The following is a 56,127-nucleotide window of genomic DNA, read 5'->3' as shown; positions in this document are numbered from 1 at the left end:
ACATTCTCTTCTAGGCTGGACGCATGAGCAGGATCGCAGTCGTTCCCGGTTCCTTCGACCCGGTCACTCTCGGCCATCTCGATGTCATCCGCCGGGCAGCCACCGTCTTCGACGAGGTGCACGTGCTCGTCGTTCACAATCCGGGCAAGAATGCGATGCTCCCCATCTCCGAGCGGATGAACCTCATCGAAAAGTCGATTGCGGAAGACCCGTCGATGGGTGGCAACATCACGGTCGCGTCGTGGTCGGTAGGGCTCCTGGTCGACTACTGCACCGAGGTCGGTGCCAACGTGCTCGTGAAGGGTATCCGCTCGCAGATCGATGTGGCCTACGAGACCCCGATGGTGCTCATGAACCGCAGCCTCGCCGACGTCGAGACCGTGTTCATGCTGCCCGACCCCGCGCACGCTCACGTGTCGAGCACACTGGTGCGCCAGGTCTCCTCCATGGGCGGAGACGTGAGCGACTACGTTCCGCCGGCCGTCGCGAGGTTCCTCGCCGCCGCGCGTCCCGCGTAGAGGATGCCGAGCCCGCCGATCCCCGTTAGGATGTTCCGGTGACTTCACCCAGTGTCTACCGAGAGAACGTGCGCGACCTCATCAACCGCCCAGGCGAGATGCGCGAGCGCGAGCGTCAGCTCGTCGTACCCGAGCAGTTGGGGGAGGCGCTCGCCTCCGTCCCCGCCGGGCAGCAGATGGACCTCGCGGTGCGCCTGGAGTCGGTGCACGAGGGGATCCTCGTCTCTGCTGACGTGGCGACCACCATGCACGCCGAGTGCGGGCGCTGCCTCACCGAGTTCGACGCGCCGTTCAATGTCGAGTTTCAGGAGCTTTTCGCGTATACTCCTACGGAGGCCGATGAGTATGGGGTTCACGGTGATCACGTGGATCTTGAACCCCCGCTCAGAGACGCGGTAGTGCTCGCACTGCCGTTCCAGCCTGTGTGTCGCCCGGACTGCCCGGGGCTCGACCCCGAGTCCGGTGAGCTGCGTGATGCCGAGGCTGCGGCGGTGCCTGAAGCGGATGTGGATCCGCGGTGGGCGGCGCTGGCTCAGTTCAGGGCTGAAAATGGACCTGGCTCGGGCGATCCCGAGTCTGCAAGCAACTAGGAAAGAGAACACCATGGCTGTTCCCAAGCGGAAGATGTCGCGCTCGAACACTCGTACCCGTCGTTCGGCGTGGAAGGCTCAGGCCCCCAAGCTCGTGAAGACCGTCGAGAACGGCAAGACCGTCTACAGTCTTCCCCACCGCGCACGCGTGGTCGAGGATCAGGCGGGCACCCCTCTGTTCCTCGAGTACAAGGGCCGCAAGGTCGCCGACGCGTAAGGCGCGGAGGTGAACGGGAACGACACGTCGATCCCGCGTACCGAGCACGGAGAGCCGTCGGAGTCGCCCCAGGGCGGCACCGGCGGCTTTCTTGATGCGTTCGGCGTCGCGATCGACCCTGAGCTGCTGCAGCTCGCCCTGACCCACCGGTCCTGGGCGGCCGAGCACGACAGTGCTCCCCACAACGAGCGCCTCGAGTTTCTCGGCGACTCCATTCTGGGCCAAGCGGTCACGGTGTGGCTCTTCCGGGAGTATCCCGAGCTGCCCGAGGGGGAACTCGCGCGACGCCGTGCGGCGCTGGTCTCGACGGTCGCGCTCGCGGAGATCGCGCGGGGCATCGGTCTCGGCCGGTGGCTGCGTCTCGGCAAGGGCGAGAAGCGGACCGGCGGTCGCGACAAGGACTCGATCCTCGCGGACACCGTCGAGGCGCTCATCGGTGCGGTCTTCCTCTCGACGGACCCGGCGACGGCTGACCAGTTCGTCCTCGACCTGATCGCACCGCTGCTCGAGGACCCGACGCGCTTCACGATCGCGCTCGACCCGAAGACGGTGCTGCAGACGGAGGCCGCGAAGCGCGGACACCCGCATCCGACGTACGACGTCACCGGCGAGGGTCCGGATCACGACCGCCGCTACACGGCGGTCGTCGAGGTCGCAGGTGCGCGGGGCACGGGGACGGCGACGAGCAAGAAGGCGGCCGAACTGCTTGCAGCCCGCGATGCGGCGGAGCAGCTCACCCGCGCGCAGCGGTAGGCACCGGTGCCCGAGCTTCCCGAGGTCGAGGTCGTCCGCGCGGGGATCGCGCCGGCGGTCGACGGCGCACGCGTCGTCGCGGTCGATGTGCGTGACCCGCGTGCGCTGAAGCGGCACCTCGAGTCGAGTCACGGCGTCACCCTCACCGCCGATGAGGGGGCGCGCCGTCGAGTCGACTTCGAGCGCCGTCTGACCGGTGCGACGCTCGCCGCCCCGCGGCGGCGCGGAAAGTTCATGTGGGTGCCGTTCGCCGTCGGCGGCACGGGCGAAGCGTTGCTCGTGCACCTCGGGATGAGCGGCCAGCTGCTGCTCCGCGCCCACGAGGCGCCGGACGACCGGCACGTGCGAGCGCGACTCTGGATCGAGCACCCCGTGCACGGAGAACTGCGCGTCGACTTCGCGGATCAGCGGCTCTTCGGATCCCTCGCGATCGACGGCCTCGTCTCGGATGGCCCGGACCTGATTCCGGCCCAAGCCACCCACATCGCCAGGGACCCGCTCGACCCGCACTTCGACGACGCCCGGTTCGTGCGCGTGCTGGGGGAGCGCCGCACCCCGGTGAAGGCGGCACTGCTCGACCAGACGCTGCTGAGCGGCGTCGGCAACATCTACGCAGACGAGGCTCTGTGGCGCGCCCGCGTGCACCCGTTGACGCCCGGCGTCGCGCTCAGTACGGGGAAGCGGGCGCTCCTGCTCGCGTCGCTGCGCGACGTGTTCGCGCAGGCGCTGGCGGAGGGCGGCACCAGCTTCGACGCCCAATACGTGAACGTGAACGGCCAGGCGGGCTACTTCGCGCACTCGCTGCACGCCTACGGGCGGACAGGGGAGCCGTGCCACCGGTGCGGTACGCCCATGAAACGCATCGTGCTCGGCGGGCGGGCAACGCACTTCTGCCCGAGGTGCCAGCGGAGGCGCTCCGAAGCGCTCCGGTTACGCGGCGATCGCTGAGGCGACCGGGATCACTGTTCCTGCACCGTGCCACCCAGGAGGCAGAACTCGTTCCCCTCGGGGTCGGCAAGGACGGTCCACGTTACGCTGGGATCCTGTCCGACATCGACCCGATACGCGCCGAGCGCGAGGAGCCGCTGGAGTTCTTCCTCGGTACTCACCCCGTCTGCACGCACGTCGAGGTGTAAGCGGTTCTTCCCAGTTTTGTGCTCCGGGGTCGGGCCGACGTCGATACCCGGCCAACTCCCATCAGCGGGCCCGATGCACCACACGACACCGGCCTCGACCTCGTGCACGACCCAACCCAGCACCGCGCACCAGAACTCCGCTACTACTTGCGGGTTTTGTGCAGAAATGGCGATCTGAGCGAGTCGACTCGGCATGGTGACAGTATAGGCGGGTCGTTTCGGTCCGCATCTGATCACGGGAACGTGGGTCCGATCACGGGAATGTCGATGCAGACTTGACCCTCACGCGACGTGAGGCAGGAGGGTGGACTCATGAGCAAGGACGAGGGGCAGCTGCGCACGATCGGAGAGGTCGCCGACCTCCTCGGACTGTCCGTGCGCACGCTGCACCACTGGGAGGAACGCGGATTGGCGGTGCCATCGGAGCGCAGCCGGTCGAACTACCGGTTGTACTCCGACGGCGACGTCGCCCGGATCCAGCAAATCATCATCTACCGGGCCACCGGCATGAGCCTCGAAGCGATTGCCGGTGCGCTCGCCAACGATGAGGATCGCGTTTCACATCTGCGTCACCAGCGAGACCTGCTCATGCAGAAAGAAACCGAGCTCCACCGGATGGTGCGAGCCCTTGATGAGCTCCTGGAGGATGCCATGACCAACAACCAGCTGAGCGTCGCCGAGATAGCCCAGATTCTCGACGATGCCGCGTTCCCCGCCTACCAGGCTGAGGCTGAGCAGAAGTGGGAGGGGACGGACGACTGGGAGACCAGCGCCCGGACATCTGCCGCCATGAGCCGGAGCGACTGGGAGGCGCTGCGAGAGCAGACCACCGCCTGCGAGGCGCGACTCGTCGAGGCGATGCAGCAGGGGGTCGAGCCTGGATCGGCTGAAGCGAACGCGCTCGCCGAGCAACACCGCGAACTGCTCTCCGGGTTCTTCCCCGTCACTCACGCGAAGCACGTGCTCATCGCACGCGGATACGTCGAGGATCCACGGTTCACCTCGTACTACGAGGAGCGAGGCGCTGGGCTCGCGGCCTGGCTGAAGACCATAGTCGACGCCAATGCCTCACAGCACGGGGTCGATCCGGCCGGAGCCGAGTGGAACTGACCGGAGCGTCGGCCTGAGGCATCGAGTCCCCGCCCCCGGAAGGCGCGGGCGGGGACTCGACGGTGCGCTCAGGCCGCGACAGCTCGGACGATCTCCGTAATGCGTCGCTCAGCTGCCTCGTCGATCTCCTCGAAGTACCACGCACCGGGCATCAACGAGCCGTCCGCGCCGCCGGCGGGGCGCAACTCGGCCTTCTCCGTGAGGGCGAGATTCAGACGTTCGTCGCTGCGCAGCGTCACGAGGGCGGGGGTGCTCGCCGACAGGGCGTAGGCGGGCATTCCGTACCAGATCCTGGGCTTCAGACCAGGAGCCGCCGCGAGGATGATCTCGTGTACGTGCTGCATGACCGACCGTCGCGGTTCGTCGATCTTCGCGATCTTGTCGAGGACCTGAGTGAGGTTCTTCTCGTCTTTCGTGGGCATATCATGTCCTTTCGGTCAGCCGACGGTGCGCGTCGGCGCTCTGAAGTTCGGCGCGTACCTGCGCCGCACCCCATCCAGACATGTCCTGAAACGATCAGGCCTCTCCGCGATGATTCACGCGACCCTTGCGTGGAAGTGCACCCGGCGACGTGTGCCGCCGACACCAGGGTAAACGACGCTCGGCGGGATCGACAAGCTTCGGGTCAGGCGTTGCCCGTCGCGAGCCGCATGAGATCGCTGTTGAGGTCGATGCCCACTTCCGCGCCACCGGCGCTGCCGAAGCTGTGCGAGTAGTTGCTCCAAGCGGCGTCGCGGATCGTGCTCTTGAATCCTCCGGTCACGAGCGCAAGCAGCTCGGTCGTGGCGCGGTCGATGCGATCGCCGAGTCCGGCCGACCAGTCCTCAGGCGTCGCGAAGAGCGACGTCGGCACCGTGACGGTGCGCATGTAGGCGAACAGGCCCCTGAGCTGGTCGTCGACCACAAGGGCGTGGCGCGGAGTGCCGGCCGTTGCCGCGAGCATCACGGGGGTGCCGATGAGCACGTCGGTGTCGAGCACCTGGAAGAACGAGGTCAGCAGGCCGCTCGGCCCGGCCTTGTACACCGGGGTCGCCACGATCAGCGCGTCGGCGTCGCGGACGAGATCCAGCGCGTCCTGGAGCGCCGGGGAGACGAACTGAGTCACCATCGCGTCGGCGATGTCCCTGGCAAGGGTGCGCAGTTCAATCGTGGAGCTCGTCAGGTGCATGTTCTGTTCCGTCGCGCGGCTCACGACCTGGGCGCTCGCGCGCTGTGCGAGGAGCGCGGTGCTCGACGGGTCGCTCGTGCCGGCCGACACGACGGCCAGCTGCTTGTTCTGCGGTGTCATCATGTCACCGCTCCTTTCGTGCGTGCTGTCTGGGGTGGTTCGCGAGCTTTGCCGCCAACCGGTGAAGCTCATCGACCTCCGCGGGATCGAGGGCGGCGCTCAGCTCGCGCGCCACGCTGAGGGCGTGCGCGCGCCCGACCTCGCGCTGGAGGTGCCGCCCCGCGTCAGAGAGGGAGATGCTCAGGGCGCGGCGATCCTGATCGTTGGTGCAGCGCTCCAGGAGTCCGCGCTCAACGAGTCGATCCACCAGGCGGGAGAGCGCCGGCTGGCTGAGCAGCACGCTGTCGCGCAGGTCGCTGAGGCGCATCGGTTCGTCCTGTTTCGAGAGGGTGTAGAGCACGTCGTACTCGCGCATGCTCAGCTCCGTGAAGATCCCCTCGCTGCTGAAACTGGTCACCAGTCGCGCGTGCGCCGTCATGACCGCTTCCCACGCGTCGCTCGTGGCGCGGACATCCCATCTCGTCGTCTGCATGGTCGGCGCGGGGTCAGTGCTGGTGCGCCGAGGCGGGAGTATTCGCGGGGGCGTCGATGTACGGGGAGCCGCCCGTGACGTTGTCACCGCGGTTCGCGCCAGGACGCGGCTGCCGCGGAGCCTGGTCGCCGTACTTGGCCTTCACGAGCTCGCCGTGCGTGGGGGCGGTCTCGCGAACCTCCGGGTCCCGGAGTGCCGCGAGCTCGCGACGGAGCACCGGCACGACGTGCTCGCCCAGCAGGTCGAGCTGCTCGAGCACCGTCTTCAGCGGCAGACCCGCGTGATCGATCAGGAACATCTGGCGCTGGTAGTCGCCGAAGATGTCGCGGAACGACAGCGTCTTGTCGATGATCTGCTGGGGGCTGCCGACGCTCAACGGGGTCTGCTGCATGAAATCCTCCATGCGCGGACCGTGCCCGTAGACCGGGGCCTCGTTGAAGTAGGGGCGGAACTGGTCGATGGCGTCCTGCGAGTTGTGGGCGATGAACGTCTGCCCGCCCAGGCCCACGATCGCGTTCTTCGCCAGGCCGTGCCCGTAGTGCTCGAAGCGCTGACGGTAGAAGTTGATCAACCGCAGCGAGTGCTCGCTCGGCGCGAAGATGTGGTTCGAGAAGAAGCCGTCGCCGTAGTACGCGGCCTGCTCGGCGATCTCGGGGGTGCGGATGGATCCGTGCCAGACGAACGGCGGGACATCGTCGAGCGGCCGGGGCGTGCTCGTGAAGCCCTGGAGCGGCGTGCGGAACTTGCCGTCGAAGTCCACCGAGTCTTCGCGCCACAGGCGATGCAGCAGGTTGTAGTTCTCGAGCGCGAGCGGCAGGGCGCTGCGGATGTCCTTGCCGAACCAGGGGTAGACCGGTGCCGTGTTGCCGCGTCCGAGCATGAGGTCCATGCGTCCGCCGGACAGGTGCTGCAGCATCGCGTATTCTTCTGCGAGCCGCACCGGATCGTTGGTCGTGATGAGCGTCGTGCTGGTGCTCAGCTTCAGCCGCTCGGTCTGCGCGGCGATGTACGCGAGGAACGTCGTCGGGCTGGAGGAGAAGAAGGGCGGGTTGTGGTGCTCGCCGACGGCGAAGACGTCGAGGCCCACCTCCTCGGTGTGCTTGGCGATGGTCGCGAGCGCCTGGATGCGCTCTGCCTCGCTCGGGGTCTCGCCACTCTGGGGGTCGCGGGTGACGTCGCTGACGCTGAATACTCCGAATTCCATGATGTGATCCTCTCGCTTCCGCGTCGGTCGCTTTATATGCGTTTGCATCTAATATAGCAGGAGGGTGCCTGTTTCGCCAGGGCGGCGGGTCCTCGCGCCGGAAACGATTCATCCCCCCGCGAACGCGCGCGAGGGGATGAACGATGCCGTTGCCGACGGCGTCAGGCGTTCGGATCGACGATGATCTTGACGTGGTGCTCGTTGTTGTTGATCAGCTGGTCGAAGCCCTCGGACACGAGGCCGTCGAGGGTGATCCTGCCCGTGATGAACGGCGCGAGGTCGAGCTTGCCGCTCCGGACGAGCTCGATGGTCGCCGGGTGGTCTCCCGCGTAGCCGATGGTGCCGCGGAGGTCGATCTCTTTGAGTACGAGCTTCGGCATGTCGACCTCAGGCTTGTGGCCCCAGATCGACACGTTCACGATGACGCCTCCCGGCCGCACGGCGTCCAGCAGCATGTCGAGCACGACCGGTACCGACGAGCACTCGAAGCCGACATCAGCGCCCTTGCCGCCCGTGAGCTCCCTGACCTTCTCCGCGACGTCGCCCTCGCGGGGGTCGAGCACGGCATCGGCCACGCCGGTGTCGAGGGCCATCTGCTTGCGCGCCTCCGAGAGCTCCGAGATGTAGACCGTGAGGCCCTCCGCACGGAGCACGGCCGCCGTAAGAAGGCCGATCGGTCCCGCACCACCGATGATGGCCACCTGGCCGGCCTGAGCGCCCGAGCGGACGAACGCGTGGTGGCCGACCGACAGGGGCTCGATGAGTGCGGCCTGGTCGAGCGGAATGTCGCCGATCGGGTGCACCCAGCGGCGTTCCACGACGATCTTCTCGGAGAGTCCGCCGCCGCGGCCGCCGAGTCCGATGAAGTTCATGTCCTTCGAGAGCTGATAGTCCTGCCCCGGGCTCGTGTCCACGTCATCGGCGATGATGTAGGGCTCCACCACGACGTTCTGGCCGACCTCGAGGTCGGTCACGCCGTCGCCGAGGGCCGTGATCGTCCCGGAGAACTCGTGCCCGATCGTGACCGGCGCCTCTTCACCGGAGATGGGGTGCGGGTGCCCCTTCGGCGGGATGAAGATGGGCCCCTCGAGGTACTCGTGCAGATCGGTACCGCAGATTCCGCACCAGGCGACATCGATCGCGACCGTTCCCGGCTGGAGTTCCGGCTCAGGGATATCCTCGATCCGGATGTCCTTGCGGTCGTAGTAGCGTGCGGCTCTCATCGTGACTCCTTCGCATCAGAAATTGGGACTGTGCCCGGTGCTGAGTCGGAGGGGCGGGGCCGCTCGACGATCAGCACCTCTCTCTCGAGTATGGCACGGTCATCCGCGCTCGATGACCCGCTTGATCGCGGCCAGCGTCTCGGGTATCCCGCTCCGGGCGGCCGCCTCGCGTTCGGCGACCTGAGCCGGTGCGTCGTCGCCGTACTTCTCGATGAAGAATGCCTGCCCTTCCGGCGTGAAGTCCCATGTCTCGGTGAGCGTGGTACCGCCGTCCGATGCTTCCATCAGGTAGGTCCACAGCACGCGCCCCGGTCCGACGCTCCATCCGAAAGCCCGCCCAGGTTCCGCGACGACCACTTGACTGCGGGTCTGCCACTCGCGGTCAGGGGTGACGTTCCGCCCGGTGAACCAGGCTCCGACCCGCGGCCCGTCGCCGGCGTCCCACCAGCACTCGCGGCAGATCGGCGACCACTCGCCGGTTCGGGTGACGTCCGAGACGGTGGCGTACACCGTCTCGGGATCGGCTGCCACGTGGATGGATTCGGCGTGCGTCAGTGACTCGGTCATGGTCACGAGTGTAGGCGCGGCGTCGACCGGTATCGAGGGCGTGTCAGCTCTGCTGGCTCTCCGCGAACCAGGCGAGGAGCGCGGCGGAGACTTCTTCCGGTCGTTCGACGGGAGCGAGGTGCGATACGCCCGCGAGCTCGACGACGCGCGGGGTTCCGGGGATCCTTCGCTGCAGCTCGTACGCCTGCTCGAGCGGGATCCACGGATCCTCGACGCCCCACCCGATCCGCACCGGGCAGCGGACGGTCTCGAGGCGGTCGGCGAGCGGACGCGTGTCCTCGGGGTCAAGCGCCGCGATCTGCCGGTAGAACGCCGATTGCCCATCCGGGTCGAGCCAGTGCCCATCCGGGTCGAGCCGGTGCCCATCCGGGTCGAGCCAGGGACGAGCCAGTTCGGCGATCGTCGCCTCCGGCAAGCCGTGGGCGACTGCCCCGGAGATGTACTCACGCACGAGCGCAGCGTGCAGTGCAGGCGGGAGCTGGGCGAAGACCTCCGCGTGCGTGGCGACCAGACGGAAGAACGGGGATCCCCACGGATCGAGCGTCACAATGTCCCAGAGGAAGAGATCGGTGAAATCGACCCCTTCACGCAGGTGCGCCCCGAGGGCGACCGCGCCGCCCACGTCGTGGGCGACGACGTGCGGCCGATCCAGACCCCATGCGGCGATCAGCTCGGCGAGGCGGCGCCCCTGGGTGCGCAGATCGAGCGGGATCCCCGGCGTCTTGGCGGATGCGCCGTACCCCGGCATATCCCAGAGGAAGACCCGGTACCCTCGGCTCAGCGTCGCGGCGACGGTGCGCCAGACCTGCGACGACCACGGAGTACCGTGGCAGAGCACGACATCTCCAGCGGAGGATCCGGCCGGCTCGAGTACGCGCGTCGCGATCATCGCGCCGCCGACATCGACGAAGTCGGCCGTGGGCATGGACCGGGGTGCCGGGTCGGAGGGGTGCATGGGATCACGATACGCCCCCAGAGCGAGCTACGCCCGTGCCGTTCCGCGCTGATCGGTGAGCGACATACCTGGGTGTCGGGGGCGCGAGATAGGCTGCCCATATGATCCGAGCGCTCGCGGTGGAGAACTACCGTTCACTCCAGGATGTCGCCCTCGAGTTCGGTCAGCTCACCGTGATCACCGGAGCGAATGGCACCGGTAAATCGAACGTGTACCGCTCCCTGCGACTCCTCTCCGAGATCGTTCGCGACGGAGCGCTCAGCTCCCTCATGGCCGAGGGTGGCTTGCACAGCGTGCTCTACGCAGGCGAACGCAAACGCGCTCTGCCCGTCTCACTGCGTCTCGGGTTCGCCACCGACGATCTTTCCTACGCGATCGACCTCGGTCTCCCGCAGATCCCTGCCTTCACCGTTCCCGGTGGAGCTCCCGTGCGCGACCCCGAGGTGAAGAACGAAACGGTCTGGCACGGCACCGTCCTCCGGCCCTCGACCATGCTCGCCGAGCGACGCTCACTCGCGGTACGACATCGAGATGCCACCGGGGCGATGGCCCGAAGCGACTGGCGGGTGCGCGAAAGCGAGTCCATGCTCGCCACCCTCGCCTCACCGACCGAGACGCCCGAACTCTTCGCCCTCCGTGAGGCAGCGCGACGGTGGAGGTTCTACGATCACCTGCGCACCGATGCCGACGCACTGGCCCGCAGGCCGGCACCGATCGGCTTCACTCCGGTCCTCGACGCCGAAGGGTCAAACCTCACCGGCGCGATCGCGACCGTGCTCGGCGTCGGAGACGGCGACCTCCTGCAGCGGGTGATCGCAGAAGCCTTCGACGGTGCCCAGGTCGTCATCGACGGCGACGCCACCGGCACGGGCCGCGTCGCCCTCGACCAGCCCGGACTGGAACGACGGATGAGCGCCGCAGAACTCTCCGACGGCACGCTCCGCTTCCTCCTCCTCGCCACAGCGCTGCTGAGCCCCCGACCACCGGAACTCCTCGTCCTCAACGAGCCAGAGGGGAGTCTGCACCCCAGCCTCCTCCCAGGACTCGCGAACCTGATCATCCACGCCTCAGCCCACACCCAAGTCGTCGTCGTCACCCACGCCGCACCCCTCGTGGAGGCGCTCGCCGCAGCCGCGCACCCCATCGAACTCGAGAAGGTCGGGGGAGCGACCACGGTGGCCGGGCAGCTCAGATTCGAAGGACCTGCCTGGGTGTGGCCGAAGCGGTAGGACTCGGCATGCGCCTCGACTCAGAGCCGAGTATCGCGATCGATCTCGTGCGCCTCGATTCCCGGTGCGGTGAGCAACGCATCTGCGCACGACCGTGAGCAGGCGATGAGCGTCGAATCGAGATCGATGTCGGATACGAGGTACCAGTCTCGGTCCTTCGGCCACACGAGTGTGGGCGTCTGTGGATGATCCGCCGCCTCATCGCGTGCAATCCACGGGGCGGCGGCGATCCAGGCATCCGACGTGAATGCCGTGATCCCCGCCACGAAGCAGACATAATCGCGATCCGGGAGTTCGAGGCGCGGTCCCGTCGCGGCCCGCCGTGAGAGCACGCCACTGCCGAGCGGCAGCGCGCGGGCGCTCTCCCAACCCGGTGCCGGCCCGAACACCACGTCATCGTGGTCGCCCGCTTCATAGTCGCCCGCTTCGTGGTGCCGACCTCGGAGCCGTGCGATCCATTGTGGGAGTCGCAGTGCGCGGTATCCCAGCGACTGCAGGGCCGCGAGCGTGCCGAAGCGCGTGCGCCGCTCACGGAAGTCGTGCGCGCGCTGGAGCCACCATCGACGCACGCGTTCGAGCGGTGGCGGCGGCGAAGAGCTCCCGTCGTTGAATGCGGTGACGAACGCGACACCCTCCCCGCTGACCAGGCCGCCGAAACCCTCCCAAACGGCGGCGATGCCGGAGTCCGGAGTGCCGGTGTGCTGCTCGAGGACCCGAGCCACACGCGCCAAGGTCGCCGTATCGAGGGACCCGTCTCGGGGCAATTCGTAGCGGTATCCGTCCTCGGCCACGTCATCGAGATCGAACTCGTCATCGGATAGGCCGACGAGCTTCCGGCTCAGAGAATCCGGTGCGGGGTGTGCGCTTTTGGCTCCCGCGCGCTGTCGTTCTTCCCGTGGGCGAAGTGCATCGACCGCCTCCGCCCACGTCACGGGTTCTTCCGCGATCTCCGGCAGCCGTTCCCAGTCCTCGTCGGCCTCGGCTTCCGAATTCAGTCGCTCGTACTCGGCCCAAGTCGTACCCTCCGGCCACTGTCGGAAGAACGGGTGGAGAACGCGGACGATGGCGTCGTATCCGCGCGGAACCATCCACCCGAGTGCGGGGCCGTCAACGGGCGTCTCGTCTTCCGTTGCTGGCCCGACCGCCGCGTCGAGACGCTCCGCGACCCAGGATCCGCACTCGGGGCCAGGCACCCACGCGAATGCGCTGTCAGCCCGGTCCATTCCGCCATCGCGAGATTCCATGCCAGCACTGTACTGCGTGCAGCGGAGCTGAGGGGGGCGCAGGACTATCGAGCGGTACGAGACTCGGCCTCGACTGCGGCGATGGCGGCATCGACACCCGAACTCCACGGGTGACCGTGACCGGGGAGCACCCACTTCGCTGCGGCGCCCCGGAGGCGCTCGAGCGAGTCGAGAGCCTGCTCGGGATCATCTGTGAAGGGAGCGGGCTGTGGTCCCCGACGTCCCGTGAGGACGTGACGAGTGGTCAGGCCGTCGCCCACGAATACGGCGTCGACGGACGGAGAGAAGACGGCGATGCTCCCTGGGGAATGGCCGGGAAGGGCGATGATCTCGGGTGCGCCCGGGAGGTCGAGCGTCTCCCCGCCGCGAATCTCGGTGACCTCCGTGAGCCAGGTGGTCCGGAACCCGCCGCGGCGGATCGCATATGCCAGGTACCCGAGCAATGGTCCGATCCGCATTGACGGTCGAGATGTCTTCGGCTTGCTGTCGCCCTTCGCGCGTGCTGCGTCCCCCGAGTGGATGTAGACGGGAACTCCGTGCTCCCGCCGGAGGCGCTCGGCGAACCCCACGTGGTCGGAATCGCCGTGGGTCAGGATCAGGCCGCGGATGTCTTCGACGTCGCGGCCGAGTTCGGCGAGCTCGTCGAGCAGTTCCCTCCAGTGCCCCGGGAGGCCCGCGTCGATGACGGTGACCCCCTCCTCGGTGACGATGAGATAGACGGCGACGATGTCGTTACCGATGCGGTGGAGACCGGGAGCGAGCTGCATGATAGCTACTGTAGTTAGCCATGATAGCTAGTGTCAATAGCTATAATGCTCGGTATGCCCACACCCGAGAAGACATCCCTCGCCGAGATCGTGCGGGTCGCCCGCGACATTCTTGAAATGCGGGGCCTGACCGGTCTCACGATGCAAGCTGTGGCGGAGCAGGTCGGCGTGCGCTCCCCATCGCTGTACAAACGCGTTGAGGGCCGAGACGGACTCATCCGGCTGGTCGCCGAGGCGACCCTTACGGAACTCACGGAACGGTTGCGGGCTGCGACGAGTCTCGAGGATCTCGCCGGACGTTTCCGTGCCTTCGGCCACGAGTGTCCGGCAGCCTTCCAACTGGTCGCGACCCCGGGCCCCGGAGTGCCCTTGGCGCGACACGAGTTCGGTGCAGCCGCAAGTGAGCCGGTGCTCCGTTGGACCGGATCGATCGCAGGGGAGGCGCAGGCGCTCGAGGCGGCGCGCACATTCACCGCGTGGGGGGTGGGGTTCGTGAGTATGGAGCTCAATCACGGGTTCAACCTCGGCGGTGATGTGGATCAGGCGTGGGAGTTTGGTGTGTCGGCCATCCTCGCGGGTATCGGGTCGCACCACCCGCGTCTATGATGCAGAAAACCCTTGGAGGTCTCCATGTCCCATCCCACGCACCACTCCATCAGCTACATCGAGTTCGGTGTGACCGACCTCGCCGCCGCCCGGGCGTTCTACGAGTCGGCCTTCGGCTGGCAGTTCAACGACTACGGGCCGGAGTACGCCGGGATCAAGTCGCCGTCCGATGATCCCGGCGATTCCGATGGGGGAGAGATCGGCGGGCTGAGCACGTTCGCGGCTCCGAACGCGGACGGCCCACTGGTCCTCCTGTTCTCCACCGACCTGGATGCATCGGTCGACGCGGTCACCGCTGCAGGCGGCACCATCGTCGCGGGTCCCTACGACTTTCCGGGAGGCCGGCGATTCGAGTTCACCGATCCGAGCGGCAACCGTCTGGGTGTATTCGCGGACTCGTGAGCCCGCGGTGATCTCGTATCGGACTGGGGGACCGCACCGATGACCGGCAAGATCGATTTCAAGAAGTCACTCGACCTCTACCGGGCGAAGGTCGGTGAGTATCGGTTGGTCGAAGTGCCGCGTATGCAGTACCTCATGATCGATGGACACGGCGACCCGAACACCGACCCGTCCTACTCCGCCGCGCTCGAAGCGCTGTATCCGGTGGCCTAAGCCATCAAGTTCGCGAGCAAGCGCGAGCTCGGCCGCGACTACGTCGTGCCGCCGCTCGAAGGGCTCTGGTGGGCGGACGATATGGAGGCATTCACGGGCGCCCGTGACAAGTCGCGGTGGGACTGGACGACGATGATCATGGTTCCCGAGTGGATCGCCGCCGACGTCGTCGCTGAAGCCATCGCCGCAGTCGAGACGAAGAGTAACCCCGAACGACTCCCAGATGTGCGACTGGAACCCTACGCCGAAGGGCTCAGCGTTCAGACGCTGCACCTGGGGTCGTTCGATGCAGAGGGTCCCGTGCTCGAACGCATGCATCGCGAATTCATCCCTGGACTCGGCCTCGAACTCAGAGGAAAGCACCACGAGATCTATCTCAGCGACGCTCGGCGCGTGCCGCCCGAGAAGCTCCGTACCGTGCTGCGACAGCCGGTGCGTGCGAAGGGGTAGGGCGAGTGGCGAGGGGCGAGGGTGAGGGTCGAGGGCGAGCTGCACGGTGCCGAAGTCGTCCCCAGGCGTCACATTCCCAGTAGCGCCGGCGTGTTATCCACCTCATGCCCGCACGCCGCGCCGCGGCCGGTCAGGATCGACAGACTGGATACATGGACACACTCTCGGGCATCTCAGAGCAGGTAGCGCACATGCGCCAACTGCTCGACGGGGTGACCGACGGCGCTACCGAAGACCCGATCGCGTCGGCAGTCGGAGAGCTCTCCGACGACGCAGTCGTCGAACTCCTCCAGGCGGCAACAACCATCGGCCGATCGGTCGAGCACATCAGATCCGTCGCCGCAGGCGCCGTCGCTCTCCGCTCGCGTCAGGACCGTGGCCACACCGGACTCGCGCAGTCCCGCGGCCACCGGAACAGTGTCTCGCTCGTGCAAGAACTCACGGGAGGCACCCGCTCCGAAGCTGCGAAACAGGTGCGCGTGGGCGAATCCCTGTTCGACGCGAATCAGCGGGTCGAATCCCCTGGCGAGGGGACACGAAGAGTCGATACGCCCGTGTGGCATGCGCCACTCGCACACGCACTGCGTCGCAGCCGCCTGACCATCGCACAGCACGACGCCATCAGACGCGGACTCGGGGAGCCTCCCGGTGCGTCCGGCACCCTCGACCACGCAGCCGCGGTCTCCGCATGGGCGCTCGCCGCAGAGGAACTCATCGAGGAAGCCGCACGTGTGTCAGTCGAGGAACTGGCGAAGAGTGCCCGCATCCTGCGAGACCGCCTCGACCCCGAGGGTGCCGAACGCCGATTCCGAGCTCGGTACGAGAACCGGTCATTCACCATCTGGAGCGATAGCGAAGGGGTGTCCCATGGGCGATTCGTGTTCGACGACGAGTCCGCGGCCTGGGTTCGCTCCATCATCGACTCGGCGCTCAGGGCACGCAGAGGCGGGCCCCGCTTCGTCGACCCAGAGGCTCAGAAACGCGCGAAGGAGCTGACCGACGACCCACGCTCCAACGAGCAGCTGACGTTCGACCTCATTCTCGATGTCCTCAAGGCCGGAGCGCTCGCCGACGCCGAGACGGTGTTCGGGGTGCGCCAGGCCGGTGTGCGGCTCGTGCAGGTGCGCAAACGGTCAGGCGCACTCGGAGTCCAGGCTCACCTTGAGGAGGACGGAACGCCGCTCCCGGGTTGGGTGGTTCACCAGCGGATCTGCTCCTCCGGCATCCGCAGCACGGTCACCGATGCGCAGGGGGATCCCCTGGACGTCGGTCGTGAACACCGCCTCTACACCTCACGGCAGAGGATCGCGCTCGCCCTCCGCGACGGCGGGTGCCGCTGGAAGGGATGCGACCGGCCAGCTTCATACTGCGAAGCGCACCACATCGACGAGTGGGTCGCGGACCATGGTCGAACCGACATCGACCGCGGCATACTGCTCTGCGCGTTCCACCACCGGGAACTCCACGCGAACGGGTGGCGGATCACCCGGGAGGAACGTGATGACTTCGTCTTGCACCACCCGTCTGGGGCGCAGACAGTGCTCCCGAGACCAATCAGGCTGAGACATGCGTGGCCGCCCCCGAAATCACGACCCCTCAGTCGGTTGCCGCACGAACCTAGTTCAGGGTCGGGCAACACGCGACCGGCCGCTCTCGTGCACGCGCGCGCACGGGTCCCCTCTTCATCCGCGGCACCGAGTATCGTGTCAGAGGTCCTCGACGTCGCGGACGGCATGTACGCGACAGAGGAATGAGCAGAAGATGAGTGCGGCAACGGGCGAGCGCAGCGACGCGGCGACAGGCGGTCGGCCGCCGGAGCAGGAACCCGGCCTCAAGCGGGGCCTCACCGCCAGGCACATCAGATTCATGGCACTCGGATCGGCGATCGGTACGGGGCTCTTCATGGGATCCTCCGGGGCGATCCAGGCCGCCGGGCCCGCCGTGCTGCTCGCGTACATCGTCGGCGGCGCCGCAGTCTTCATGGTGATGCGGGCCCTCGGAGAGATGGTCGTGCGCTTCCCCGTCTCGGGGTCGTTTGCGCAGTACGCCTCGCGATACATTCACCCGTTCGCCGGGTTTCTGGTCGGCTGGAGCTTCGCGTTCGAGATGTTCCTCGTCGCGGTATTCGACGCGACGGCGATCGCCGTGTACATGCGGTTCTGGTACCCCGATGTCTCCCAGTGGGTGTGGGTGCTCGCGGTGGTGTGCTTCATCGCGGCGATCAACCTCATCGGCGTGAAGGTCTTCGGCGAGCTCGAATTCTGGTTCGCCGTGATCAAGATCGGCGCGATCGTCGCCTTGATCGTCGCGGGCGTGGGCATCATCCTCTTCGGCTTCGGGGCCGCAGGCCACGAGCACATGGGACCGCAGAACCTCGTCGACCACGGGGGATTCATGCCCCACGGCGTCTGGGGTGTACTCGCCTCGCTCACGATCGTGATGTTCGCGTTCGGAGGCATCGAGATCATCGGCGTCACAGCGGGAGAGGCCCAGAATCCGACTGAGGTCATGCCGAAGGCGATCAACTCGGTTCCCCTCAGGATCCTGCTCTTCTACGTCCTCACGCTCGGCGTCATCATGTGCATTCAGCCGTGGACCGAGATCACGGGGGAGACGAGCCCGTTCGTGTCGATCTTTGAATCGATCGGATTCCAGGCCGCTGCAGCGGTCTTCAACGTCGTGCTGGTCACTGCCGCACTGTCGGCGATGAACGCCGACGTGTACGGTGCCGGACGGATGCTCCACGGACTCGCGGAGCAGGGCCAGGCACCACGCGCGTTCACGAGGACCACACGGAACGGTGTGCCGATCCTGACCGTCGTCACGATGGTCATCGGTCTCCTGATCGGGGTGGTGCTCAACGCGCTGTACCCCGATCAGGTGCTCTTCCTCCTCGGAGCCCTCGCGACGTTCGCGACGGTACTCGTGTGGATGGTGATCCTCATCGCTCACCTGCGGATGAAGCGCGAGATGCGGCTCGAGCAGCACGAACCGAGCCTGTTTCCGGTGCCGCTGTGGCCGGTGGCGTCGTGGCTGACCCTGGGGTTCATCGTCTTCGTCATCGCCATGGTCGGCATCGTGCCCGACTCCCGCCCTGCCCTGATCGTCGGATTCGTCTGGATCGCACTGCTCGTCGTCTGCTATCTGGTGTTCGTTCGCGGCAGTGGCCGAGAGCCGTACCGCCTCGAGGCGCGGGCGGAGCAGGGCTCGCTCTCAGCGAAATCCAGCACGCCGAGCGTCGGGAGAGAGTAGACCTGAGGGTGAGGCCTGACGGCCGCGATGAACGACCGCCGGACCGGATCGAACCACGAATCCCGAAAGGCAGCACATGCAGAACCTCACCGTCCTGGGCACCGGAGTGCTCGGCTCGCAGATTATCTTCCAGGCCGCGTACTCCGGCAAGAACGTGGTCGCCTACGACCTGAGCGACGAGATCCTCGCCAAGCTTCCGGATCGCTGGGAGTACCTCAAGCCCCTGTACCTGCGGGACCTCGAGGATGCCACCCCCGAGAAGCTCGACGCTGCCGTCGGTCGGATCCGCGCGACATCGGACCTCGCAGATGCGGTGAGCGATGCCGACATCATCATCGAAGCGGTACCCGAGCGGCTCGACATCAAGCAGCAGACCTGGGAGCAGGTCGGCGCGCTGGCCCCTGATCGGACGATCTTCTGCACCAATTCGTCGACCCTGCTCCCGAGCGACATCGCCGAGTTCACCGGCCGGCCGGAGAAGTTCCTCGCCCTGCACTTCGCGAACGAGGTGTGGCGCGCCAACACCGGCGAGGTGATGCAGCACGCCGGCACGGACCCCGAGGTCTTCGAAGCCGTCGCGCAGTTCGCGGAAGAGATCGGCATGGTGCCGATCCGGATATACAAGGAGCAGCCCGGATACGTCCTGAACTCGCTCCTCGTGCCGCTGCTCGACGCGGCCGCGCAACTGCTCGTTCGCGGGGTCGCCTCCGTGGAAGACATCGACAAGACCTGGCGCATGGCCACCGGTGCACCGAACGGCCCGTTCGAGATTTTCGACGTCGTCGGCATGATGACGCCCTACACCTTGAACAAGGACAGCGAGAATCCCGAGTCGCGCGAGTTCGCGGAGCTGATCAAGCGCGACTACATCGACAAGGGGTACCTCGGCAAGGGATCCGGACGAGGGTTCTACACCTACGAGTAGGACGCCGCAGCCGCCACGGTAGGGGAATGGCATCGAACCCCTCTGACGAGATCAGAGCTCACCCCGCTCTGAGCGAGGTCAGGACGCAGATCGATGCGCTCGACCGGCGCATCGTCGCGCTCATCGCCGAACGCCAGACATGGGTCGAGACCGCCGGTGCAGTGAAGTCTGATGCATCGGCGGTTCCGGCACCAGATCGGGTCGAACAGGTGATCGCGAAGGTTCGCGCCCTGGCGAAGGAGAACGGTGCGTCGCCGGACATCGTCGAGAGCGCGTACCGTGCCCTGATCGCGGGTTTCATCGAGCTCGAGCTCGAACAGCACGCCTCACGTGCGAAAGCCGCGCGAAACCCCTGGTAGCGCGCCGGGAAACGCCCGCGAATCGGGTAGCGTAGCCGTGTAGTCGCCCGGGCCGCACACGCGCCCGAGCTCGGAAAGGAACACGGCGTGCATCTCAAGAGCCTCACGCTCAAGGGCTTCAAGTCCTTTGCACAGTCGACCACGTTCGAGTTCGAACCGGGCGTGACCGCCATCGTGGGGCCGAATGGCTCGGGCAAGTCGAATGTCGTCGATGCCCTCGCCTGGGTGATGGGCGAGCAGGGTGCCAAGACCCTGCGCGGCGGCAAGATGGAGGACGTCATCTTCGCCGGCACCTCCACTCGCGGCCCGCTCGGCCGCGCCGAGGTGAAGCTCACCATCGACAACTCGGACGGGGCGCTCCCGATCGAGTACTCCGAAGTGACGATCAGTCGCACGCTGTTCCGGAACGGTTCGAGCGAGTACGCCATCAACGGCGAGAACTGCCGACTGCTCGACGTCCAGGAACTCCTGAGCGATTCCGGGCTCGGCCGAGAGATGCACGTGATCGTCGGGCAGGGACAGCTGGACGCCGTGCTGCGGGCCACCCCGGAAGACCGGCGCGGCTTCATCGAAGAAGCAGCGGGCGTGCTGAAGCACCGCAGGCGGAAGGAGCGCACCCTCCGCAAACTCGACGCTATGGAGACGAACCTCACCCGACTGAACGACCTCGCGGGGGAGATCAGACGGCAGCTGAAACCGCTCGGCAAGCAGGCCGAGGTCGCGAAGCAGGCGCAGACCATCGCCGCCGAGGTACGCGATGCCCAGGCCAGGTTGCTCGCCGACGACGTCGCGAGGCTCCGTGCCGAGCTCAACGACCTCGCCAAAGCGGAGAGCGAGCAGCACTCAGAGCGCATCGTGCTGCAGGAGCAGGTCGAGCAGAAACAGCTCCGCATCTCGCGACTCGAACAGGAGCAGCAGAGCGAAGAGCTCGACGGCGCCCGCAGGGTGACGCTCGCGCTCGAGTCGGTGCAGTCGCGCCTGCGCAGCCTGTACTCCGCCGCGCAGCAGCGACTCACCTTCCTCGCTACCCAGGCTGAAGCGCCGGAACAGGCGAACCGCATCACCCGAGCATCCGTGGAGGAGGCTGCCGAGGAGGAGCGGGCGCTGGCAGAGCTGATCCCCGTCGCCGAACGTGCGTGGGAGGACGCGAGCGCCGCCACGCGGAAGGCCCGGACGGCGCTCGATGCGACCGACGAGCACATCGCCGCGCAGAGCGCGCTGGTGTCGAAGCACGACTTACGCCTTACCGAGCTGCGGGGGCGCGTCGAGACCGCCGAGAAGCAGCGCGACGCCGTTGCGCAGGAAGTGCATCGACGCGAGCAGGCGGTGACGCAGGCCGAGGAGCGCGCGGCTGAGGCGACGCAGCGACTGAGCGCCTTCGAAGCGGAGCACGGCGAGGCGGCGGCCGACGCGCAGGACGGTGAGCCCGAGGGGCTCGATCACGCCTATCGCGTCGCACAGGAGCAGCAGTCAGCGGCCGAAACCGAACGCGACGAGACGCGCGAACGGCTGCACGCCCTCGAGCAGGAGCGCGCCGGCCTCGACGCGCGCATCAGCGCGCTCGCGCGATCCCTGGATCAGCGCGACGCCTCAGGAGCGGTGCTCGAGCGGGCGACGACCGGTCTGCTCGGCCGCGTCGCCGATCATGTGCGTACTCGCGACGGGTACGAAGCGGCCATCGGTGCAGCGCTCGGCTCGTTCGCCGACGCGCTGCTCGCAGCCGACGCACAGGCGGCCGACGCAGCCGTCTCCTCCGCGCACCGGGACGATCTGGGACGCCTGGACGTAGTGATCGCTCGTCCGGCCACCGCACCTGAATCGAGTGCCCCGACGACTGCCCACGCGGTGCGCGCCGTGGACGTCATCGACGCCCCGGCGGGTGTCGCGGGCTTGCTCAGTCGCAGCTATATTGCGGAAGACCTCGAGAACGCCCGGCAGGCGGCTGACGAACTCCGCACGGTCCTTCCGCGCGGATCCTTCACGGTCGTCACGAGCACCGGCGACGTGCTCACCGAGTTCACGCTGACCGGGGGATCGGGACTCGCCCCGTCCCGGATCGAGCTCACGGTCGACCGCGAGAATGCCGAGCGCCGGCGTGATGAAGTGTCTGCGGAGATCGACGACGCGAACGCCCTGCTGGCGGAGCAGCGCGAACGAGCAGCGCGTGCGAAGCGCGAGGTGCAGGATGCCTACACTGAGCTCCGCGCCGCCGACGCGCGTCTGGCGGAGTTCGCGAAGCAGCGCCAGCAGCTGACGGTGCGCGCCGAGGCCGGGCAGGCGGAGGCCGCACGTGCACGTCAGGCACTCGCCGAGGTCACCGGTTCCGTCGAGCAGGCGGAGGCCGCCGTCTCCCGGGCCGCACACGACCTCGCAGAGGCCGAGGCCACCCCGCGCCCCATGCTCGATGCAGGCCAGCGCGACGCGCTGCAGGTCGAGCTCGAGCAGGCTCGTGCTGCGGAGATGGAGCGGCGCCTCGAGCTCGAAACCGCTCGTGAGCGCGCCCGCGCCGCCGAATCGCGGACGCGTGCGCTGCGCGAGCAGTTCGCCGCCGAGCGGGCAGCGGCAGAGGAAGCGGCCAAACGGGCGGTGCTCCGTTCGAGGCAGGCCGCGCGCGCGGAGGGCGTGACGCGGGTGCTCCCCGGCATCCTCGACTCCTGCGGACGGTCGCTCGAGGAGGCCAGAGCCGCGCAGCGGAAGGCCGAGGAGGAGCGTGCCCGCAACAGTCAAGAGCTCACGCTCCTGCGCTCGGAAGAGGCAGAGCTCCGCCACCGCCTCCAGCAGATCACCGAGCGGGTGCACGGCGCCGAACTGAAGAGCTACGAGCGCAAGCTCCAGTTGTCGTCGCTGCTCGAGCGTTCGGGAAACGAGCTGGGCCTCGTCGAGGACGTGCTCATCGCCGAGTACGGACCGGATCAACTCATCCCGGTGCTCGACGCGGGGGTGGAGGAGGCCCAGGCGGACGGGCCAGAGCCCGCCGAATCGGCAGCGACCACGGGCACCGATCACGGCTACGCGAACGACCTGGAAGCGGAGCTGGCTCGCGAGCTCGGGCTCGACGGCGACTCGGGGAACGCAGCAGGGGAGGAGGGTCAGACGGAGGGTGCCCCCGACACGTCGGCCGGTTCCCCTTCGCAGGCGGACTCCGAGGCGCCGACCGGTACCCCGTTCGTCCGCGCCGAACAGGAGAAACGCCTCGCCCGCGCCCAGCGCCAGCTGTCGCAACTCGGGCGGATCAACCCGCTCGCCCTCGAGGAGTACGCGGCGCTCGAGCAGCGTCACCGCTTCCTCGCCGACCAGCTCGCGGATCTCACGCGCACCCGCGCCGATCTCATGAGGATCATCGAGGAGCTCGATGAGAAGATGCAGGGGATCTTCGCCGCCGCTTTCGCGGACACGCAGGAAGCGTTCGCGCGGGTCTTTCCGATCCTGTTCCCCGGAGGGTCGGGGGATATCAGCCTCAGCGATCCGGACAACATCCTCTCCACCGGCATCGACATGGCGGTGCGCCCTGCGGGCAAGCGAGTGGAGCGGCTCTCGCTGCTCTCCGGCGGAGAACGCTCCCTGGCCGCGGTCGCCTGGCTGATCGCGATCTTCCAGGCCCGTCCGAGCCCGTTCTACATCATGGACGAGGTCGAGGCGGCCCTGGACGACGCGAACCTCGGCCGGCTGCTGCAGGTGTTCGAGACGCTGCGCGAGAACTCCCAGCTCATCGTCATCACCCACCAGAAGCGCACCATGGAGATCGCCGACGCGCTCTACGGGGTGTCGATGCGCGAGGACGGGATCTCGGCGGTCGTGGGACAGCGGATCGCAGCGTAGGTATCGGATCATCGCGTATCACTATGTGAGGTGGTGCCGGTGCTCATCGGTGCCAGGACCGTAGCCGCCCGGATCGATAGAATCGGGGAGGTGCCGCGGAGCCGATGTCACCCAGGGAAGAGGAATGCGAGGTTGATGCAGGTGTGCACCAGGAAGACGACGCGCGCTCTGGCGATCCTCGCAGTGGTCGGCTGCGCGCTGACCGGGTGCAGCGGGACCGAGAACGTGGCAGTTCGCGGCGAAGATCGGGATCAGAATGCTGATGTCCTGCAGATCGGTACCTTGTTACCGCAGACAGGGGAGCTCTCGTACCTGCTTCCCGGCCCGCAGGCGGCAGCGACGCTCGCAGTGCGCGACGTCAACGATGCGGGCGGGGTGCTTGGCCAAGACGTCGAAGTCGTCGTCGAAGCTGACGAGGGCGACAGCTCGGACCCGATGGTGATTGCGGACAGCGTCGATGACATCCTCGCAGCGGACCCCGCTTTCGTGCTCGGGGCAGTGGGCACTGCCATGACGAACGCCGCGATGCCTCGCCTCACCGAGGCGGGAGTGCTGATGGGGTCACCCTCAAATAGCGGGACCGCCTTGACGGGTGTGAACGATCTCTACTTCCGCACTGCTCCGCCTGACTCGATGCAAGGCACAGCGCTCGGTAACCTCATCGCCCGGGACGGTCGGGAACGGGTAGCCGTACTCGTCGTCGATGACGAGTACGGGACCGTCATCCGTGATCGCCTCGAAGAAACTCTGAACGAGAAGGATGTCGAGCTCGTCTACGGTGTCGAGGGTGCGGGCGAGGAGCTTCCAACGGATCAGACCGACTTCTCCGCCGAAGCGGCTGCGGTGCAGGCAACCGATCCCGACGCAGTCGTTGTGCTCGGCTCCGATCAGACTCGGCAGATCATTTCGGCGCTCGCGGACCAGGATTTCGACCTGGCGGACCTCTACCTCGTGGACCGCAATACCAACGACTTCGGCCCCGAAACGGAAACGGGAGGCTTCGATCCCGGATTGCTCGAGGGTGCTCACGGCATGATCCCCGGCGCACGGGTCGATGAGGAGTTCCGCCAGCAACTCCTGCCGGTCTCGGAGGAAACCGAGAACGGTGAACTTGACTCGGTCAACTACGCTCCGGAGGCATACGACGCGGTCATTCTCGTCGCGCTCGCCGCGCAACGGGGCGGTGCGGCCGACTCGAGGACGATCAGCGACAACCTGAGAGCAGTTTCGGGAGCCGATGGCGGAGCAACGTGCTCGGCGTACGGCGAGTGTCTCGCGCTGCTCGAGACTGGGGAAGAGATTCACTACCAGGGCCGGGCGGGTATCGGTCCCATGACCGAGGATAACGATCCCTCGACCGCGCAATTCGGTGTATACGAGTACGACGAGAACAACGCGCCTGCATACGCGAGTTCGATCGAGGGGTGACACTCGGCCGACGCGTGGGCGGACCGGCCAACGCGTGACGCTCTGATGTCCAACAGAGCGTCGAGATTGCGAGAGCCGGATCGGCCCGGAGATAGGATCGTTGCATGGCAGAGCGATCCTGGTCCTTCGGGAATATCTTCAAGAACGTCTTCTCCGGCACCGAGGAGATCACCGAGGAGACCTGGGATGATCTCGAGACGGCGCTCATCGGCGCCGATTTCGGACCCGATACTGCGGACGCGATCCTGGACGAGCTCCGCGACCTCGTGAACCGGCACCGCGTCACGGACGCGAAGGAGCTGCGCCGCATGCTCCGCGAGACGATCGAGGAGCGCCTGGCGCGCTTCGACCCGACCCTTCGGCTCCAGGATCGCCCGTCGGTCGTGCTCGTCGTCGGCGTGAACGGCGTCGGCAAGACGACGACGATCGGCAAGTTCGCCAAGTACCTGCGCACCTTCGACCGGAAGGTCGTCGTGGGAGCTGCCGACACGTTCCGCGCGGCGGCCGTCGAACAGCTCGCCACCTGGACTGAGCGCGCAGGCGTCGACATCGTCAAGCCGCAGCAGCAGGGTCAGGATCCCGCCTCGGTGGCGTTCCAGACCGTGGAGCGGGCGCAGGAGGGTGCGTACGACGTCGCGATCATCGATACTGCCGGTCGCCTGCAGACGAAGGGTGGCCTGATGGACGAGCTGTCGAAGGTGCGCCGAGTCGTGCAGAAGCGATCGCCGATCGCGGAGGTGCTGCTCGTGCTCGACGCGACGACTGGGCAGAACGGGCTGGCGCAGGCCGAGGCGTTCATCGAGCACGCCGGGGTCACCGGACTCGTGCTGACGAAGCTCGACGGGTCGGCGAAGGGCGGGTTCGTGCTCTCGGTGCAGCAGAAGACCGGGCTTCCGGTGAAGCTCGTGGGGCAGGGCGAGGGCATCGGGGACCTGACGGGCTTCACGCCGCACGTCTTCGCGCAGCAGCTGGTGGGCTAGCCGCGAGGAAGCATCGCTTCGGAGCGTCTAGCCCAGCGCGGCCACTGCCGCGGCCCACGGAGCGAAGCGCGGGGTGGGCTAGCCGCGAGGAAGCATCGCTTCGGAGCGTCTAGCCCAGTGCGGCTACTGCCGCGGCCCACGGAGCGAAGCGCGGGGTGGGCTAGCCGCGAGGAAGCATCGCTTCGGGGCGTCTGCCACTCCGGTAGAATGGGTGCACCATGGCTACTTTCGGAAATCTGTCGGCACGACTCACCGAGACACTCAAGAATCTGCGGACCAAGGGCAAGCTCTCGGCCGCCGATGTCGACGGGACGGTGCGCGAGATTCGTCGCGCACTGCTCGAGGCGGACGTCTCTCTCGAGGTCGTCAAGGAGTTCACCGGGCGGGTGCGGGAGCGCGCCCTCGGCGACGAGGTCAATCGCGCCCTGAACCCGGCCCAGCAGGTCGTGCAGATCGTCAACGAGGAGCTCGTCGGCATTCTGGGCGGCGAGAGCCGGCGGCTGCAGTTCGCGAAGAACCCTCCGACCGTCATCATGCTCGCGGGCCTGCAGGGTGCGGGTAAGACGACGCTCGCTGGCAAGCTCGCGAAGTGGTTGAAGGATCAGGGCCACACCCCTCTCCTCGTGGCGAGCGACTTGCAGCGTCCGAACGCGGTGACGCAGCTCGGGGTCGTCGCGGAGCAGGCTGGCGTCGCGATCTTCGCCCCTGAGCCGGGCAACGGCGTCGGCGACCCGGTGAAGGTCGCGAAGGACGGCGTGAAGGAGGCGAAGACGAAGCAGTACGACTTCGTCATCGTGGATACCGCTGGTCGCCTGGGCGTGGACCAGGAGCTCATGAAGCAGGCCGCGAACATCCGCAAGGCCGTCGACCCCGACGAAGTGCTGTTCGTGATCGACGCGATGATCGGTCAGGACGCCGTTGCGACGGCGAAGGCCTTCCAGGAGGGCGTCGATTTCACGGGTGTCGTGCTCACGAAGCTCGATGGCGATGCGCGCGGTGGTGCCGCCCTCTCCATCCGGAGTCTGACGGGTCGCCCGATCCTCTTCGCGTCGACGGGTGAGGGGCTCGGCGATTTCGAGCCGTTCCACCCGGATCGCATGGCGAGCCGGATCCTCGATCTCGGCGATGTGCTCAGCCTCATCGAGCAGGCACAGCAGGCGTTCGACGAGGACGAGGCGCGCAAGGTCGCCGAGAAGATCGCGAAGGATCAGTTCACCCTCGACGACTTCCTCGGCCAGATGCAGCAGCTGCGCGGAGCCGGCTCCATCAAGAAGATGATGGGCATGCTCCCCGGCATGGGCAAGATGAAGGAGCAGCTCGACGCCTTCGATGAGCGGGAGATCGTGCACACGGAGGCGATCATCCAGTCGATGACGCGCGCGGAGCGCCAGAACCCGAAACTGCTCAACGGCTCCCGTCGACTGCGCATTGCGCGCGGTTCCGGCATGACCGTCACCGATGTGAATCAGCTCGTGCAGCGATTCGAGCAGGCCGCGAAGATGATGAAGACCGTCTCGAAGGGCGGCATGCCGCAGATGCCAGGGATGGGAGCGATGCCCCCTGGCATGGGCGGACACGGCGGCAAGAAGAAGCAGGTCAAGGGCAAGAAGAAGTCGGGATCCCGGTCCGGCAACCCCGCGAAGCGGGCGCAGGAGAGCGCCGAGGTGAAGCCAGCAGCAGCGGGTGGTTCGGGGTTCGGCCTGGGCGGGGCTCAGGCGCAGCCCTCCGAAGAAGATATGGCGCAGATCCAGCAGATGCTCGGTCGCGGCATGCGCTGATCCCGTTTCTTGCGGCAGCGCATCCCTGCGTGCTGCGCAGTGGTGGCGCTCGCCGGTCGCTGAATCGGCTATATTGAGACTCCGCTGATCGTGCGGAGTGGGAATCTCCTCGGCCAGCGCGCTCCACACCGGCGCACGAGGAAGGCTGAGACGATGGCCAAGCTGAACACTGAAGTGGTCGTAGCCATGGAGGGTGAGGAGCAGCACGGGGGACTGAAGAAGGTCATCGGCCCCAAGCTGCTCCTGCTGCTCATCATGGGCGACATCATCGGAGCGGGAATCTTCGCGATCACCGGCCGCGTCGCAGGGCAGGTCGGGGGCATGGCGTGGCTGCCGTTCCTCATCGCGTTCACGATCGCGACCCTGACGGCGTTCTCGTACCTCGAGCTGGTCACGAAGTACCCGTACGCTGCCGGTGCGGCGCTTTACGCGCACAAGGCGTTCGGGGTTCACTTCGTGACGTTCATCGTCGCTTTCGCGGTGGCGAGCTCGGGCATCACGAGCGCGGCGACCTCCGCGACCCTGGTGGGGCAGAACATCCTGATCGGCGTCGGCCAGTTCGTCGAGGGGGTACCGACCGACGCGACGGCGACGATGTTCGCGGCGATCGCGATCATCGTGATTCTGGCGCTCATCAACCTGCGCGGTGTGGGGGAGAGCGTCAAGTTCAACCTCGTCCTCACGCTCGTCACGCTCTCGATCATGGGCGTCATCATCTTCATCGGGGCCGTCGCGATCATTCAGGGCGAGGGCGATGTCAGCCGCCTCGTCGTCTTCGAGACGCCCGAGGATCGCGGCATCTTCGCAGCCGTCACGATGGCGACCGCTATCGCCTTCTTCGCGATGGTCGGGTTCGAGGATTCGGTGAACCTCGTCGAAGAGTGCAAGAACCCGCAGCGCGACTTCCCCCGGATCATGCTCACCGGACTCGGGCTCTGCGCGCTCATCTACATGCTCGTCGCGGTGACCGTGATCATGGTGATCCCGCCCGGCGACCTCCTCAACCCGAAGAACCCTGACGCGGGGATCCTGCTCGACGTCGTGCGCATCGGTGCTCCCGGCATTCCGGTCGATGCGATCTTCCCGTTCCTCACCGTCTTCGCCGTGGTGAATACGGCCCTCATCAACATGCTCATGGCCAGCCGGCTCCTCTACGGCATGGCGAAGCAGAACGTGCTGCCCCGGCCGCTCGCGGCAGTGCTGCCGAAGCGTCGGTCGCCCTGGGTGGCGATCCTGTTCAGCACCCTGCTCGCCGTGGGCCTCGTGATCTTCGTGAATCAGAACTCCGACAGCGGCATCGTGGGTCAGCTCGGCGGCACGACGGCGCTTCTGCTGCTCTGCGTCTTCGCCGTGGTGAATGTGGCGCTGCTGATCCTGAGGCGTGATCCTACGCCGGAGGGCGGATTCCGCGCCCCCACGGTGATCCCGATCCTGGGCGCCGTCACGAGCCTGTTCCTCGTCGGCCCGTGGGCGCGCAGCCGTGAGGACTGGATCCAGTACGAGATTGCCGGACTGCTGCTCGCGATCGGCGTGGGGCTCTGGCTGGTGACGTGGATCGTCACCGCCATCCACCGGAAGGCGACGAATTCAGAGAGCGCTTCCGGGCGCGATCGCGACAGAACGCGAACATGACCGACGATCGGAATCCGGAAGCGGCGCGATCGCCGAAATCGGTTCCGATCTTGAAGCTTTCCCCGAGACGAATGGAATAGGGTAGATAACGTGACTGAGGAAACCAGCAATACCAGCGAGACGCGACGCGTCGTCGTCGCCGAGGACGAGTCCCTGATCCGTCTCGACATCGTCGAGACCCTGCGCGACAACGGCTTCGACGTCGTCGGTGAAGCCGGCGACGGTGAGACCGCTGTGGCGCTCGTCGAAGACCTGCGGCCCGACCTCGTCGTCATGGACGTGAAGATGCCCCAGCTCGACGGCATCTCGGCGGCTGAGCGGATCAACAAGAATAATCTCGCTCCCGTCGTGCTGCTTACGGCCTTCAGCCAGCGCGAGCTCGTCGAGCGCGCCACCGAGGCCGGGGCGCTCGCCTACGTCGTAAAGCCGTTCACCCCGGCCGACCTGCTCCCCGCCATCGAGATCGCGCTCTCGCGCTTCCAGCAGATCACGGCGCTGGAATCCGAGGTCGCCGACCTCGCCGAGCGCTTCGAGACTCGGAAGCTCGTCGATCGTGCCAAGGGCATCCTGAACCACAAGATGGGCCTGAGCGAGCCCGAGGCGTTCCGCTGGATCCAGAAGGCGTCGATGGATCGTCGACTCACGATGCAGGACGTGGCGAAGACCATCATCGATCAGCTCGGACCGAAGAAGGACTGACGCAAGACCCGAGCGGCCTGCCGGCCGCAGCGAAGACCGCAGTGAAACGCCCGGGATGCGATCCCGGGCGTTTTGCTATGCTACCCGCTTGTACAGGTTGGTGATGCGCACGGTGGAGCAGCGTCGGCCCCGCTCATCGGTGATCGCGATTTCGTGCACGGTCAGCGTGCGGCCGAGGTGGATCGGAGTGCAGACCCCCGTCACGATCCCCGCGGTCGCGGAGGCGGTGTGCGTCGCGTTGATGTCGACACCAACGGCGGCGTGACCCTGAGGGGCGAGGAAGTTCGCGTGCATCGAGCCGAGCGACTCGGCCAGCACCACGTACGCGCCTCCGTGCACGAGCCCCATGGGCTGAGTGTTGCCTTCGACCGGCATCGTGGCGACGGCACGCGAGGGAGTGAACTCGGGGAACTCGATGCCCATCCGTACGGCGAGTGCGCCGAGGCCGCGTCTGGCGAGGTATTCCTGGCCGGTCTCACCGGCGATACGCTCGTCGGCGGGGTTCGTCTGGTCCGCGGGGCTCGCTGGCGTGGAATCGGGTGTCGAAGTCATCCGGATGCTGTCTCCATCGTCTGAGGGGTCGAACCGGCCGGGCCGCCGCAGGTGCCTGACGAATGTCGTGGGCCCCTTGTAGGCTGTCACCGTGCCGAATAGCAATCAGCCTACCCTCATGGTCATCGACGGACACTCCCTCGCGTTCCGGGCGTTCTACGCGCTGCCGGTGGACAGCTTCCAGACGCAGAGCGGTCAGCATACGAACGCGATCCACGGCTTCATCGCCATGCTGATCAACCTGCTCAGCAATGAGAAGCCAGACTCGCTCGCGGTGGCGTTCGACATCTCGAGGCACTCGTTCCGCACGGAGGAGTACCCGGAGTACAAGGGCACTCGCGGGGAGACGCCGCCGGAATTCAAGGGCCAGGTGCCGCTGCTGCAGGAGGCGCTGCACGCGATGGGCATCCGAACTATCGAGAAGGAGAACTTCGAGGCAGACGATATCCTGGCGACGCTCGCGACGCAGGCCTCGGAGGCCGGATATCGGGTGCTCGTGGTCAGCGGCGACCGCGACACCATCCAGCTCGTGGACGACAACGTCACGCTGCTCTACCCGTCCAAACAGGGGGTGAGTGAGTTGACCCGGTACGACGCCGAGAAGGTCATGGAACGGTACGGGATCCGGCCCGAGCAGTACCCGGAGATCGCGGCCCTCGTCGGTGAGACGAGCGACAACCTCCCCGGCATCCCCAAGGTTGGCGAGAAGACGGCCGTCAAGTGGATCAACCAGTTCGGCTCGCTCGAGGAGATCCTGCGACGTCAGGACGAGGTGACCGGCAAAGTGGGCGAGAGCCTGCGCGAGCACGCGCACCTCGCCGAACGGAATCGCAGGCTCAACCGGCTCGTACGCGATGTCGATCTGGGGCTCGCGCTCGATGATCTGAAGCGCGAAGACATCGACATGGGGCTCGTGCAGCCGGTGTTCGCGAAGCTCGAGTTCCGCACGCTGATGCAGCGGGTGGCGAAGCTCGCCGGAACGGATGTGCCCGCAGCCGGGACGACCCCGGAGTCGTTGGCGCCGACGCGGCCCGAGACGGTCACGCTGATCGACGAGGAACTCGGCAACTGGCTCGAGAAGGCCGAGCGACCGGCCGTAGTGATCTCCCAAGGACATGGCGGATACGATGTGGGACTCGCGACGCCCGAGTCCACTGTCGCGCTGCACTGGCAGCCTGGCGGACGGGATTACGCGCTGTTCGAGCAGTGGCTCGCCTCGGACGCGCCGAAGGTCTTCTTCGACGCAAAGGCGCAGATGCACCTCATCGCTGGCACGGGTGCTCGGATCGGCGGCGTCGTCGGCGACGCGCTCGTCGCTGCGTGGCTGGTGAGGCCGACCGGGCCGGAGAAGACGATCGCCGAGGCGGTCTTCCGCTACCTCGGCGAAGAGGTGCCGACCGGGGATCCGAACCAGCTCGTCCCCGAAGAGGGGAGCGTCGCCGACCAGGCCGAACTCGCCTGGTACGTGACCCGTGTCCACGAGGCGATCGTCGAGCGCTTCCCCGAGCGCACCGGAGACATCTACGAGACGATCGAGATCCCGCTGCTGCCGGTCCTCGCCGAGCTCGAGACTCGCGGTGTCGCCATCGACCGCCCGCTGCTGGAGGCGCACGAGGCGGAGCTCACCGACCGGGTGGCGACACTGCAGCAGCGCGCCTTCGACGCGATCGGGCACGAGGTCAATCTCTCCTCGCCGAAGCAGCTGCAGGAGGTGCTGTTCGAAGAGCTCGAGATGCCGAAGACCCGCAAGACGAAGAGCGGCTACACGACCGATGCGGCGGCGCTCACCGACCTGCAGCTCAAGAACCCGCACCCGTTCCTCGATGCGCTGCTCTCGCACCGCGACGCGAACAAGCTCCGCCAGATCGTGGAAACGCTGATCAAGGCGGTGCAGAACGACGAGCGCATCCACACGACGCTCGTGCAGATCGGCGCGAGCACCGGTCGGCTCGCCTCAACCGACCCGAACCTGCAGAACATCCCCGTGCGCAGTGACGAGGGGCGACGCATTCGCGAGGCGTTCACACACGCCGCCGAATACGAGACGCTCATGACCGCGGACTACTCGCAGATCGAGATGCGAATCATGGCCCACCTGTCGGGCGATGAGGGGCTCATCCAGGCGTTCAACGAGGGGGAGGACCTGCACCGTTTCGTCGGCGCCCGCATCTTCGGCGTCGAGCCCGCAGAGGTCACGAACGAGATGCGATCGAAGGTCAAGGCGATGTCGTACGGGCTCGCCTACGGGCTTTCGCCCTTCGGCCTCTCCAAGCAGCTCGGTATCACCTCGGCCGAGGCGAAGCAGTTGATGACGGACTACTTCGAACGATTCGGCGGGGTGCGGGACTACCTCCGCTCCGTGGTCGAGCAGGCCAAGGTCGACAAGTACACCGAGACGATCTTCGGTCGCCGCAGGCCGTTCCCCGACCTTGCGAGCCCGAACCGGATCCTGCGCGAGAACGCTGAACGTGCGGCGCTCAACGCGCCCATTCAGGGGTCTGCCGCTGACATCATCAAGTTCGCGATGATCCGAGTGGAGCAGCGGATGCAGGATGCGGAGCTCAGGTCGCGCATGCTCCTCCAGATCCACGATGAGCTCATGTTCGAGGTCGCCGAGGGGGAGTGGGACCAGCTCGAGGCGATCGTCCGCGAGGAGATGGCCGGAGCAGCGGATCTGTCCGTGCCTCTCGAAGTGCAGGTCGGCCACGGCGAGAACTGGAACGCGGCCGCCCACTAAGAGGAGTGCCGGATTACGCCGGATCCGCCGGGTGCGCCGCGAAGAACAGCCGCTGCGAGGTGTGCACCGTGAGCGGATCCTCGGAATAGGTGCCTCCGATGACGGCGGAGAAGCGCCCTTCCGGGGCGAGTGAGCGGGCCGTGCGGATCGACCGGGTCCGGCACAGTCGGTCGGCGATGATCGCGGAACCCGGCGCGTGGACCCCGGCGATCCAGACCACGACGCGTTCCGGGTCGTCGTCGACGGCTTCCAGCGTCCGCGACAGGTACCCGATGTCGGATCGCGTGTCGCCCGCTGTCCCGGCATTACTCGGCCGCTCGCCCGGCGGCGTCGTAGGCTCGCCCAGTCCCGCCGATTCGGCTCGCGTCGATGAGTCACCCCGCACCGCCGACTCGTTCAGTGCCGCTGCAGCATCGCTCTTGGAGCGATAGCGCACCCCGCCGCCCTCCAACGTCCATCCCCGAGCGTCCTCCTCGAACGCGAGCACGGGGTCGCGTCGCATCGCGTTTCTGACCTCATCGGAGTTCTTCGGTCCGCAGACGACGATCGTTCCCGGCGTGTCCAGGCGGAGGGGGTCGTGCGGGCGCAGGAACCGGAAGCGCGTCTCGATTCCGAACCTCGTGAGGAATCGCTGCAGCTCGAGACCCGTCATGAAGTCGGGTTCCGAGACCGCCGTCCGCCCGTCGAGGGTGCGCAGGGGAAGGAGCACATCGACGCGGTCTCCGCCGAAGAATGACTGCACCCGGTATCGCCGGATGCGGCGCCTGGAGAAGACGATGATCCAGGAGACGATCGCGATGACCGTGCCGGCTCGAGCCAGCCAGTCGAGGATCACCGCCGCGGTCGTCATCGCACGACCACGAGCGTCGCGTCGTCGACTTTCGCGCCAGGGATGCCCGAACGGGCCTCGCGCACGCGCGCCACGGACTCTTCCGGCGGGGATTCCACCCAGCTGGTGAACGCCGACCGGCGCGTCCGCCAGGGCGAGGTGGTCCCGAGCACGTCGAGCATGCCGTCGCTGACGAGCAGTACGGGGCCGAGCGTATCCGCGTACCCGTGCAGCGCGTGCCGTGCCGCCTCGGGTGCCCCCGAAGCCACCCAGTAGCCGCCGGGACGGTTGCGCATGGCGAGTTCGGCGCGGTAGAGCTCCGCGGATCGCTCGGCGATCTCGGCGGCATCGGCGCCCGCGGCCCTGGCACGCTTGCGTGCCTCTCGCTCGGCGACGGCTACCGAGGCCAGCCGGTCATCGGTGATCAGCGTGACACGCCTGGGGGAGGCCGCAGTGCGACCGGCGACGGCGCCTCGGCTCGGCGAACTGCCGCCCAGGCCGCCGCCGCTCAGGTCGCTGACGTTCATGTCGCCGGCGCCCAGGTCGCCGATGGGAAAGCCGCCACCGTTGACGTGGCTGTCACCCGGCCCTCCAGCCTGCAGGAGCAGACCCGCGTCGCCCAGCACCAGCCACTCGAAGCCGGAGCCGGAGCGTCGCACCATGGCGACCGTCGCGGCGGGTCCCGGTTCGGCGGCGGGCCAGGTGGCCGCGCGATCGATCGCGTCGGCGAGGATCTCCGTGAGCGAAGTCTCGGTATCAGCTGCTCGCTCCCTGACCGCCTGACTGAGCGCATGCGCATAGGTGCGCGCATCGAGTGATTGCACCGTCTCACCGGGCTGGGTGGCACCGTCGATGACCCACGCGAGCGGGCCCTCGGCGCCCCACGCGTCCTCGTTCGGTCGCTCGAAGCTCCCGGGCAGCGAAGCACCGACGGCGCGAATGTCGTCCAGCTGCCGCAGCGTGAGCTCCATGCCTAGACTTTCGGCGGCCAAGGCGACTCCGTCGACGCCGGGGGAGGTGCTGCCGCCCTCCAGCTCTGAGACCCACTTCCGACTGCGGCCGACGCGCGCGGCGAGTTCGGCCTGCGAGACCCCGAGCATGCGGCGGCGGGCGCGGATCGACCGACCGATCGCGGGCGCGCTCCAGGCCTCTCGCTCGACGAGTTGCTGCGGGTGAACCAGTGACATGACCACAGTGTAACAAATACCTCGCAATGTATGGGAAGTATCGGTGACATCAGTCCATGCGGGGATGCTGAGGGGGATCGGTCCGTCAGTGTTCCGACCGACCGAGTCGGTCCGACCGAGCCGGATCGCCGGCGCGCGGCGCGCGGACGTTTGAGTTCGGGCGTGTCGCGAGGTAAGCTTGAGCGTCGCTACTGTGGCGATTCAACCCTGTCCGAGCGCGGTTCGCAGGCACTTGCCGGGAGCCGCCCGATTCCATGTCCATTCTGGAGACCAATTACATGACGAACGCAACGACCGAAAAGGCAAACAAGCAGGTCGCGATCAACGATATCGGCTCTGCCGACGACTTCCTTGCCGCGGTCGAGAAGACGCTGAAGTTCTTCAACGACGGTGATCTCATCGAGGGCACCGTAGTCAAGATCGACCGCGACGAGGTGCTCCTCGACGTCGGTTACAAGACCGAGGGCGTCATCCCCTCGCGCGAGCTGTCCATCAAGCACGACGTGAACCCCGATGAGGTCGTTCAGGTCGGCGACTCCGTCGAGGCACTCGTGCTCCAGAAGGAGGACAAGGAAGGTCGCCTCATCCTGTCGAAGAAGCGTGCGCAGTACGAGCGCGCTTGGGGCGACGTGGAGCGCATCAAGGAGAACGACGGCGTCGTCACCGGCACCGTCATCGAGGTCGTCAAGGGCGGCCTCATCGTTGACATCGGCCTTCGCGGCTTCCTGCCGGCTTCGCTCATCGAGCTCCGCCGCGTCCGCGACCTCACCCCCTACCTGGGTCAGGAGATCGAGGCCAAGATCCTCGAGCTCGACAAGAACCGCAACAACGTGGTCCTCTCGCGCCGCGCTCTCCTCGAGGAGACGCAGTCCGCGACCCGTTCGTCCTTCCTCGCCGAGCTCAAGCCCGGCCAGGTGCGCAAGGGCGTCATCTCGTCGATCGTCAACTTCGGTGCGTTCGTCGACCTGGGCGGCGTCGACGGCCTCGTGCACGTCTCGGAGCTCAGCTGGAAGCACATCGAGCACGCTTCGGACGTCGTCGAGGTGGGCCAGGAGGTTACGGTCGAGGTGCTGTCCGTCGAGATGGACCGCGAGCGCGTCTCGCTGTCGCTGAAGGCGACGCAGGAGGACCCGTGGCAGGTCTTCGCCCGTACCCACGCGATCGGCCAGATCGCCCCGGGCGTCGTCACCAAGCTCGTTCCGTTCGGTGCATTCGTGCGCGTTGCGGACGGCATCGAGGGCCTCGTGCACATCTCCGAGCTCTCGGGCCAGCACGTCGAGCTCGCCGAGCAGGTCGTCCAGGCCGGCCAGAAGGTGTTCGTCAAGATCATCGACATCGATCTGGATCGCCGCCGCATCTCGCTCAGCCTCAAGCAGGCGAACGAGGGCGTCGACCCCGAGGGCACCGAGTTCGATCCGGCGCTCTACGGCATGACGACCGAGTACGACGAGAACGGCGAGTACAAGTACCCCGAGGGCTTCGATCCGGAGACCCAGGAGTGGAAGGAAGGCTTCGAGTCGCAGCGCGAGAAGTGGGAGCAGGAGTACGCTGCTGCCCAGGAGCGCTGGGAGGCCCACAAGGCGCAGGTCGCCGCTTCCCTCAACGAGGAGATCGCCGCTCCCAAGCAGGAGTCGTCGTCGAGCAACTCGAACTTCGCGAGCGATGCGGCTTCGGCCGGCGCTCTCGCGGACGACGAGGCGCTTGCCGCTCTGAAGGCGCAGCTCGAGGGCAACTAACCCCGAGAAGCGTTGCTGCGCAGGCCCGGTCCCGTTCATTCGGGGTCGGGCCTGCGGCCGTTACGGGCAAGGTCCTCCGTCGAGAGGACTCGCGCAGTCGTCTCAGTCGGCTGCAGCGCGTGCGGCGCGAGCGTCGCGCCGCTGTTGGAGTACGCGGCGCATGCGGCGAATCAGCAGCACCAGCACTGCTCCCGCCGCACCGAGCGCGATCACCGGTGCGACCAGTGCGAGTATCGTCAGTGCTCCTGCGCCGATGTCCTCCGCGACGCTGGTGACCGCGGCGCCTGCACCGGCGGTGACGACGTTCAGGACGGGGCGCACCAGTGCCTTGAGCACGTGCGGGACGAACGCGACGGCGATCCCGATGAGGAACGGCCACACGGCCTCGGATGACAGGAAGGCTTGCGGGTCGCTGACGGCAGCGGTTTCGCTCGCCACGCCGATCGAGAACACCATGCCGCCCGATGCCGGCCGCACGACGGTCTGCAGCACGTCATTGATCGTGTCGAGGACGGGGAACTTGTCGACGAGCATCTCGAGGGCGAGCAGGCCGCCGAGCAGCCACATCACCCAGTCGACTTCGAGCCATGCCCAGTTCTCGGGGAGCACGATGAGCGGAGTGAAGCGGGCGAGAAGAGCGACGCCGAGCAGCGGAATGTAAGCGTTGAGCCCGGCAGCGATGGCGAGCACTATGCCCGCGATGACCTCAACCATGTGGCTCCTCTCCGCAGACCCCCAGTCTACGAACGTCGAACCGGATCCGCCTCTGGCGATAGAGTCGCTCTATGCCACTCATCGGACTGACCGGCGGCATCGCCGCAGGGAAATCAACGATCGGACGCCGTCTCGAAGCGCTCGGAGCCACGCGGATCGACGCGGATCAGCTCGCACGGGACGCTGTGGAGCCCGAGAGTCCTGGGCTGGCCGGGATCCGGGAAGCGTTCGGTGCCGAAGTGATCGCGGCTGACGGTACGCTCGACCGCCCCGCGCTCGGGCAGCGGGTGTTCGGTGATCCCGAGCAGCTCGAGCGACTCAACGCGATCGTGCACCCGGAGGTGCGTCGTCTCGCCCGCGTTCGCGTCGATGCGGTCACCGCCAACGATCCCGATGCCGTCGTCGTCTATGAGATCCCGCTCCTCGTCGAGAGTGACGCGACGCTGCCGTGGGACCTCGTGGTCGTCGCCGAGGCCGCGGATGACGTCAGGCGCGAGCGTCTCGTCTCGATTCGGGGGATGACCCCCGAGGAGGCGGATCGGCGCCTCGCGAGTCAGGCCTCCAACGCCGAGCGGCGTGCCGTAGCCGATGTGGTCATCGACACGGGCGGAACCGAGGCCGAGACGCTCGCCGCGACCGATGCGCTGTGGAGCGACATCCGTGCAGGGCTGGTCACGCGGCGCGGCACTACGGGCGGGTGAACTCCGCGATCCAGTCGAGGCGGAACTGCGCCACGGCCGCGATCACGATGAACGTCACCACCACGAAGACCCATGCCCACGAGTGGAGCTCGCCGAAGCGTCTGGCCGTCGTCTCACTCGTGGGGACGTCGCCGACTCCCTCCGGGCGGAAGACGGTGAACCAGAAGAGCGGTGTCATGACCGACCAGACCACCATGCACCACGGGCACAGCGTGCCGAGGGAGAACACGCTCTGGTATGAGAGCCAGAGGATGAATGCGAACCCGAGTGACAGGCCGATCCGGTAGGTGATCCAGAACCACCGAGCGAAGGTGGCACCGGCCAGCAGTGCCACGCCGACCGCGATCGGCGCGATGAAGGCGCTCACTCCGATGATCGTGTTGCTGAACCCCAGGATGGATCCCTGCCAGGAGTCCATGTTTGGTCCGCAGGTCACGAGAATGCTGATGTTGCAGTTCGGGGCGTAGTCGGGGTTGCTCAGCGTCTTCATGTACTCGGTGAGCAACTCGAAGGCGGCGAACCAGCCGATCGCGCCGAGAACGATGGTGAGGATCGCGAACCCGACCGGTCTGCGGGGGCGCACGGAATCGAACGTCATGAGCCGCATCGTACTCAGTCCCGCTGCGTATTGCATGAGGCGCCGACCTCACCGGGCAGTTGGAGCGCGTGCACGAGCATTCCGGTCGGGACGTGACATAATGAGACCGTCGAACCGCACATATCAGCGGGACGCACAGAGGTTTGGACCGCCCCGAAGGCGGTCGCCGGTCGAAGAACGACCGACCGTGGAGCACGAGCTCCGCGGAGCACAGGATTCGCGGCCCAGCCGCACGAGAAGATTCCCCGAACGCACCGCGAGGGCGCTCGGGTACTGAGGAGCACACCAGCGATGGTGAATGAAGCACACAGCACAGCAGAGACCCCGGAGGTCACCGAAGCGAACGATGCGACCGAGTCCGTCGAGTCCACATCAGCAGCGGAGACCACCGGAGCCCAGTCCACCGGAGTCCAGTCCGCCGAAGCCGAGCCCGAGACGACGGCTCCTGAGCCGCCGCGCGAACTGACGGCAGCGGAGAAGTTCAAGGCGACGACGAAGCTCGTCTTCCTGGCACCTGACGTGCCGCCGGTCGCTCCGCGGTCGCGGCGCAGTGAGCTGCGCGAACTCGACGACCTGCTCGATCGTGAACTCCGCAGCGAGGGCAGTGTCGGCCGCGAGGCCCGCGACGACGAGGACGACCGCGATGAGGGTTCGTCGCGACGTCGCAACCGTCGGCGGGGATCCGACACCGCTGATGGGGGAGACGCGCGGAAGAAGCGCCAGCCGCAGCAGACCCAGGCCCCCGTCGTCACGGAGCCGCAGAAGGTGAAGGGGTCGACCCGGCTCGAGGCGAAGAAGCAGCGCCGCCGCGATGGCCGCGATGCCGGCCGTCGGCGCATGGTCATCACCGAGTCCGAGTTCCTGGCGCGCCGCGAGGCCGTGGATCGGGAGATGGTGGTTCGGGCGACGCCCGACCGAATCCAGATCGGCGTGCTCGAGGACCGAGTGCTCGTGGAGCACTACGTGGCCCGCTCGAGTGAGACGTCGATCATCGGCAACGTCTATCTCGGCCGCGTGCAGAACGTGCTTCCGAGCATGGAGGCCGCGTTCGTCGACATCGGCCGTGGTCGCAATGCCGTGCTCTACTCCGGTGAGGTCGACTGGTCTGAGTTCGAGGGCGGCAACACCGCCCGGAAGATCGAGAATGCGCTGAAGCCGGGCGATCCGGTGCTCGTGCAGGTGACGAAGGATCCGGTCGGCCACAAGGGCGCCCGCCTGACGAGTCAGATCTCGCTCCCCGGCCGCTTCCTGGTGTATGTGCCAGGTGGGGCGATGAACGGAATCTCCCGGAAGCTGCCCGATACCGAACGTGCGCGCCTCAAGAAGATCCTCAAGGAGGTGCTGCCGTCGGGTGCCGGTGTCATCGTGCGCACCGCGGCAGAGGGTGCGACGGAGGATCAGCTGACCCACGACGTGCAGCGCCTGGCCAGGCAGTGGGAGTCGATCCAGAAGCGGACCGAGAAGGGCGGGGGTCCGGTGCTGCTGCACTCGGAGCCCGACATGCTCATCAAGATCATCCGCGATGTCTTCAACGAGGACTTCCACCGACTCGTGATCTCCGGCGAGGAGACCTACGGCGTGATCGAGGACTACCTGTCGCAGGTCGCTCCCGACCTGTTGGAGCGCGTGGATCGGTACTCCGGCGATCGCGATGTCTTCGACGAGTACCGGGTGACCGAGCAGATCGCGAAGGCGCTCGATCGAAAGGTGTGGCTGCCCTCGGGCGGTTCGCTGGTGATCGACCGCACCGAGGCGATGACCGTGATCGATGTGAACACGGGCAAGTTCGTCGGTTCAGGGGGCAACCTCGAGGAGACCGTGACGAAGAACAACCTGGAGGCCGCCGAGGAGATCGTCCGGCAGCTGCGCCTGCGCGACGTGGGCGGCATCATCGTCATTGACTTCATCGACATGGTGCTCGAGTCGAACCGCGACCTCGTGCTCCGCCGCCTGGTGGAGTGCCTCGGCCGCGACCGGACGAAGCACCAGGTCGCCGAGGTCACGTCGCTCGGCCTCGTCCAGATGACCCGGAAGAAGCTGGGGCTCGGCCTGCTCGAGTCGTTCAGCGAGCCCTGCGAGACCTGCGCCGGCCGCGGACTCATCGTGCACCACGAGCCCGTTTCGAAGTCGCGGAACGGCGGCGGGAACGGGTCCCGAGGCGGCGGCAAGCGTCAGAACACGAGCAAGTCCTCGCAGAGCCAGCAGCAGCACAGCCAGGCGCACGCCATCAGTGACGGAGCCAAGAACATGCTCGCGCAGGTCGCCGCGTCGACGCTTCAGGCGGCGAAGCAGGCCGGCGAGGCGCTCGACGCCGCCGGCCCGCGCGCGGCAGACGAGGGGCAGGTTCAGGTGAACGCCGACGCCCCCGGCGCGGCCGCGAACCGTACCGGGCGGGTCGGCGCGTTCACCGATGAGGCGAACGACGCCGAGTCGGATCGCGGAGGTGCCAGACGAGCGTCGTCTGCTGGCCGCCGTGACGACCGCGATGCGTCATCGGGTGCAGCCGGTTCGGATCGCTCGGACCGCGCCGGGAACCGGGACCGCCAGGAGCGATCGGGCAGGCGACCCGAGGCCGTCAGTGCGCGGGAGGAGGGCGGTAACTCGCTCGGATTGCTCGATTCGATCCTCGAGGCGCTCCCTGAGCCGCCGGCGCCCTCGCGGGGCCGCGGCCGGAGCCGGCGCGTCTCCGTGCCGACGACCCGCGCGGACGCTCCCCAGGGAGCGACCGAGAACGGCGGCGGTGAGGGGGCGGCCTCCTCGTCGAGCGACGGCGCCGGCGACGGCGATGCCGTCTCCGGTTCAGAGGCGGCGAGACGTGCGCTCGCGGAGGCGCTCGACGAGAGCATGTTCCGCAAACAGGCCGGCGATCGGTAGTCTCGGCGGGACACGCTGGTCAGCCTATTTGACCGTGCGGGCCTCATCGAGATATTATTGACCGTTGGTGCCACTCTTTTGGGGTGGCGGCTCGGCAGGCGATCGATCTCCTGCCTCGATGCAAGGGTCGCGAGAGCTTCGCGACCGGCAGTTTTGACGATACCTCAGGAAAAGGGTGACAAGTGGTTTACGCAGTAGTGCGCGCAAGCGGCCGGCAGGAGAAGGTTGAGGTCGGTTCGATCCTCACGGTCAACCGCATTGCGGGCGACAGCGGCAACACGGTGGAGCTCCCGGCCGTGCTGCTCGTCGACGGCGACAGCGTGACGAGCGACGCCGAGTCGCTCGCGAAGGTCAAGGTCACCGCTGAGGTGCTCGACGACACGCGGGGTCCGAAGATCGTGATCCAGCGCTACAAGAACAAGACCGGGTACAAGTCCCGCCAGGGTCACCGCCAGGATCTGACCCGCATCAAGGTCACCGGCATCAAGTAACCCGGACAACGGAGGAGACAGACTCATGGCATCAAAGAAGGGCGTCAGCTCAACCCGCAACGGCCGCGATTCGAACGCGAACCGTCTCGGCGTGAAGCGCTACGCAGGCCAGGCCGTGAACGCGGGCGAGATCCTCGTTCGTCAGCGCGGCACCAAGTTCCACCCCGGTGCGAACGTGGGCCGTGGCGGCGACGACACGCTGTTCGCTCTCGCCGCCGGCTCGGTCGAGTTCGGTGCGAAGGGCGGCCGCAAGGTCGTCAACGTGGTTGAAGCCGCGTAAGCAGCGCATCAACGGCAAGGCGGGCTTCGGCTCGCCTTTTGCCGTATCTAGGGGCAATCTCATCACAGACAGGGGTCGATAACGCATGGTGACGTTCGTGGATCAGGTGCAGGTGCACCTCCAGGCCGGGCACGGCGGGAACGGCTGCGTCTCGACGAAGCGCGAGAAGTTCAAGCCGCTCGCCGGGCCCGACGGGGGCAATGGCGGGCATGGCGGTGACGTCGTGCTGATTGCGGATCCCCAGGTGACGACACTGCTCGACTATCATCGACGGCCGCACCGCATCGCCGAGCACGGCGGCTTCGGCATGGGCGACAATCGCTCGGGCACGAAGGGCGCCGACCTCGAGCTGTCGGTGCCGGTCGGCACGGTCGTGAAGAGCGAGGACGGTGAGACGCTCGCGGATCTCAGTGAGGCGGGCACCCGTTTCATCGCTGCGGCCGGCGGCCAGGGCGGGCTCGGCAACGCCGCCCTCGCCAGTGCGAAGCGGAAGGCGCCGGGATTCGCTCTGCTCGGCATCGAGGGCTGGGCCGGCACGATCTCGCTCGAACTGAAGACGATCGCCGACGTCGCGCTCGTGGGGTTCCCCTCTGCGGGCAAGTCGAGTCTCATCGCGGCGCTCAGCGCTGCGAAGCCGAAGATCGCGGATTACCCCTTCACCACGCTGCACCCGAACCTCGGGGTTGTCCAGGCGGGCGACCATCGGTTCACCGTGGCCGATGTGCCGGGGCTCATTGAGGGCGCGAGCGATGGCAAGGGGCTCGGCCTCGACTTCCTCAGGCACGTGGAGCGATGTGCTGCGCTGCTGCACGTGCTCGACTGCGCCACCCTCGAGCCGGGCCGCGACCCGCTCTCGGACCTCGAGGTCGTGAAGCGCGAGCTCGGCGCCTATGCGGTGCCCGAGGGGCAGACGCCGCTGCTCGAGCGACCGCAGCTCGTCGCGCTGAACAAGACCGACGTGCCCGAGGCTCGTGAACTCGCGGAGTTCGTCCGAGGCGACCTCGAGGCGCAGGGGTACCGCGTCTTCGAGATCTCCGCCGTTGCCCACGCAGGCCTCCGCGAGCTCAGCTTCGCGCTGGCCGAGATCGTAGACGCCGAGCGCGCGCGGCGTCTGGCGACCGAGGAGACGCACGAGCGTATCGTTCTGCGGCCGAAGGCGGTCGACGAGTCTGGCTTCCGCGTGGTCACCGAGGGCGGCACCTACGGCACCATCTTCCGGATTCTCGGAGCGAAACCCGAACGGTGGGTCGCGCAGACTGACTTCACGAACGACGAAGCGGTCGGGTATCTCGCCGACCGTCTGCAGAAGCTCGGTGTCGAGGACGCGCTGGTCAAGAAGGGCGCCGTCGCCGGTTCGACGGTCGTCATCGGCCCCGGTTCCGGCGTCGTGTTCGACTGGGAGCCCACTGTGACGAGCGCCGCCGAGGTGCAGATGGGCGCCCGAGGCAGCGACCTGAGAGTCGATCAGAACGATCGCCGGACGAACCACGAGCGGCGAAGCACTTACCACGAGCGGATGGACGCCAAGGCCGAGGCCCGCGAAGAGCTCGAGCGTGAGCGCGAGGCGGGGCTCTGGGAGAGCGACCAGTGAGCGGGACCGATCTGCTCGGCGCCCAGCGCGTCGTCGTCAAGGTCGGATCATCGTCGGTCAGCGGGGACAATGCGCACCGTATTCCGACCCTCGTCGAGTCTCTCGCGCGCCTGCACCGCGGTGGCGCTCAGGTGATCCTGGTCTCCAGCGGTGCGATCGCGACTGGCGTGCCGTTCCTGCGACTCGATGAGCGACCCGAGGATCTCGCCACGCAGCAGGCCGCCGCCGCGGTGGGGCAGAACATCCTCGTGAACCGGTATCAGCGTGCGCTCACGAGCCACGAGATCATCGCGGGGCAGGTGCTGCTCACCGCGCACGACCTCGAGAACCCGACGCACCGGGACAATGCGAAGCGCGCGCTCGAACGGTTGCTGCAGCTCGGTACGCTGCCGATCATCAACGAGAACGACACGGTCGCGACGCACGAGATCCGCTTCGGGGACAACGATCGGCTTGCCGCCCTCGTTGCGCGCTTGGTCGGTGCGGACCAGCTGATCCTGCTCTCCGACGTCGACGCGCTCTACACCGCGCCGCCGTCAGAGCCGGGTGCCGAGCGCATCAGCGACGTGCCCTACGGTGACGAGCTCGCGGGCATCGAGATCGGCGAAGCGCAGTCGGGTTGGGGCACCGGAGGGGCGCGCACGAAGGTTCAGGCCGCGCGGCTCGCGACCGACGCGGGAACGCGCGTTCTCCTCACGGAGACGCGCCTGCTCGCCGCCGTGCTCGACGGCGCGGATCACGGGACGCGATTCGCCGCTGCGGGCTAAGCTGGAGGGTATGACTCCGGATCCGTTCCTCAGCCGCCTCGAACTCGCGCGCACCGGTGCGCGGACACTCGTGAACGCGCCGACCGCCCGCAAGAACGCGGCGCTCGAGTGCATCGCCGTCGCGATCGAGACGCACGTGCCTGAACTGGTGGAGGCGAACGAGCGCGACCTCGAGAACGGGCGCGCGAACGGAATCGACGACGGTCTGCTCGACCGCTTGCGCCTCGATGCCGACCGACTGCACGGTCTCGCGCAGGCGGTGCGCGACATCATCGGTCTCCCGGATCCGGTCGGCGAGGTTGTCAGGGGGAGCACGCTCGCGAACGGGATCAGGATCAACCAGGTCCGCGTCCCCTTCGGCGTCGTGGGGGCCATCTACGAGGCGCGACCCAACGTGACGGTCGATATCGCGGCCCTGGCGCTGAAGAGCGGCAATGGCGCGGTGCTGCGCGGCGGGAGTGCCGCTGAGCAGTCGAACCGCGCGCTCGTCGAACTGATCCAGGGCGCGATCACGGAGGCGGGCCTCAGCGGCGACGCGATCCAGACGATCGACGACTTCGGTCGCGATGGTGCCGGCCGGCTCATGCGGGCGCGCGGGTACGTCGACGTCTTGATTCCGCGGGGAAGTGCCGGGCTCATCTCCACCGTCGTGCAGGAGTCGACGGTTCCCGTCATCGAGACCGGTTCCGGGATCGTGCACGTGTTCGTCGATGCGACTGCTGACGAGGCCATGGCCGTCGACATCGTGCGCAACTCGAAGACGCACCGGCCGAGCGTGTGCAACGCGGCAGAGACCCTGCTCGTGCACCGCGATGCTGCCGCGAGGCTGCTCCCCGCGATCTCTCGTGCGCTCCTCGAGAAGGATGTCGTTCTGCAGGGCGATGATCGCTCCCGTTCACTGGTGCGCGAGATCGGCGAGGCTGACGACGAACTGTGGGAGACGGAGCATCACGCACTCGAGATGGGGATCCGAGTCGTCGACTCCCTCGACGACGCCCTCGCGCACATCGACCGGTACTCGACGCGGCACACGGAATCCATCGTCACCCAGGACTACACGAACGCCGAGCGGTTCCTCGCCGAGGTGGATTCCGCCGTCGTGATGGTGAACGCGTCGACCCGCTTCACCGACGGCGGCGAGTTCGGATTCGGTGCCGAGGTCGGCATCTCCACCCAGAAGCTGCACGCGAGGGGACCGATGGGGCTCCCTGAACTCACGAGCACGAAGTGGCTCGTGCGCGGGAGTGGTCAGGTTCGCTGAGACCGGACCGCTAGACTGGTGGGAACACGTCCATCGACCGTTATTGAACGCTGGGGATTCACATGTCATTTCTCGCAACGATCGCCGTCGCCGCAGAAGGCGGGCACCACGTCGTCAACGAGCTACCCTTTCCGGCTCCGCTGTTCGGCGTGATCGCGTTCGTCGGATTCACGGCCCTCGCTGCGGTGACGTTCAGCTTCCGCGATGTCGCGAACCGTCACGCCGAGAAGGCAGAGGCTTACGCTCGCGAACACGGTGATGCTCGCCAGCACTGATCGGCCGGCGTCGGTGAAGCCGCGCATCGGAGTGATGGGCGGCACGTTCGATCCCATCCACCACGGTCACCTGGTCGCGGCGAGCGAAGTCGCGCGGAGTTTCGATCTCGACGAGGTCATCTTCGTGCCCACTGGTCAGCCGTGGCAGAAGCAGAACGTGTCTCACAGCGAGCACCGCTATCTGATGACGGTGATCGCGACCGCCTCGAACCCCAGCTTCAAGGTGAGTCGGGTGGACATCGATCGTGCGGGCCCGACGTACACGGTCGATACGCTGCGGGACCTGCGAGCCGAGTTCCCCGACGCCGAACTGTTCTTCATTTCAGGAGCCGACGCGGTCGAGCAGATCCTGGAGTGGAAGGACGTGGACAAGTTCTGGGATCTGGCGCACTTCATCGCTGTGTCACGGCCCGGGCACGAACTCTCGCGGTCAGGGTTCTCGGGTGATCGGGTGAGCCTGCTCGAGGTTCCGGCACTTGCGATCTCATCAACGGACTGCAGGAGCCGGGTGGCTCGCGGTTACCCGGTGTGGTACCTGGTGCCGGATGGAGTAGTGCAGTACATTGCGAAGCACGGGCTATACACCGACGGGAGCAACTGAGAATGACTGAGAACGAGCCGGATCGCCCCCTGACGCGGCGCGAACGGCGTCTGCGTGATCAGGCGGCAGCTGCGGTACCGGAAGAGACCCCCGAAGCGGGCACCGAGACAACGGAGTCTCAGGCGCCCGAGGTGTCCACGGAAGCAGCTGCGACCCCTGAGCCGACTGCTGCGACGCCCTCCAATGCTGCGGCGGATCTCCCAGAGATCGAGATCGAGCCGTACGACGAGAACGGCAATCCGCGCACGCGCCGTGAGATGCGCGAACTCCGCGAGCAGGCGCTCCGCGAGCGCGAAGCCGCGTTGACGGAGGCCGCGCCTTCGGTGCCTGAGCCTGAGGTGGCCGAGCCTGCGCCCGCCATCGTCGAAGCGCCGACCGAGGCGTTCAGTCTCGAGGACATCCGGGAAGCCGAGAGTGCCGCCGCTGCCGATGAAGTAGCGGATACCGATGCGTCGGCGAATGCCGGTGGTGCAGAGGTGCCGGCGGAAGAAACTGCGATCCACGAGGTCTCCGATGAGGCGGTCGCGTCCGATGCGACGGCGCCCAGTGACGACGCCGCTGAGACGGTGACCGAAGGCGACGGCGATGCGAGCGATCCCGACGATGCGGCCTCGAGCGAGTCCGACGACGAAGCGAGCGCGAGCGACCAGGTCGAAGACGAGGCGGACGAGCCGTTCCTCGCGGACGCGCCCCCGGTAAAGGCATCGCCGCCCACCGAGCCGCTGTCGTTCGATGAGGCCCTCGCGGGAGCAGTTGACGACCAGTCCGGAGAGACCGTCGAGGCCGAGGTCATCGAGACGCAACTCATCGAGACGCAGTCGGAGGACGGCGGCGTCGAGACGGTACTGATTGAGACTGCCGTCATCGAGACGGATTCCGACGGGGAGCCGGCCGCGACTGAGCCGCCCGCGGAGACCCGCTTGCTGGATGCGGAGGATGTCGATGCTGAGAGCGCCGACGAGGCAGCGGAGGGTGGTGTCACGGCCGAGGCGGAAGTTCCGAGCGATGCTCCCGTGAGCGCTGCGCCGAAGAGTGCTGCTCCCAAGAGCGCTGCTCCGAAATCCGCCCGTCCGGCTGCCTCGACGCCGGTGAGCGAACCGCCCGCCGCGCCGAAGGCCGCCGGCGAGCAGGCAGCCGACGCCGACGCACCGAAGACCCCGTACTCGTTCCCGGATATCGCCCCGCCTGAGGAGTGGCGGTCCGTGTTCGACGAGGACTCGAAGGCGGGGCCGGGCAACGACGCGCGCTCGGCGAGCGGTAAGGATTCCGGTTTCGACGACCTCATCGCGCGCGCCGTGGTGCAGGACGGGCGTGCGGGCGGCACGAACTCGGCCGCTCTGATCCTGCCCGATATGCCGGAGGACGGCGGCCTCGCCGGCCCCATCGGCGGGACGGGCGAGCTGTACATCACCGGGTCGATCGATGTTCCGAAGTCGATCGGTGAGACCGGTGGCCACGCGTCGATTCATGACTCGATCGAACTCGACCCGGTCGATGAGCTCGGGGCGGAGCGTCCGCACGGCGGCGCGGATCAGGCCACGGGTCCGATCTCCGCACGTCGGGCCGTGAGCGCGTCGAGCGCGACGGGAGCTCCCATGTTCTCGAGCGCGGGCAAAGAGAAGAGCAAGCTGCCGCTCGTGCTGTCGCTGACCGGAGGGGGCTTGATCCTCGTCGTCGGCGGTATCGCGGTGTGGGGCTTCGCGACCGGCGTGTTCGGATAGTCCGGACGGCCACGGAAGCAGTGAAAGGAACCCAGTGACGGAAACCCGAGAGGTGATGTCCGAACTGACGATCGCCGCGCGTGCAGCGAGCGACAAGGGGGCGACCGGTCCGGTCGCTCTTGAGGTGACGGAGCAGTTCGGGCTCGCCGACGTGTTCCTCATCGTGAGCGGCGCTGTCGAGCGGAACGTGCAGGCGATCTCCGACGGCATCGAGGATGCCCTCAACGAGCACGGCACCCGTACCGTTCGCCGTGAGGGCCGCGAGGGCGGGCGTTGGGTGCTGCTCGACTTCGGCGACCTCATCGTCCACGTCTTCCACCAGGAGGACCGCGACTTCTACCAGCTGGAGCGCCTCTGGAGCGACTGCCCGACGATCGACATGCCCGAGATCCCGGAAGCCCCGGCCGATTTGCATTCGACCCCGTCATCCGGTGTAAAGTAGAGGAGTTGTCGGGGGAGTATTCGTCCGACTTCCACGGGTCTGTGGCGCAGCTGGTAGCGCACCTGCATGGCATGCAGGGGGTCAGGGGTTCGAGTCCCCTCAGATCCACCATTTCAACTACATTTCTGATTCAGTAGCGAGTCGACAGCTCCTGCGGGCCTCTAGACGCGAATATTCGCGGTTGACCTGGAGTGCGTCACGGGTACGGCAAAGTTCCGGGCGACCGTGATGATTCAGCGCGAGGCAGTGTGCATGCCGACATTGATCACGCGGCCGTCACTGGCGCGGTAGAAGAATCGTTTCACTCCCCACGGCTCATCGGAGAGCGGATGTACGATCTCCAAGCCTGCTGCCTCGACGCGGGACAGCACATCATGGACATCGTCGACGAAGATCGACACGTCGGGGTTGACCGGTGCGGTGGCATCCCGGGTCATGACGCTGAGCTGGTGCCCTGCGTCGTCGCCGAGGGTGACGATCCAGCCGTGATCCATCAAGACCTGGAAACCGAGGACGGTGGAGTGCTCCCTGACCGCGGCAGGGAGGTCGGTCACGGTCAGGTTGGGTACGACTCGATCAACATGCACGGGGCCATTGTCGCATCGAGCGCCGAGGCGAGACCGATCGCCTCAGCGTCCGCCTGCCGCGCCGCCACCTCCGCCGCCCCCGACGGAGCCGCCACCCGTGGATCCGCCGCTGCTGCTCGACGAATAGCTCACCGATGTGCTGATGGAGCTGACGACGTCGGAGACCGCCGTGCCGACGCCGCCGATAGCGTGCCCGGCGAGGAACGGGTACCAGGTCACCGGCGTGTCCGGGTTCGAGCGGTACCAGCTCTCGAGCACCGAGCCCCACTCCTTCTCGAGGCCGAAGAGCATGGCGTAGGGGAGGAGCTTCTCGTACAGGTGGATGACGTTGACGGACCCGTTCTCGAGACGTTCGGCGCCCTCGTAGGACTGCAGCATTCGCAGGCGATCTGCCTCGGCGACCTTGATGAACATCTCGACGCCCTCGAGGTACTCGCGGGTCTCGGCGCCCGAACGCGTGTGGACTCGGTGCTTCGCCATCGCCGGAATCGCGAAGACGAGCGCGAGCACGCCCCCGACCAAGCCGAGCACGGTGCCGGCGTTGGCCCCGCGGAACATGAACCCGAGCACCACGAGGACGGCGAGCACGGCGACGATGCCGAGTGCGACCCATCCGAGGATACGGCCGACTCGGCTGCGCTCCTTCGTGAAGTAGCCGCGGTCGAGCCCCGCCTTCGCCGCGGATGACTTGAGGTTCGGGATGCGCTTGGCGAGTTTCTCGTTCCGCTTCGAGAGGTCGAGCAGCGCGCCGTTCGCGACCGAGGAGAAGAGGGTCGACACCGAGAGACGGTCGAGCGGGTCGCCCGCCCGGTCGACGTCGACCAGCCTGACGGCGAGCTGAGCCTTTCGCTTCTTCCGCTTCGCTCCCGGCGCCTCCTCGAAACGCGCGGTTCCGTTCACCGCCAGGTGCACCATCTGCGCGGCGATCGGATCCTTCGAGCTCGCCAGGATCGTCGATGCGAGGATCGGCGGGAGCGACGCGGGCACGTCGTACTGCGGCACGATCGTTCCGCGGCCGTTGTTCCGGTGGCGCCGCGCCATGAGCCCGGCAGCAGTGACGCCCGCAGCGGAGACGCCGAGGGCGCCGACCGCGACGAGGATCGGTGCCACGTCGTAGGCGAAGTTCGGAATGCGCTGCGAGGGCTGCACGACGGTGTCGGGATCCATGCCGATCGCAACGGTGACGCCCTCCGCTGCGTCGAGCGCGAGCGGGCCGACCGTCGCGTCCCCGCCGGAAACGGTGATGGAGCACTCCTCGGTACTGCCGGCGACGCCGGAATAACAGCGCTGGTTGCCGTTGAGATGCTCGGCGAGCTCGGGTGCGAACGCGATCCGGGCAGTGAAGGCGGTGATCGGCTGCTGCCGTGCAGAGGGCGCCAGGTCCCAGTGGAACTCGTCAGCGGTGCCGTCGTCTCGCGCGAGCACCACGTCGCTGAGGGTGTACTCGATGACGTAGGTCTGGCGCCCGTGCACGTAGTCGTCGTCGCCGGTGAGCACCGCGACGTACGGCGCGTCGTTCGTCTCGTCGGTGCCCCGCTCGACATCGAACGGCACGTCGTCGCCGTTCTCGTCGGTCACCGAGAAATCACGGGGATCCGTCGACGCGCCCTGGTAGTCCCGGGGCAGCGAGCGCACGATGCCCTTGTTCTGATCGTCCTGGGGGAACCGTGCAGTGAGTCGCTCGGTGACGTGGGCCTGGGCGCGCCCCTCCGCGTCGAGGGAGAGCGCGTATTCGACGTCCCAGCTGTCGTAGCTGAAGTCCTCGACGTTCGCCGCGGCAGGTGCGGCGGTGGCGAGCAGCGGGGCTCCGATGACGGCCGCGGCTGCCGCCGCGACCAGGAATCCGAGGAGCCGCGTGGACCATGGGCGACGCGTGGGCCGTGGACGACGCCTGGACGGGCCGGGAGATGGTGCGAGAAGAGGCGCAGCGCTGGTCGACGACATGTCGGTCAGCCTAGAACACCCTGACCGCCGCTGCACGGCGGCCATGCCGCGTTTACTCCAGGAGCGTGTAGATGCGGGTCTCGTTGAGCGCCGGATCCCCGCCGGGCTCCGGTTCCGTCAGATACTGCTCCCAGCTGAGGTCGGTCGGGGTCAGCCCCTGCTCCGCGACCCAGCCGTGCAGGTGCGCGTAGGCGTCGCCCAGCTGAGCGTAGTCTCCGCGCACGAACAGCGTCGCTGCGCGTCCCTCCGGGAGCGTCTCGGCGGTCACGCCGCCGCCATCGACGGTCGACTGGACCGAGGCGAAAGGTGCAGCGAGGGGCACAGCGGCCGAGATGTCGATGGTCTCAGTCGGCTCCCCGTGGGTGACCCCCAGGGCGGGCCCTGCCGGCTTTACGCCCGCGGTCTCCATCGCGGCGAAGATCGCGGGGAAAGCGCGGTCGAAGAGATTCGGGATCCCGCTCATCGGCACACGGTCGCGCACGACGGCGAGGTGCTGCTCGGGGCAGCGGACGATTTCCGGGGTGTCGAAGGCACTACCGGTCATATTGCTGACTCCTCCACCCACCGGTGGACCTTACCCCGCAGCACCGCGGGGGACCGGTGGTCCGGCCCACAGTAGCACCAGGAACACGGCCGTCACCAGGGCGAGCGCGGTCAGCATCGCGATCCACGGGTGGCGCAGCACCCACGCCTGCAGGTGCTCGAGCGGGCCCTTCGGACGGGCGCCGCCCGGGCGCAGCCGCCACCCTCCCGTCAGCGCGCCGCGGCGATCGATGACGAGTTCGAACGGCACTGTTGCGAAGGGGATGATCGATGCCAGGAGCCCCAGCAGCCCGGTGAAGGGCCGCCACCGCTGGTTGATCCAGACGAAGACCGTGATGGCGCAGTAGGCCAGGAAGACGAACCCGTGCACGCCGCCGGCCGGTCGCACGGCAGCATCGGTCACATCCAGTGCGCGGAGCACGAGGGCGGCGATGAGGCCGGCCCAGGTCGCGGCCTCGAGAAAGGCGAACGTGCGGAACAGGGCGCGCGGGCTCACCCCCGTTCTCGTGTCGTCGGCGTCAGCGGTCGGTGCGGTCGCGGTGTCGCGGCTGCTCATGGGTGTCTCCCGGGTCGCGTCGGTCGGAATCGGCGGCGGCCGATCCTGACCGATCGTATCGAGCGGGGATGGCAGGGTCCCGTGAGGAGCTAGAGGGGCTCGCCATGCGGATCGCGGCCCAGCGTGTCAGCCGTTCGAGTGGCCCGGTGCCCACCAGGATCGCCCAAGCGGTCGATGCGGCGAGCAGCCCGACGGTCATCCCGAACCAGAGTCCGTTGTCGGGCTGTTCCTCGTGGGCGGTGCCGATGGTGGCGAGGATGAGGACGATGTGCGCCGCGTATGCCGTGAGCGGCATCGAGCCGAGTGCGGCGATGGGTAGGACCACTGGGCGCAGCGGGCGTGCGACGAGCAGGCAGAGTCCGAGCACGGCGATCGCGAAGCCGCCTGACCCGATGATCTCGGGGGTGCCGCCGGAGTGCGGTTCGACGCCGAACGCGGCCCAGGCCACCGTCTCTTCGGGCTGCATCGTCGCGACCATCGCCCAGTAGCCTTCGGGATCGCCGGCCGCGAGGGCGGAGATCCAGGAGTGCTGCGAGACCGCGAACCAGTCGACGGTCTCCAGCCAGGTTTCCGCGAGCGCACCGACCGCGTATCCGAGGACCGCGAGTGCCGTGCCGCCCAGCAGGAGTGCGAGGGATGTCGATCGGCGCTCAGGGTGCGATCTGCCGATGATGAGGCCGACGAGCATGAGCGCGAGCCACTCGGGGAGCGGGTAGTTGCCGAACAGGACGAGCGCCATTCCCGGCCCGTCCGCGTCGAGGGAGAGCGCGCCGATGAGTCCCAGCGCTGCAGGAGACAGGAGCGCGAGCCCGACCGCCCATGCGGCGAGCGCTCTTCGCCGCAGTCCGAGGAACGGGATGGCGACGACGAACAGCGCGCCGTACACCGAGAGGATGATCGCGGCGCCCGTGTTCAGGAGTTCGAGTACGGTGCCGATGGCGAAGACGGTGACGCCGCGTCCGAGCATCTGCAGCCTGAGGGTGCGCACCTGTGCGACGTCGCCGAAGTCGGTGCGGCGCGACAGGAGCGCGATCGAGATCCCGGCGACGATGGCGAACAGGATCGACGAGCGTCCGTTGACGAGGTCGCCCCACGTCTCGGGATCCGACCACTCCAGTGTCTCGGCGACGCCGACGTGCGCCCCGATCATGCCGATGACCGCCAGTCCTCGTGCCACGTCGACTCCTATGAGTCGCGGTGGTCGCCCGAAGGCGGCCAGCCGCTCCCTGGGGCCGCCTCGGGTGCTCATGCTGCGACGGTACCACCGTGAGCCGGACGCAGGCCGCTACTGGATACGCGAGCACCGACGCAAGGGCCTGTCGCTCGCACTGCCGGGTTTCTACACTGATGCATATGCTCGTTCGCCCGGAGCTCCTCGCGGATGCGCTGCGCGGGCGCGAGGGTGCGCGGATGGGGCCGATGCAGAGGATGAGGGGGACGATGATCACGTATCGGGTCGACATCGTGATTCCCGCGCGCGACGAACAGGTGCTACTGCCGCGTGCCCTCGCCTCGGTCGAACGGTCGATTGCGGTCGCCGCCGATCACCTCAGAGCGCCGCAGGCGCTGTCGCGCCGGTCGCCGACGTGCGTGCCAGGGGTGGCACTCGATCCCGGCGCACTGGACGCTCGGGTCACCGTCGTCGCCGATCGGTGCTCGGACGGCACGGTCGCTGTTGCGAGGCGCCATGCGCACCGCGTACTCGAGGTGCGGGCCGACTCCGTGGGCGACGCGCGGCATCGTGGCTGCGCAGCGCCCTGGGGGCCTGGATCCGAACTTGGTGCAGGTGGGGGACCGGACGGGGCCGGGTCGGCGGGCTCGTTGCTGCTGGCGACGGATGCCGATTCGACGGTGCCAGAGCACTGGGTGATCGAGCACCTGCGCCATCGGGAGGACGGCGCGGAAGCCGTCGCCGGTACCGTCGCGGTCGCCGACTGGGATGAGCGGGATGCCGGACTCGCGGAGCGCTATCGGATCGAGTACGCGCGTCGCGACGACCACGTCCACGGCGCGAATCTCGGCATCAGCCGTGAGGCATACGGGGCGCTCGGCGGATTTCGTGCGCTGCCGGTCGGCGAGGACCAGGATCTCATCGACCGCTGCCGCGCCTCGGGTCGCCGGGTCGATACGTGCAGCTCGGCACCCGTCGTCACGTCGGCGCGCCGAGCCGCTCGCGCACCCGACGGATTCTCCGACTACCTCAACGCTCTGGAGCTCACGTGATGGACGACCGATTCGCTGCAGCACGCTTCGATCCCGCAGCGTTCGACACCGCTCGCGGATGGATCCGCGATGGGCGGGCGGCCGTGCCCCTGCCGGGTGCCGGTGAGACGTGGAAGCGGTGGAGCCGTCTGCTGGAGCTCGGCCGAGCGGACCTCCCCGCGGCGCGCATTGTCGAGGCCCACGTCGACGCCGTCGCGATCCTCGCCGAGCTGGAGGGGCCCGAGCAGGTACTCGTCGGACCGGACGACCTGTGGGCGGTCTGGGCTGCGGAGCCGCCGAAGCCTCGGGTGTCGGCCACTCGCTCTGCACGGTCCTGGACGCTCGACGGCACCAAAGCGTGGTGCTCGGCCGCGTCGTTCGCGACCCACGCGCTTCTCACCGCCGATGCGGATCCGGAGAGGGTTCCGCGCCTCTTCCGCGTCGACCTCCGTGACCCCGGCGTGACGCCGCAGCCGCGCCGATGGGCCTCCGCAGGCATGGCATCCACGGACACCGGTGCGGTCTCGTTCGACGGGGTCCGCGCTCACGCGGTCGGCACGCCGACGGGGTACCTCGAACGCGCTGGATTCTGGCACGGCGGCATCGGGGTCGCGTGCTGCTGGTGGGGCGGCGCGCAGGGACTGATCGATCTGATGCACGAGCGGCTTCGTGCGCGGAGTTCCGAACTCGCGGAGGCCCACTTGGGGGCGTGCGTCGCCTGGGACACCGCGATCACCGGCGCGCTCCGTGCCGCCGCCTCCGATGTCGACGCGGCACCCGATGATCTGCCGGGTGCGCGTCGGCGTGCACTCGCGCTCCGGTCGCTCATCGATCGGGCCTGCACCGACGTCATCACGCGTTTCGGGCGGGCGCTGGGGGCCGGACCCTACGCCACAGACCCGGTCGCGACGCAGCGCATCGCCGACCTGCAGGTGTACGTGCGGCAGTCGCACGCGGAGACCGACGAGGCCGAACTGGCCCGGCTGACGCTCGCCGAGTGCTCGCGTTGGATCGTCGAGGAACCCCGATGAGCGCGAGCAGTGAGCGTTTCGCGGCGTGCCCCCTGTCCGACCCGGGTACGGCGCAGGAGGAATGGGTGAGTGCGACCGAGCAGCTCCACAC

Annotated in this window: 55 protein-coding genes, 1 tRNA gene and 1 pseudogene (1 of these 57 running past the window's edge); 37 read left to right on the top strand and 20 right to left on the bottom strand. The window is 67.5% G+C overall.

Annotated features, from left to right (window positions below; translation table 11 throughout):
• Positions 1-23: 23 nt before the first annotated feature.
• From coaD to mutM, 5 genes are all read left to right on the top strand, one after another.
• The gene (gene coaD, locus K8P10_RS08835; RefSeq protein WP_224778565.1) at positions 24-518 is read left to right on the top strand and encodes a pantetheine-phosphate adenylyltransferase; all 495 of its coding nucleotides are present in this window, start codon (positions 24-26) and stop codon (positions 516-518) included.
• A gap of 38 nt (positions 519-556) precedes the next feature.
• The gene (locus K8P10_RS08830; RefSeq protein ID WP_224778564.1) at positions 557-1,108 is read left to right on the top strand and encodes a DUF177 domain-containing protein; all 552 of its coding nucleotides are present in this window, start codon (positions 557-559) and stop codon (positions 1,106-1,108) included.
• 13 nt (positions 1,109-1,121) lie between these two features.
• The gene (rpmF, locus tag K8P10_RS08825; protein WP_208238454.1) at positions 1,122-1,325 is read left to right on the top strand and encodes a 50S ribosomal protein L32; all 204 of its coding nucleotides are present in this window, start codon (positions 1,122-1,124) and stop codon (positions 1,323-1,325) included.
• 111 nt (positions 1,326-1,436) lie between these two features.
• Positions 1,437-2,078, top strand: a complete 642-nt coding sequence (gene rnc / locus K8P10_RS08820) for a ribonuclease III (RefSeq protein WP_224781254.1) — start codon at positions 1,437-1,439, stop codon at positions 2,076-2,078.
• 6 nt (positions 2,079-2,084) lie between these two features.
• Positions 2,085-3,026 carry a bifunctional DNA-formamidopyrimidine glycosylase/DNA-(apurinic or apyrimidinic site) lyase gene (gene mutM / locus K8P10_RS08815; protein ID WP_224778563.1) on the top strand — a complete coding sequence of 314 codons (942 nt, stop codon included), beginning with the start codon at positions 2,085-2,087 and terminating at the stop codon, positions 3,024-3,026.
• Positions 3,027-3,037: 11 nt separating this feature from the next.
• On the opposite strand, the gene K8P10_RS08810 is transcribed toward mutM, so the two are convergent.
• Positions 3,038-3,409: a VOC family protein gene (locus K8P10_RS08810; RefSeq protein ID WP_224778562.1), complete on the bottom strand. Its 372-nt coding sequence runs from the start codon at positions 3,407-3,409 to the stop codon at positions 3,038-3,040.
• 117 nt (positions 3,410-3,526) lie between these two features.
• Between K8P10_RS08810 and K8P10_RS08805 the strand changes: the two genes are divergently transcribed.
• A complete protein-coding gene (locus tag K8P10_RS08805; RefSeq protein ID WP_224778561.1) occupies positions 3,527-4,324 on the top strand; it encodes a MerR family transcriptional regulator in 798 nt (265 codons plus the stop codon).
• 68 nt (positions 4,325-4,392) lie between these two features.
• Here the strand turns inward: K8P10_RS08805 and K8P10_RS08800 are convergent, their stop codons facing one another.
• From K8P10_RS08800 to K8P10_RS08770, 7 genes are all read right to left on the bottom strand, one after another.
• On the bottom strand, positions 4,393-4,746 hold the full coding sequence (locus K8P10_RS08800; RefSeq protein ID WP_224778560.1) for a DUF1801 domain-containing protein: 354 nt from the start codon (positions 4,744-4,746) through the stop codon (positions 4,393-4,395).
• A 203-nt stretch (positions 4,747-4,949) separates the two neighbouring features.
• Positions 4,950-5,615 (bottom strand): CE1759 family FMN reductase, encoded by a 666-nt coding sequence (locus tag K8P10_RS08795; RefSeq protein ID WP_224778559.1) that lies wholly within the window; start codon positions 5,613-5,615, stop codon positions 4,950-4,952.
• 1 nt (position 5,616) lies between these two features.
• The gene (locus K8P10_RS08790) at positions 5,617-6,084 is read right to left on the bottom strand and encodes a MarR family winged helix-turn-helix transcriptional regulator (protein WP_224778558.1); all 468 of its coding nucleotides are present in this window, start codon (positions 6,082-6,084) and stop codon (positions 5,617-5,619) included.
• 13 nt (positions 6,085-6,097) lie between these two features.
• The gene (locus K8P10_RS08785) at positions 6,098-7,288 is read right to left on the bottom strand and encodes a CE1758 family FMN-dependent luciferase-like monooxygenase (protein ID WP_224778557.1); all 1,191 of its coding nucleotides are present in this window, start codon (positions 7,286-7,288) and stop codon (positions 6,098-6,100) included.
• A 161-nt stretch (positions 7,289-7,449) separates the two neighbouring features.
• Positions 7,450-8,511: a 2,3-butanediol dehydrogenase gene (locus K8P10_RS08780; protein ID WP_224778556.1), complete on the bottom strand. Its 1,062-nt coding sequence runs from the start codon at positions 8,509-8,511 to the stop codon at positions 7,450-7,452.
• Between the two features lie 99 nt (positions 8,512-8,610).
• On the bottom strand, positions 8,611-9,078 hold the full coding sequence (locus K8P10_RS08775) for an SRPBCC family protein (protein ID WP_224778555.1): 468 nt from the start codon (positions 9,076-9,078) through the stop codon (positions 8,611-8,613).
• A gap of 43 nt (positions 9,079-9,121) precedes the next feature.
• The gene (locus K8P10_RS08770; protein WP_224778554.1) at positions 9,122-10,033 is read right to left on the bottom strand and encodes an alpha/beta fold hydrolase; all 912 of its coding nucleotides are present in this window, start codon (positions 10,031-10,033) and stop codon (positions 9,122-9,124) included.
• 101 nt (positions 10,034-10,134) lie between these two features.
• Here K8P10_RS08770 and K8P10_RS08765 point away from each other — a divergent pair, with 101 nt between their 5' ends.
• Positions 10,135-11,262: an AAA family ATPase gene (locus K8P10_RS08765; RefSeq protein WP_224778553.1), complete on the top strand. Its 1,128-nt coding sequence runs from the start codon at positions 10,135-10,137 to the stop codon at positions 11,260-11,262.
• 20 nt (positions 11,263-11,282) lie between these two features.
• On the opposite strand, the gene K8P10_RS08760 is transcribed toward K8P10_RS08765, so the two are convergent.
• Positions 11,283-12,506 carry a hypothetical protein gene (locus K8P10_RS08760; RefSeq protein ID WP_224778552.1) on the bottom strand — a complete coding sequence of 408 codons (1,224 nt, stop codon included), beginning with the start codon at positions 12,504-12,506 and terminating at the stop codon, positions 11,283-11,285.
• A 44-nt stretch (positions 12,507-12,550) separates the two neighbouring features.
• A complete protein-coding gene (locus K8P10_RS08755; RefSeq protein WP_224778551.1) occupies positions 12,551-13,273 on the bottom strand; it encodes an MBL fold metallo-hydrolase in 723 nt (240 codons plus the stop codon).
• 54 nt (positions 13,274-13,327) lie between these two features.
• Between K8P10_RS08755 and K8P10_RS08750 the strand changes: the two genes are divergently transcribed.
• The 13 genes and pseudogenes from K8P10_RS08750 (at position 13,328) to K8P10_RS08690 (ending at position 29,816) form a co-directional block, all read left to right on the top strand.
• The gene (locus K8P10_RS08750) at positions 13,328-13,879 is read left to right on the top strand and encodes a TetR/AcrR family transcriptional regulator (protein WP_224778550.1); all 552 of its coding nucleotides are present in this window, start codon (positions 13,328-13,330) and stop codon (positions 13,877-13,879) included.
• 24 nt (positions 13,880-13,903) lie between these two features.
• On the top strand, positions 13,904-14,281 hold the full coding sequence (locus K8P10_RS08745; RefSeq protein WP_224778549.1) for a VOC family protein: 378 nt from the start codon (positions 13,904-13,906) through the stop codon (positions 14,279-14,281).
• A 39-nt stretch (positions 14,282-14,320) separates the two neighbouring features.
• A pseudogene (locus K8P10_RS08740) lies at positions 14,321-14,944 on the top strand (GyrI-like domain-containing protein).
• A 152-nt stretch (positions 14,945-15,096) separates the two neighbouring features.
• Positions 15,097-16,698 carry an HNH endonuclease signature motif containing protein gene (locus K8P10_RS08735; protein ID WP_224778548.1) on the top strand — a complete coding sequence of 534 codons (1,602 nt, stop codon included), beginning with the start codon at positions 15,097-15,099 and terminating at the stop codon, positions 16,696-16,698.
• Positions 16,699-16,705: 7 nt separating this feature from the next.
• Entirely contained in the window at positions 16,706-18,196 is a 1,491-nt protein-coding gene (locus K8P10_RS08730) for an amino acid permease (RefSeq protein WP_370631833.1), read from the top strand.
• 76 nt (positions 18,197-18,272) lie between these two features.
• Entirely contained in the window at positions 18,273-19,121 is an 849-nt protein-coding gene (locus K8P10_RS08725; RefSeq protein WP_224778547.1) for a 3-hydroxyacyl-CoA dehydrogenase, read from the top strand.
• A gap of 26 nt (positions 19,122-19,147) precedes the next feature.
• Positions 19,148-19,480, top strand: a complete 333-nt coding sequence (locus K8P10_RS08720) for a chorismate mutase (RefSeq protein WP_224778546.1) — start codon at positions 19,148-19,150, stop codon at positions 19,478-19,480.
• Positions 19,481-19,567: 87 nt separating this feature from the next.
• On the top strand, positions 19,568-23,299 hold the full coding sequence (locus K8P10_RS08715) for an AAA family ATPase (RefSeq protein WP_224778545.1): 3,732 nt from the start codon (positions 19,568-19,570) through the stop codon (positions 23,297-23,299).
• Positions 23,300-23,440: 141 nt separating this feature from the next.
• The gene (locus K8P10_RS08710) at positions 23,441-24,727 is read left to right on the top strand and encodes an ABC transporter substrate-binding protein (RefSeq protein WP_224778544.1); all 1,287 of its coding nucleotides are present in this window, start codon (positions 23,441-23,443) and stop codon (positions 24,725-24,727) included.
• A gap of 104 nt (positions 24,728-24,831) precedes the next feature.
• Positions 24,832-25,707, top strand: coding sequence for a signal recognition particle-docking protein FtsY (gene ftsY, locus K8P10_RS08705; protein WP_224778543.1), 876 nt, complete (start codon positions 24,832-24,834; stop codon positions 25,705-25,707).
• Between the two features lie 218 nt (positions 25,708-25,925).
• Entirely contained in the window at positions 25,926-27,485 is a 1,560-nt protein-coding gene (gene ffh, locus K8P10_RS08700) for a signal recognition particle protein (RefSeq protein WP_224778542.1), read from the top strand.
• Between the two features lie 153 nt (positions 27,486-27,638).
• Positions 27,639-29,117, top strand: a complete 1,479-nt coding sequence (locus tag K8P10_RS08695) for an APC family permease (RefSeq protein WP_224778541.1) — start codon at positions 27,639-27,641, stop codon at positions 29,115-29,117.
• A 90-nt stretch (positions 29,118-29,207) separates the two neighbouring features.
• Positions 29,208-29,816, top strand: coding sequence for an ANTAR domain-containing response regulator (locus tag K8P10_RS08690; protein ID WP_208238475.1), 609 nt, complete (start codon positions 29,208-29,210; stop codon positions 29,814-29,816).
• 75 nt (positions 29,817-29,891) lie between these two features.
• On the opposite strand, the gene K8P10_RS08685 is transcribed toward K8P10_RS08690, so the two are convergent.
• Positions 29,892-30,368, bottom strand: coding sequence for a hotdog fold thioesterase (locus K8P10_RS08685; protein ID WP_224778540.1), 477 nt, complete (start codon positions 30,366-30,368; stop codon positions 29,892-29,894).
• 118 nt (positions 30,369-30,486) lie between these two features.
• Here K8P10_RS08685 and polA point away from each other — a divergent pair, with 118 nt between their 5' ends.
• The gene (gene polA / locus K8P10_RS08680; protein WP_224781252.1) at positions 30,487-33,105 is read left to right on the top strand and encodes a DNA polymerase I; all 2,619 of its coding nucleotides are present in this window, start codon (positions 30,487-30,489) and stop codon (positions 33,103-33,105) included.
• Positions 33,106-33,118: 13 nt separating this feature from the next.
• Here the strand turns inward: polA and K8P10_RS08675 are convergent, their stop codons facing one another.
• Both K8P10_RS08675 and K8P10_RS08670 read right to left on the bottom strand, forming a co-directional pair.
• Positions 33,119-33,955: a hypothetical protein gene (locus K8P10_RS08675; protein WP_224778539.1), complete on the bottom strand. Its 837-nt coding sequence runs from the start codon at positions 33,953-33,955 to the stop codon at positions 33,119-33,121.
• Positions 33,952-35,121: a helix-turn-helix domain-containing protein gene (locus tag K8P10_RS08670; protein ID WP_224778538.1), complete on the bottom strand. Its 1,170-nt coding sequence runs from the start codon at positions 35,119-35,121 to the stop codon at positions 33,952-33,954. The genes K8P10_RS08675 and K8P10_RS08670 overlap by 4 nt, the downstream gene beginning before the upstream one ends.
• Positions 35,122-35,399: 278 nt before the next feature.
• On the opposite strand from K8P10_RS08670, the gene rpsA reads away from it, so the two are divergent.
• Complete coding sequence (rpsA, locus tag K8P10_RS08665; RefSeq protein WP_224778537.1) at positions 35,400-36,857, top strand: 30S ribosomal protein S1; 1,458 nt, start codon at positions 35,400-35,402, stop codon at positions 36,855-36,857.
• Positions 36,858-36,959: 102 nt separating this feature from the next.
• On the opposite strand, the gene K8P10_RS08660 is transcribed toward rpsA, so the two are convergent.
• A complete protein-coding gene (locus K8P10_RS08660; RefSeq protein ID WP_224778536.1) occupies positions 36,960-37,571 on the bottom strand; it encodes a DUF4126 domain-containing protein in 612 nt (203 codons plus the stop codon).
• 71 nt (positions 37,572-37,642) lie between these two features.
• Between K8P10_RS08660 and coaE the strand changes: the two genes are divergently transcribed.
• Positions 37,643-38,272 (top strand): dephospho-CoA kinase, encoded by a 630-nt coding sequence (gene coaE / locus K8P10_RS08655; RefSeq protein WP_224778535.1) that lies wholly within the window; start codon positions 37,643-37,645, stop codon positions 38,270-38,272.
• Here coaE and K8P10_RS08650 read toward each other — a convergent pair.
• On the bottom strand, positions 38,259-38,870 hold the full coding sequence (locus K8P10_RS08650; RefSeq protein ID WP_224778534.1) for a vitamin K epoxide reductase family protein: 612 nt from the start codon (positions 38,868-38,870) through the stop codon (positions 38,259-38,261). The two genes, coaE and K8P10_RS08650, sit on opposite strands and share 14 nt — an antisense overlap.
• A 291-nt stretch (positions 38,871-39,161) precedes the next feature.
• Here K8P10_RS08650 and K8P10_RS08645 point away from each other — a divergent pair, with 291 nt between their 5' ends.
• From K8P10_RS08645 to K8P10_RS08595, 11 genes are all read left to right on the top strand, one after another.
• Positions 39,162-41,744 (top strand): Rne/Rng family ribonuclease, encoded by a 2,583-nt coding sequence (locus tag K8P10_RS08645; RefSeq protein ID WP_224778533.1) that lies wholly within the window; start codon positions 39,162-39,164, stop codon positions 41,742-41,744.
• 182 nt (positions 41,745-41,926) lie between these two features.
• Positions 41,927-42,235 (top strand): 50S ribosomal protein L21, encoded by a 309-nt coding sequence (gene rplU / locus K8P10_RS08640; RefSeq protein WP_224778532.1) that lies wholly within the window; start codon positions 41,927-41,929, stop codon positions 42,233-42,235.
• Between the two features lie 25 nt (positions 42,236-42,260).
• Positions 42,261-42,515, top strand: coding sequence for a 50S ribosomal protein L27 (gene rpmA, locus K8P10_RS08635; RefSeq protein ID WP_224778531.1), 255 nt, complete (start codon positions 42,261-42,263; stop codon positions 42,513-42,515).
• An 85-nt stretch (positions 42,516-42,600) separates the two neighbouring features.
• Positions 42,601-44,106, top strand: coding sequence for a GTPase ObgE (obgE, locus tag K8P10_RS08630; protein WP_224778530.1), 1,506 nt, complete (start codon positions 42,601-42,603; stop codon positions 44,104-44,106).
• Complete coding sequence (gene proB, locus K8P10_RS08625; RefSeq protein ID WP_224778529.1) at positions 44,103-44,873, top strand: glutamate 5-kinase; 771 nt, start codon at positions 44,103-44,105, stop codon at positions 44,871-44,873. Before obgE ends, proB begins: the two co-directional genes overlap by 4 nt.
• Positions 44,874-44,883: 10 nt before the next feature.
• Positions 44,884-46,134: a glutamate-5-semialdehyde dehydrogenase gene (locus K8P10_RS08620; protein WP_224778528.1), complete on the top strand. Its 1,251-nt coding sequence runs from the start codon at positions 44,884-44,886 to the stop codon at positions 46,132-46,134.
• Positions 46,135-46,196: 62 nt separating this feature from the next.
• The gene (locus tag K8P10_RS08615; protein WP_224778527.1) at positions 46,197-46,409 is read left to right on the top strand and encodes a hypothetical protein; all 213 of its coding nucleotides are present in this window, start codon (positions 46,197-46,199) and stop codon (positions 46,407-46,409) included.
• Positions 46,393-47,010, top strand: a complete 618-nt coding sequence (gene nadD / locus K8P10_RS08610) for a nicotinate-nucleotide adenylyltransferase (protein ID WP_224778526.1) — start codon at positions 46,393-46,395, stop codon at positions 47,008-47,010. Before K8P10_RS08615 ends, nadD begins: the two co-directional genes overlap by 17 nt.
• A gap of 2 nt (positions 47,011-47,012) precedes the next feature.
• The gene (locus K8P10_RS08605) at positions 47,013-48,731 is read left to right on the top strand and encodes a hypothetical protein (protein ID WP_224778525.1); all 1,719 of its coding nucleotides are present in this window, start codon (positions 47,013-47,015) and stop codon (positions 48,729-48,731) included.
• A 34-nt stretch (positions 48,732-48,765) separates the two neighbouring features.
• Positions 48,766-49,173: a ribosome silencing factor gene (gene rsfS, locus K8P10_RS08600; RefSeq protein ID WP_370631832.1), complete on the top strand. Its 408-nt coding sequence runs from the start codon at positions 48,766-48,768 to the stop codon at positions 49,171-49,173.
• A gap of 35 nt (positions 49,174-49,208) precedes the next feature.
• Positions 49,209-49,284, top strand: a tRNA-Ala gene (locus K8P10_RS08595).
• Between the two features lie 122 nt (positions 49,285-49,406).
• Here K8P10_RS08595 and K8P10_RS08590 read toward each other — a convergent pair.
• Genes K8P10_RS08590 through K8P10_RS08570 form a run of 5 tightly spaced genes read right to left on the bottom strand, consistent with a single transcriptional unit; the run spans position 49,407 to position 54,052 of the window.
• Positions 49,407-49,760 (bottom strand): VOC family protein, encoded by a 354-nt coding sequence (locus tag K8P10_RS08590; RefSeq protein ID WP_224778524.1) that lies wholly within the window; start codon positions 49,758-49,760, stop codon positions 49,407-49,409.
• A gap of 42 nt (positions 49,761-49,802) precedes the next feature.
• The gene (locus K8P10_RS08585) at positions 49,803-51,704 is read right to left on the bottom strand and encodes a DUF2207 domain-containing protein (RefSeq protein WP_224778523.1); all 1,902 of its coding nucleotides are present in this window, start codon (positions 51,702-51,704) and stop codon (positions 49,803-49,805) included.
• A gap of 52 nt (positions 51,705-51,756) precedes the next feature.
• Positions 51,757-52,248 carry a GyrI-like domain-containing protein gene (locus K8P10_RS08580; RefSeq protein ID WP_224778522.1) on the bottom strand — a complete coding sequence of 164 codons (492 nt, stop codon included), beginning with the start codon at positions 52,246-52,248 and terminating at the stop codon, positions 51,757-51,759.
• A 30-nt stretch (positions 52,249-52,278) separates the two neighbouring features.
• Entirely contained in the window at positions 52,279-52,803 is a 525-nt protein-coding gene (locus K8P10_RS08575; protein WP_224778521.1) for a DUF3817 domain-containing protein, read from the bottom strand.
• Positions 52,766-54,052, bottom strand: a complete 1,287-nt coding sequence (locus K8P10_RS08570; RefSeq protein WP_224778520.1) for a heparan-alpha-glucosaminide N-acetyltransferase domain-containing protein — start codon at positions 54,050-54,052, stop codon at positions 52,766-52,768. Before K8P10_RS08570 ends, K8P10_RS08575 begins: the two co-directional genes overlap by 38 nt.
• A 104-nt stretch (positions 54,053-54,156) precedes the next feature.
• On the opposite strand from K8P10_RS08570, the gene K8P10_RS08565 reads away from it, so the two are divergent.
• The 3 genes in view from K8P10_RS08565 to K8P10_RS08555 are tightly spaced (each overlapping or abutting the next) and all read left to right on the top strand, a layout consistent with a single transcriptional unit that may run on beyond the window.
• Entirely contained in the window at positions 54,157-55,026 is an 870-nt protein-coding gene (locus K8P10_RS08565; protein WP_224778519.1) for a glycosyltransferase family 2 protein, read from the top strand.
• The gene (locus K8P10_RS08560; RefSeq protein ID WP_224778518.1) at positions 55,026-56,036 is read left to right on the top strand and encodes an acyl-CoA dehydrogenase family protein; all 1,011 of its coding nucleotides are present in this window, start codon (positions 55,026-55,028) and stop codon (positions 56,034-56,036) included. Before K8P10_RS08565 ends, K8P10_RS08560 begins: the two co-directional genes overlap by 1 nt.
• On the top strand, positions 56,033-56,127 hold the 5' portion of the coding sequence (locus tag K8P10_RS08555) for a bifunctional PIG-L family deacetylase/class I SAM-dependent methyltransferase (protein WP_224778517.1). The gene runs 1,381 nt beyond the window's last position; only the first 95 of its 1,476 coding nucleotides appear in the window; the start codon lies at positions 56,033-56,035; the stop codon falls past the right edge of the window. Before K8P10_RS08560 ends, K8P10_RS08555 begins: the two co-directional genes overlap by 4 nt.

This window comes from Leucobacter sp. Psy1, from assembly GCF_020096995.1.
GTDB lineage: Bacteria > Actinomycetota > Actinomycetes > Actinomycetales > Microbacteriaceae > Leucobacter.
This window is presented reverse-complemented; position numbering and strand designations above follow the sequence as displayed.

Bases quoted from the DNA above. Each gene is read 5' to 3' on its own strand.
- K8P10_RS08805 (WP_224778561.1), top strand. From the start codon at position 3,527: ATGAGCAAGGACGAGGGGCAGCTGCGCACGATCGGAGAGGTCGCCGAC.
- coaE (WP_224778535.1), top strand. From the start codon at position 37,643: ATGCCACTCATCGGACTGACCGGCGGCATCGCCGCAGGGAAATCAACG.
- K8P10_RS08650 (WP_224778534.1), bottom strand. From the start codon at position 38,870: ATGACGTTCGATTCCGTGCGCCCCCGCAGACCGGTCGGGTTCGCGATC.
- K8P10_RS08770 (WP_224778554.1), bottom strand. From the start codon at position 10,033: ATGCACCCCTCCGACCCGGCACCCCGGTCCATGCCCACGGCCGACTTC.
- K8P10_RS08620 (WP_224778528.1), top strand. From the start codon at position 44,884: ATGACTCCGGATCCGTTCCTCAGCCGCCTCGAACTCGCGCGCACCGGT.
- coaD (WP_224778565.1), top strand. From the start codon at position 24: ATGAGCAGGATCGCAGTCGTTCCCGGTTCCTTCGACCCGGTCACTCTC.
- K8P10_RS08735 (WP_224778548.1), top strand. From the start codon at position 15,097: ATGGACACACTCTCGGGCATCTCAGAGCAGGTAGCGCACATGCGCCAA.
- K8P10_RS08730 (WP_370631833.1), top strand. From the start codon at position 16,706: ATGAGTGCGGCAACGGGCGAGCGCAGCGACGCGGCGACAGGCGGTCGG.
- K8P10_RS08575 (WP_224778521.1), bottom strand. From the start codon at position 52,803: ATGAGCAGCCGCGACACCGCGACCGCACCGACCGCTGACGCCGACGAC.
- polA (WP_224781252.1), top strand. From the start codon at position 30,487: ATGGTCATCGACGGACACTCCCTCGCGTTCCGGGCGTTCTACGCGCTG.
- K8P10_RS08645 (WP_224778533.1), top strand. From the start codon at position 39,162: ATGGTGAATGAAGCACACAGCACAGCAGAGACCCCGGAGGTCACCGAA.
- K8P10_RS08675 (WP_224778539.1), bottom strand. From the start codon at position 33,955: ATGACGACCGCGGCGGTGATCCTCGACTGGCTGGCTCGAGCCGGCACG.
- K8P10_RS08560 (WP_224778518.1), top strand. From the start codon at position 55,026: ATGGACGACCGATTCGCTGCAGCACGCTTCGATCCCGCAGCGTTCGAC.
- K8P10_RS08785 (WP_224778557.1), bottom strand. From the start codon at position 7,288: ATGGAATTCGGAGTATTCAGCGTCAGCGACGTCACCCGCGACCCCCAG.
- K8P10_RS08660 (WP_224778536.1), bottom strand. From the start codon at position 37,571: ATGGTTGAGGTCATCGCGGGCATAGTGCTCGCCATCGCTGCCGGGCTC.
- K8P10_RS08695 (WP_224778541.1), top strand. From the start codon at position 27,639: ATGGCCAAGCTGAACACTGAAGTGGTCGTAGCCATGGAGGGTGAGGAG.
- K8P10_RS08580 (WP_224778522.1), bottom strand. From the start codon at position 52,248: ATGACCGGTAGTGCCTTCGACACCCCGGAAATCGTCCGCTGCCCCGAG.
- nadD (WP_224778526.1), top strand. From the start codon at position 46,393: ATGCTCGCCAGCACTGATCGGCCGGCGTCGGTGAAGCCGCGCATCGGA.
- K8P10_RS08615 (WP_224778527.1), top strand. From the start codon at position 46,197: ATGTCATTTCTCGCAACGATCGCCGTCGCCGCAGAAGGCGGGCACCAC.
- K8P10_RS08585 (WP_224778523.1), bottom strand. From the start codon at position 51,704: ATGTCGTCGACCAGCGCTGCGCCTCTTCTCGCACCATCTCCCGGCCCG.
- K8P10_RS08790 (WP_224778558.1), bottom strand. From the start codon at position 6,084: ATGCAGACGACGAGATGGGATGTCCGCGCCACGAGCGACGCGTGGGAA.
- K8P10_RS08670 (WP_224778538.1), bottom strand. From the start codon at position 35,121: ATGTCACTGGTTCACCCGCAGCAACTCGTCGAGCGAGAGGCCTGGAGC.
- K8P10_RS08800 (WP_224778560.1), bottom strand. From the start codon at position 4,746: ATGCCCACGAAAGACGAGAAGAACCTCACTCAGGTCCTCGACAAGATC.
- K8P10_RS08570 (WP_224778520.1), bottom strand. From the start codon at position 54,052: ATGAGCACCCGAGGCGGCCCCAGGGAGCGGCTGGCCGCCTTCGGGCGA.
- K8P10_RS08720 (WP_224778546.1), top strand. From the start codon at position 19,148: ATGGCATCGAACCCCTCTGACGAGATCAGAGCTCACCCCGCTCTGAGC.
- K8P10_RS08760 (WP_224778552.1), bottom strand. From the start codon at position 12,506: ATGGAATCTCGCGATGGCGGAATGGACCGGGCTGACAGCGCATTCGCG.
- ffh (WP_224778542.1), top strand. From the start codon at position 25,926: ATGGCTACTTTCGGAAATCTGTCGGCACGACTCACCGAGACACTCAAG.
- K8P10_RS08750 (WP_224778550.1), top strand. From the start codon at position 13,328: ATGCCCACACCCGAGAAGACATCCCTCGCCGAGATCGTGCGGGTCGCC.
- K8P10_RS08795 (WP_224778559.1), bottom strand. From the start codon at position 5,615: ATGATGACACCGCAGAACAAGCAGCTGGCCGTCGTGTCGGCCGGCACG.
- obgE (WP_224778530.1), top strand. From the start codon at position 42,601: ATGGTGACGTTCGTGGATCAGGTGCAGGTGCACCTCCAGGCCGGGCAC.
- K8P10_RS08780 (WP_224778556.1), bottom strand. From the start codon at position 8,511: ATGAGAGCCGCACGCTACTACGACCGCAAGGACATCCGGATCGAGGAT.
- K8P10_RS08685 (WP_224778540.1), bottom strand. From the start codon at position 30,368: ATGACTTCGACACCCGATTCCACGCCAGCGAGCCCCGCGGACCAGACG.
- K8P10_RS08605 (WP_224778525.1), top strand. From the start codon at position 47,013: ATGACTGAGAACGAGCCGGATCGCCCCCTGACGCGGCGCGAACGGCGT.
- rpmF (WP_208238454.1), top strand. From the start codon at position 1,122: ATGGCTGTTCCCAAGCGGAAGATGTCGCGCTCGAACACTCGTACCCGT.
- K8P10_RS08810 (WP_224778562.1), bottom strand. From the start codon at position 3,409: ATGCCGAGTCGACTCGCTCAGATCGCCATTTCTGCACAAAACCCGCAA.
- rpmA (WP_224778531.1), top strand. From the start codon at position 42,261: ATGGCATCAAAGAAGGGCGTCAGCTCAACCCGCAACGGCCGCGATTCG.
- K8P10_RS08745 (WP_224778549.1), top strand. From the start codon at position 13,904: ATGTCCCATCCCACGCACCACTCCATCAGCTACATCGAGTTCGGTGTG.
- ftsY (WP_224778543.1), top strand. From the start codon at position 24,832: ATGGCAGAGCGATCCTGGTCCTTCGGGAATATCTTCAAGAACGTCTTC.
- rpsA (WP_224778537.1), top strand. From the start codon at position 35,400: ATGACGAACGCAACGACCGAAAAGGCAAACAAGCAGGTCGCGATCAAC.
- K8P10_RS08565 (WP_224778519.1), top strand. From the start codon at position 54,157: ATGCTCGTTCGCCCGGAGCTCCTCGCGGATGCGCTGCGCGGGCGCGAG.
- K8P10_RS08765 (WP_224778553.1), top strand. From the start codon at position 10,135: ATGATCCGAGCGCTCGCGGTGGAGAACTACCGTTCACTCCAGGATGTC.
- K8P10_RS08755 (WP_224778551.1), bottom strand. From the start codon at position 13,273: ATGCAGCTCGCTCCCGGTCTCCACCGCATCGGTAACGACATCGTCGCC.
- K8P10_RS08775 (WP_224778555.1), bottom strand. From the start codon at position 9,078: ATGACCGAGTCACTGACGCACGCCGAATCCATCCACGTGGCAGCCGAT.
- K8P10_RS08725 (WP_224778547.1), top strand. From the start codon at position 18,273: ATGCAGAACCTCACCGTCCTGGGCACCGGAGTGCTCGGCTCGCAGATT.